We start from the raw sequence: 56,588 nt of genomic DNA, 5'->3' as shown, positions 1-56,588 counted from the left end.
CAGCAATGCTTTTTTCATTAGGTAATCCCTGGAAACCAAGATAAGCGCTTGTGGCGCGATTAGGACTGTTACTGAACGGTGTCAGACCCACCACAAGTAGCAATTTCTGCACCATAGTTCCGGATGGGCTTTTTAAACGGTGGGGTAAGGCAGTTCCAAGTGTAGGCGGTGCCCAAAAATGGGCATGGAATTTCCAGTGCACCATTCTGGATCTTTCATTTATCAAGAAGGTGGGAGGTGGATCAGGCCAACAGGTCTTGTAGCGTGGCCAGGTTGTCCGCTTCCTCCACCGCCTTGTCCTGGCGCCAGCGCAGCATCCGCGGAAACCGCACCGCAATTCCGCTCTTGTGCCGCTTGGACAGAGCAATCCCTTCAAAACCCAGCTCAAACACCATGCTCGGCGTCACGCTGCTGACCGGGCCGAACTTCTCCACTGTGGTTTTGCGCACAATGGCGTCGACCTTGCGCATTTCCTCGTCGGTCAGCCCGGAATACGCCTTGGCGAACGGCACCAGAGTGCGCTCGCTGCCTGGCGGGCCGTCCCATACCGCAAAGGTGTAGTCGCTGTAGAGGCTGGCGCGCCGGCCATGGCCGCGCTGGGCGTAGATCAACACGGCGTCGACGCTGAAGGGGTCGACCTTCCACTTCCACCACAGGCCCATGTCCTTGGTGCGGCCCACGCCGTAGAGGCCGTTGCGATCCTTGAGCATCATGCCTTCCACGCCCAGGCTGCGAGAGGCGTCGCGCTGCTCGGCCAAGGCTGCCCAGGTCTTGCCTTCCAGCAAGGGCGAGGGCAATAACACCGGTTGGTTGCACGCAGCGATGACCTGTTCCAATTGGGTACGGCGTTCGGCTTGGGTGTGGTTGCGCCAGTCGTCGCCCTGATACTCCAGCAGGTCGTACGCGAGCACCGCCACTGGCGCATCCTCAAGAACTTTTTTACTCAAGGTTTTACGGCCAATGCGCTGTTGCAGCAGCGCGAAGGGTTGCACCGAGTCTTTCCACACCACGATTTCGCCATCAATCACCGTACCATCGGGCAGGCCACTGACCAGGCTGTGGAGTTCAGGGAAACGTTCAGTCAGCAACTCTTCCCCGCGAGACCAGACCCACAGGCGGCCCTCGCGCTTGACCAGTTGTGCGCGAATGCCATCAAACTTCCATTCCACCTGCCAATCGGCGGGTGAACCGAGCAGGGTGTCGAATTGCTCCACCGGTTGCGCCAGCCCGTGAGCCAGAAAAAACGGATAGGGTTGCCCGCCACGTTGCGCGTGCTCGTCGGATGATTCGGCGGCAATCAGCTTGAGGTAGCCTTCGGCTGTGGGACGGTTCGACAAATCGGTGTAGCCCACCAACCGCTGCGCCACGCGCTTGCTGTCGAGGTCGGCCATGGCAGCGAGGGCGCGGGTCACCAGCAGTTTGGATACGCCCACCCGAAAGCTGCCGGTGATCAACTTGATGCACACCATCAGGCTCGGTTGGTCCAGTTGCGCCCACAGCGCCGGCAGCCGGTCTGCAAGGTCCAAGGGTGGCAGACCGCGCAGGGGCAGCAGTTTTTCTTCCAGCCACACGGCCAGGCCGTCTTCGGATGTGTAGGTGGATTCTCGCAGGAGCAGTGAGATCGTCTCGGCCAGGTCACCTACGGACTGGTAGCTCTCTTCGAACAGCCAGGGTTCGATGCCGGCCGCTTCGGTGGCCATGTCCCGTAGCAGGCGCGTCGGCACCAGTTGCCGTGGCCTCCCGCCGCTGAGGAAGTACACCGCCCAGGCCGCATCGGCTGGCGGCGCCTGCAGGAAGTAGGCTTGCAGAGCCGCAAGCTTGGCATTGCTGGAAGTGGTGGCGTCGAGGTTGGCGTACAGCTCGGCGAAGGCTTTCATGCAGTAGCCTCTTCTTCGTCATCGCCGTATTCGGTGCTGAAGCCTTGGGCATCCAAGCCCTTTTCCCGCAGGTGACGCACCAACACACCGACCGAACCATGGGTGACCATTACCCGTTGTGCGCCGGTTTGTTCGATGGCCCACAACAAGCCGGGCCAATCGGCGTGGTCCGAGAGCACGAAGCCACGGTCCACACCGCGTCGCCGTCTGGTACCACGCAAGCGCATCCAGCCGCTGGCGAAGGCGTCGCTGTAGTCGCCAAAGCGGCGCATCCAGGTACTGCCTCCGGCGGAGGGCGGGGCGATGATCAAGGCTTGGCGCAGCAGTGGGTCGGTCTTTTTGAAGTCGCCGGCATACAGGGTCTCGGGGATGTAGATGCCCGCTTCGCGGTACACCCGGTTCAACGGCTCGACCGCGCCGTGGCTGAGGATCGGGCCGATGCTGGCGTCCAGCCCATGGAGAATGCGTTGGGCCTTGCCGAAGGAATAACAGAACAACACGCTGGCTTTGCCGCTGGCGATATTGGCCTTCCACCAGTCATTGATCCCGGCAAAAATCTGCGCCTGAGGCTGCCAGCGGTAAATCGGCAGCCCGAATGTGGATTCGGTGATAAAGGTGTGGCAACGCACCGGTTCGAAGGGTGCGCAGGTGCCATCGGGCTCGACCTTATAGTCGCCGGACGCCACCCAGACCTCGCCCTGGTATTCCAGGCGCACCTGGGCCGAGCCCAGAACATGCCCGGCTGGATGAAAACTCAAGGTCACGCCGTGATGCACCAACCGTTCGCCATAGGCCAGGGTTTGCAGGTTGATGTCCTGGCCCAGGCGCCAGCGCAGGATACCTTCGCCGGGGGCGGCGGCCAGGTAGTGTTGATTGCCGGTGCGGGCGTGATCGCCGTGGGCGTGGGTGATGACTGCACGTTCTACTGGGCGCCAGGGGTCGATGTAAAAATCACCGGCAGGGCAGTAGAGGCCTTCGGGGCGGGCGATGACAAGGTCCATGGGGGTGCCGGGGCGGTGGGCTTGTTAGTTATGAGGCGGGGCTGGGTGCAGAAGTTCTATCTGAATGCAGGTTGCAAAGGTGGGCTTGCCTTCGATGTTGGCCTAGAAGCCGACACCTATCTACCTGACACCTGACGATCCAACTGTGGGAGCTGGCTTGCCTGCGATGACGGCCTGACAGCCGAAGCTGTTATCCGTGTACATATCCATTTCTGCGGTAACGGCCACTTACGGTTCCGCTTTTACAGCGGGTCACTTTTGGAAAAGAGCTCCAAAAGTAACCAAAAGGGCTCTTGCCCCACCACTCGGCACCTCGCTTGGGCTCGGTGTGCCCGTAATCCGCCAGTGATTTGGGGGGCCGCCGCCACGCGCCATCCATGGCGCGGGGCGGCTAAACCGGCATCCCTGCCGGTTTACCCCCAAAATCCCTGTCGAATTCCGGCCAGCGTGGTTTGACGGGGCGCTTAAGATCAAAATCAAAAGCAGATCAAGAGCGACTCGCTTCGCATCGTGGTTACCGTCGGCTGCTATCGCAGCAAGCCACACAGCGTTATCCGGTTTCGTCAAGGAAGCCCGGTTACTTACCGGGCGTCAGGGTCAACCTTGTCTTGCCATACACCTTTTCAAAGTTCTGCGGCTGCATCGGAAAGCTCAGGTATTGCGCCTTCAACGACGGGTCGATGCCGCTGACATAGTTCGGGCTGGCCGGGTTGCCGGATTGGCCGATGCCGCCCTGGCCCATCATTGGTTCCGCCTGGCCGAAGTCGATGATCATGCGCAGCGCCGACACCTGGGTCGCGTTGAAGTCCTGGCCCCAGCTATAGGGCGCCGGGTTCAAGGTGTTGTGGTCGCCACCGCTGGCAAAGGGGCCGCGGAGGACCTGGCCGCTGGTGTTTTTCCATGTGGTGCTGTGCAGCTTGCCCCACTGCCAGGCCTTGTGATCGGCGCCCAGTTGGCTGTCGCCAGTAGTGATGGCGGCGGCCAGGGTGCGGGCCAGGATCGCGGGTTTGTCTTCTTTTTGCGGTGTACGCGTGTCATCCCAGAACGGGCTGTCTTCACGGCCCAGCAGATGGTCGGCGATGGCCGAGTAGGACAGGCTGGCGTTGCTGACGAAGGCTTTCCAACTGGCGCTGTTTTCCGGGCCGAGTTTGTCGAGGAAGATCTGCCGGGCGCTTTCCTGCAGGAACAATTCATAGATCGCCGCGTCAGCCGAGGTGGTCGCCAGCCGCCCATCGAAGGCCATCAGACGCTCCAGTGCTTCGCGGGCCTTGGCACGCTCCGCTGCCGGCAGGGCCTCGATGGCCTGCTTGAGGGGCTGGGCCATGCCGGGTGCCTGGAACATGCCCTTGAGCTTGGCGGCGAAGAGGGTGGTCTGGTCGTATTGCATGGCAATCAGGCTGCGGCTGTCATGCTTGCCGGCGTTGGCCAGTTGCGCCAGGCGCTCGTTGCGCTCCGGTGCATCCCAGGCGTTGGACAGTTGCATACCGTAGCCACGCGGCGCGGTGCGCTGGTTGGCGGTGCCGATCCAGCCTTGGGCCGGGTCCTGGTCGTACGGGTGCAGCATCGCGTCGGCGTAGCCGTCCCAGTCAAAGCGCGTGTCCCAGCCCGGCGATGGCAGCAGGCCTTCGCCTTCGCGGCGGTTGGGGAAGCGGCCGGTAACCTGCCAGCCGATGTTGCTGGCGTCGGCGAAGATCATGTTCAGGGCGATGGCGCGAATCTCGCGGGTAGCATCCGAGGCCTTGCCGGCGTTTTGTGCGCGGGACAGGTCGAAGAACGCATCCAGGCTCTTGTCGTCCTTGAAGTCGGCGGTTTGCAAAGCCAGGCCTAGACCGCTGGTGAGCGCCTGGCTGCTGTTGAGCAGGGCGCCGTGGCGGGTTTCGTACACCACTTCGCGAATCGAGCGCTGGCCCTTGATGAAGAAGGTTTCGTTGCGCACGCCGGCCGGCAGCCATTTGCCGTTGTTCTCGTAGTAAAGCGCGTTGCCCTGGCGTTTGACCTTCTCGAGGAATAGGTCCTGGGTGTCGCCCTTGACCGCGCTCATGCTCCACGCGACCTTGCCGTTGAAACCCGACAGCAGGGTCGGCAGGCCGGCAATCGAAGCACCGACAGCCTGGTATTTGGGCGCACGAATCTGCACGTAGTTCCACGGCGACGGTGCTTGTGGCTGCGCGGCGATGTCGTTGGCCAGCAGGCTCTTGCCGCTGCGGCTGCGTTGCGGGCCAATGGCCCAGTTGCTTGAGGTGGTGACGCCCAGGGCATTAAGGCTGCGCAATTGCTGGCCCACCGTCTCTAGCCCGGCGAGGCCGGTGATCTGGCTCAGGTTGACGCCTTTGAGCTTGTCGGCTTCGGCCAGCGGGACGGGTTCGTCCGGTGCGCTTGGGGTGAGCCAGGCGAGTTTGTCGACGCCGACCTTTTGCGCCAGCGCCAGGGCCGAAAGCTCCTCCTGCAAGTTGCTCGACTGGCTGAAATTGAGCAGGCAGAACAGCAGCGCCGAATCTTCCGGCTTCCAGTACTCGGGCTTGTAGCCGCTCTGGGCCAGGTCCGTCGGCAACTTGTCGCGATAACGGAACAGGTAGGCGTTGACGCCTCGGGCATACACTTCAAAGAAGCGTTTGAGGCGCGGCGACGAGGCGTTGTACAACTCGCCAGCGCTTTTCTTGAGGTTGACAGCCCGCATGAAGCGGTCGACGTCCAGCACTTGCGGCCCCGACATTTCCGCCAGACGGCCCTGGGCCAGCAGGCGCAGCGTGACCATCTGGGTGATGCGGTCGCTGGCGTGCACGTAACCGAGGCTGAACAGTGCGTCGTGGAAGGTGTTGCTTTCGATCAGCGGCATGCCTTGGGCATTGCGGCGCACCGACACATTCTGTGCCAGGCCCTTGATTGGCTGCACGCCAGCAACGGGCGGCAGGGTGTCCTGGGTGTTCTGGAGCTGGCAACCGGCCAGGCCCAAGGCACTGACCACTGCCGCGGCAACGCCGAACCGGGGAAGAAAATGTAAGAGGGCTGGCGAGGCCATGGCAAAGCTCCTGCGGGGGGTAGCGTCAGTAAAGGCGCTACGTTAGTGAGCGCGGCGAAACGACGCAAGCGGGAGTTTTGGGTTAAGCATTAGAACTTGAGTCAGGCGCAGACCTGTGTGGGAGCGGGCTTGCTCGCAAAAACAGTGTATCAGTCAGTGTCTGTATCAACTGACGGAACGCATTCGCGAGCAAGCCCGCTGCCACATTTGATCGCCTGCAACCTTGGATCAAGGCTGGGGCGGGGGGCCGCCGGCATTTTGATCTTCAGTACGGTTTAAGCGCCGTGGCACTTCTTGAATTTCTTCTCGCTGCCGCACGGGCAAGGATCGTTGCGACCGACGTCCTTCAACGCATTGCGCACCGGCTCTTGATGAGCGTGGCCGCAGTTCGGGCCGTGGACATGGCCGTGGTCGTGATCATGGTGATCATGATCGTGGTTGCAGTCAGGACCGTGGACATGGGGTTGCTGTGTCATCGATGTTGCTCCGGAATAAAATCGCCGGGGATTATCTCGCCATTGTGTGCCACCTGCACGTCATTACCGATGAATAATCCGGTTTTCAGTTCGCCTTCCAGGCGATAAGGCACGGGCTCGTCGGGATTTTTCAACATCTGCACCACCTCGCGCACCTGCGGCCAGAGGTTGGTGCGCACCGAGACCTTGAAGAATTTATGACTGCGTGGCGGTACGGTCAGCCACTCGTTGGACTCGCCTTCGGTCAATACCAGGTTGCCCAGGCTGACCTTGTAGACCAGGCCGCGCACGGTCAGGTCGGCGTCGTCGCGGTTGTCCACGCGAAAGTACAGCTTGAATTTCTGTTCCAGCAGCTTGGCCCGTACCACTTCGACCTTGACCAGGGAAACGTGGGGTGGCGGCGCGTCGTCTTCGAACCAGGACGCGCAGCCGGTCAGGCCCAGGGTCAACGCCAGTATCAAGCTATACATCCGAAGCATGGCGTTATCCCCGTCGAGTCATTAGAAGTAGCTGGAACAGCACTTCTTGAATTTCTGCCCACTGCCACACAAACAGGCATCGTTACGTCCGGCCTTCACTTCTACCGTAGGGTCGATGAAGTACCAGCGCCCTTCATTCTGTACGAAAGAAGACTGCTCGCGGTGACTATGTTCACCGGTAGCGTCATGCCAGCGCGCGGTAAAGGTGACAAAGGCGTGTTCCGGCTGGCCGCCGAACACCTCGGAGCTTTCAACCTCCAGCCCCAGCCAGGTGCTCTGGGCACTCCAGGCGGCAATGGCGTCGCGGTCCAGGCCGGCCTGTTGCGCAGGCAGCGTAGTGGCGACCAGGTAATCGACCAGGCCCAGCACATAGGCGCTGTAGCGCGAACGCATCAACGCGCTGGCACAGGGGGCCGGGTGACCGGCGTGATAATGGCCGCAGCAGGCATCCAGCAGATTGCCGCTGCCACACGGGCAAATGGATGTACTCATCGGGTTACCACCAATACTTTCCGAAGTTTTCCGGGTTGGCCCAGAAGCGGGCGTTGAGCCAGTCCGGCACCTGTTTATAGTCAAGCAGATCATAGGTAAACAGCGTGAGTACCTGATCATCGCGTTGGAAGCGTTCACCGGCTTGCAGGGCCAGGGAGAAAAAGTCGGTGTCCTTCCAGTCGCAGGCACTCAGGTCGACCAGCACCGCAATGCGGCTGGCGTTGAGGTTACGAATGCCACCGAGCAAGGTCAGGCCTTGGGGTTTGGGCAGGTGCTCCAGGCAGTCGACCACCAGCGCGAGGTCAAAACGCTGCACCGCGAGGTCTTCCGACAACGGCCCTGGCGCGGCATAGAACACCTCGGTGTCCGGGTGCGCAGCTTTGAAGGCATCCAGCGCCGGAAATTGGCTGGCGCCCACTAACAACAGGCGTTTTGGCCTGTGAAGGTCCAGCAGGGCCGCCAAGGCGTGTTGGGGCGTACGGGCAGAAATTCCAGCGGTCATTGCAGATCCTCGCATCAAGACCGTAGAGACTAGCGCGGCTAGGCGCGTGGGCCTAGAGCGCGACGGTCGATACCCACCGAGGCAGAACTGAAGTTTTTTGATCCTTCACTGGCAAATCGCCGGTAGAAGTCGTTACTGTGCGCTCAAAGAAAAATTTGAAAACACTCAGGAGCCCCATGATGCGTAAGGTTTTTCTGCTGGCCCTGTTGGTCAGCCCCGTTGCCCTGGCCCAGAGCGTCAGTGTCGAAACCAATTCCTTGATGCGCCTGCCCAGCAGCACCAGCGTGTTGCAGCTTGAACGCCTGGACGTAGCGGACTACGGCACCTTGCTGATTCCGGCCACTATCAGCCAGGTCACGGTGGATGAGCTGCACTTGGGGCGCGACGCACGCATCACCATTGTGCCCGGCAATACCGCCTTGCAAATGCAAGTGCGCGAGGCGCAGTTGGAGCACGGTAGCCAGATCACCTCACGGGGCGCCCCCGGCACCCACGAAAAACCCGCCAAAGCTGGGCGTGACCTGACCTTGCGCATTAACTCGCTGACTGCCCAAGCGCTGTCGGTGGATGCCCGTGGCGGCGCTGGCGCCCAAGGATATGCGGGCCTGGACGGTGCCAACGGCGTGGACCCGGGTTGCACCTGGGGTTCAGCCGGGCGCGGCTTTAATGGCGATAACGGCGGCGATGGCCGGCCAGGGGCGGCGGGCGCCCAGGTACGCCTGGAGTTGCCGCAGGCGTTCCCGGCTGAACAGATCAAGGTCTGGGTCGATGGCGGGCCGGGCGGCCTGGCTGGGGTGGCGGGTAAACCCGGCAAGGGCGGGCAATCCAAGGGCTGCCTGGTGTACCGCGCGGACGGCGGCGAAAAGGGCCGGCCAGGGTTGGAAGGGCAACCGGGGCCGGCTGGGCCTGCGGGGTCTGTGACTATCCAGCGGCTCTGAGTCGCCTGGCCTGACGCTATTGCGGGCAAGCCCGGCTCCCACATTTGGAATGCATTCCAGTGTGGGAGCCGGGCTTGCCCGCGATAGCGGTGTAAGGCTCGCCTCAGAACATCGGCCGAGCCGAAGCCACCGCCACCACCACCAACCCCACGATCAAATTAATCCCCACCAACCTGCGAATCTGCCCCAGCGCAGCCGCGCCCGCCGGCCAATTCTCAGCCGCCACCGCGGCCTTCAGCTCCGGGAACTTCAACGCCTGGATGCGGATAAACAACGCCGTCATCACCAGATACAACCCCATCATTACCTGCACATAACGCGGCGCGGTCTCAAAACCACTGAAACGCAGTTGCAGCAAACCAATGCCGCTGATCGGCAAAAGCACCACCGCCACCCATACCCATACAAAAAAACGTTGAAACACATTTGCCCATAGCTTGAGCCGGGCAGGGCCCTCAAGCGCCGCCATGGCGGCGGGGCGCAGGATCATCCAGGCGAAAAACATGCCGCCGACCCAGATCAAGGCGGCCAGTACATGCAGGGTATAAGCGAGGCTAAACGCGGTCATTGTGGTACTCCGTTCTGCGCGGGATTAATTAGCGGGGTATGATAGCGGCCGATCCGAACCACTGAAAATTTATCCAGCGTTTTTTGCGCCCGACTATCCATGATCAGCACTGAACTCAAAACCACGATCCAGGGCGCCTATTCGCGTTTTCTCGAAGCCAAGAGCTTGAAACCGCGCTACGGCCAACGCCTGATGATCGCCGAAGTGGCAAAAGTCCTCGGGGATATCGACACCGACGACGAAGGCCGCCGCGAGGGTGAGCCTGCGGTAGTGGCCGTCGAGGCCGGTACCGGTACCGGCAAGACCGTGGCCTACAGCCTGGCTGCGATCCCTACGGCCAAGGCTGCTGGCAAGCGCCTGGTGATCGCCACCGCTACCGTCGCGCTGCAAGAGCAGATCGTCTACAAAGACTTGCCCGACCTGATGCGCAACAGCGGCTTGAGCTTTACCTTCGCCCTGGCCAAGGGCCGTGGCCGCTACATGTGCCTGTCCAAGCTCGACGTATTGCTGCAGGAAGGCCACGCCCAAACCGCCACTGCCTCCTTGTTCGAAGAAGAAGGCTTCAAGATCGAGGTGGATGAGGCCAGCCAGAAGCTGTTTACCAGCATGATCGAGAAGCTGGCCGGCAACAAATGGGACGGCGACCGCGACAGCTGGCCCACCGCCCTAGAAGACTCCGACTGGGCGCGCCTGACCACCGACCATAGCCAATGCACCAACCGCCATTGCCCCAACTTCGGCCAGTGCGCGTTCTACAAGGCGCGCGAAGGCATGGGCAAGGTGGACGTCATCGTCACCAACCACGACATGGTATTGGCTGACCTGGCCCTGGGCGGCGGTGCGGTACTGCCCGACCCCCGCGACACCCTCTACGTCTTCGACGAAGGCCACCACCTGCCAGACAAGGCCATTGGCCATTTCGCCCACTACACCCGTTTGCGTTCCACGGCCGACTGGCTGGAAACCACTGCCAAGAATCTCACCAAGTTGCTGGCCCAGCACCCGTTACCCGGCGACTTGGGCAAGTTGATCGAGCAAGTGCCGGAGCTGGCGCGCGAGATCAAGACCCAGCAGCAATTCATGTTCAGCGCCTGCGAGCAGGTGGCGGACTTCAAGCCCGGTGAAGACGTCGAAGGCCGAGAGCGCCCGCGCCACCGTTTTGTCGGCGGGATGATTCCCGAGCACATGCGCGAAATGGGCATCGAGCTGAAGAAAGGCTTTTCACGCCTGACCGACCTGTTCACCCGCCTGACGGATTTGCTCAAGGAAGGCATGGATGGCGAGGTCAATATCGGCATCGCCAGCAACCAGGCCGAAGAGTGGTATCCCTTGTTCGGCAGTTTGCTGTCTCGTTCCCAAGGCAATTGGGAGCTGTGGACCGCCTTTACCGTCGAAGACCCGGAAGACAACCCGCCCATGGCCCGCTGGCTGACGTTGTCGGAAAGCGGTGCGTTGTTCGATATCGAGGTCAACGCCAGCCCGATCCTCGCCGCTGAAATGCTGCGCCGCAACCTGTGGAACGTCGCCTACGGCTGCCTGGTAACCTCGGCCACGCTGACGGCCCTGGGCACCTTTGACCGCTTCCGCATGCGCGCCGGCCTGCCGAAAAAAGCCGTCACCGCCGTGGTGCCCAGCCCGTTTCATCACGCTGACGCCGGCGTGCTGCGGGTGCCAGACCTCAAGGCCGACCCACGGGACGCGGCGGCGCACACGACGGCGATCATTCGCGATTTGCCGTCTCTGGTGGAAGGCTCCCGCGGCACCCTGGTGCTGTTCTCGTCGCGCAAACAGATGCAGGACGTGTTCGACGGCCTCGACCGCGACTGGCGCAAGCAAGTGTTTATCCAGGGCAACCTGTCCAAGCAGGAAACCCTGAACAAGCACAAGGCGCGGGTCGACGGTGGGGATTCCAGCGTGTTGTTTGGCCTGGCCAGCTTTGCCGAAGGCGTGGACTTGCCCGGTGCCTACTGCGAACACGTGGTGATAGCCAAGATCCCATTCTCGGTGCCGGATGACCCGGTCGAGGCCGCACTGGCCGAATGGATCGAAGCCCGGGGCGGCAACCCGTTCATGGAAATTTCGGTGCCGGATGCTTCACTGAAGCTGGTGCAGGCCTGCGGGCGTCTGCTGCGTACCGAAGAAGACCGCGGCACCATCACCTTGCTCGACCGTCGCCTGGTTACCCAGCGCTATGGCAAGGCGATCCTCAATGCCTTGCCGCCGTTCAGGCGCGAAATTTCTTAAGCCACCGTGGGCGGATTCGCCCACTCTGTGGTCTATCTCATCACTATCATCAGGCCAGTCATCGGCCGTTTGGGAGAACCTTGTTCGTATGATCCGCACGCTGCCCGCTCTTTTTGCCCTGCTGTTCGCTGCGCCGTTGATGGCGGCGCCCGAGGGGCAACAAACGCTGTTCAACTTCGTCCGGCCTGCCGATGTGGTCAAGGTGGCGACCCAGGACGCCAGCCTGCCGCAATACAACGCCGAACAAACCCCCGAAGGCGAGGTGCTGCGCCGCATCACCTTCAACCCAGCGGCCGAGCCGAGCCTGGTGCTCAGCCCGCAGACGGGGACGTGGGATTGGTCGCAATCGAGCGCCATGAGCCTGCGTATCCAGAGCGCGATGAACTGGGCGCTGACCCTTTACGTCAAGGTGCAGAGCGCCGACGGCAAGACGCTCGTCAGCCGCATCGACCTGCCGGCCGGCCCGGCCCAGACGTTGCTCGTCCCGCTGCAAGCCAACGCTCCCCTGAGCCAGGGCATGAAGGCCGGCCCGCCGATGCCGATGACGGTGGATGGCCAACGGGTATTGCTGGCCGCCAGCGCCGGCGAAATCGACCGCAGCCAGGTGGTCTCGGTGACCCTGTCGATGCTCAAGCCCAATGCCGCCCAAAGTATCCTGCTGGAGCGCTTTGGCGTGCAGGACAGCGAGCCAGTATTGAAGGCTGCCTACACTGAACTAGTGGATGCCTATGGCCAATCCAACCGCGCGCGCTGGCCGGAGAAGGTCAGCAACGACGAGCAACTCAAGGCATCGGCCGCCAAGGAACAACAGCAGCTCAAGACCTGGCTGGCCGAGCGGGACAAGTCCTCCCTGGATCAATACGGTGGCTGGAAGAAGGGCCCGGCCTTCGACGCCAGCGGCTTTTTCCGCACCCAGAAGCGCGACGGCCGCTGGTACCTGGTGACGCCGGACGGGCATCCGTTCTACTCCCTGGGTGTGAACACCGTGGCGCCGGACAACAGCCAGACCTACGTGGCGGGGCGCGAGTGGATGTTCGCGGCGCTGCCCAAGGCCGGCGAACCCTTTGACAAGTACTACGGCAGCGACGACAGCCGCACCGGCAACGGCGCCGGCGAAGGTCGCGGCTTTGGCTCAGGGCGTTGGTACGATTTCTACGGCGCCAACCTGCAACGCACTTACGGCGGTGACGCGTTGGACCAGCCACGCTGGGTGACCCATACCCTCGATCGCCTGCAAGCCTGGGGCTTTAACACCGTCGGCAACTGGAGCGATCCGGACCTGGCCACTGCCGACCGCGTGCCGTACACCTTGCCGCTGTCGATTGTCGGTGACTATGCCAGCATCAGTACCGGCACCGACTGGTGGGGCGGTATGCCCGACCCGTTCGACCCGCGTTTTGCCATGGCCACCGAACGCGCCGTGGCCATCGCGGCCCGCGATCATCGTGACGACCCGTGGTTGATCGGTTTTTTTGCCGACAACGAATTGGCCTGGGCCGGCCCCGGCGAGGATGCAAAATCCCGTTACGCCCTGGCCTACGGCACCCTGCGCATGACCACCGACGTGCCGGCCAAGCGCGCCTTCCTCAAGCAACTGCGCGATAAATACCGCAATGAAGAGGGCCTTTCCAAAGCCTGGGGCATTCAACTGGCCGGTTGGGAGCTGATGGAAGATCCCGGCTTTGAGCCGCCGATGCCCAGCCCTGAACACCCGGAGATCGAAGCCGACTTCAAGTATTTCCAGAAGACCTTCGCCGATGCTTACTTCAAGACCATTTCCGACTCGTTGAAGTGGCACGCACCCAACCAGCTGTTGCTAGGCGGCCGTTTTGCGGTGAGCACGCCCGAGGCCGTCGCTTCGTGCGCGCAGTATTGCGACGTGCTGAGCTTCAACATGTACACCTTGAAACCCCAGGACGGTTATGACTTCGCCGCCCTGCGTGCGCTGGACAAACCGGTACTGATCACCGAATTCAACTTTGGCTCCGCCGACCGCGGCCCGTTCTGGGGCGGCGTGACGCAACTGGCCCGCGAAGAGGACCGCGGCGCGGCGTACTCTGCCTTCCTCAAGCAGGCGGTGGCCGAGCCGTCGATTGTCGGGGTGCACTGGTTCCAGTACCTGGACCAGCCGGTCACCGGGCGTCTGCTGGATGGTGAAAACGGCCATTTCGGCCTGGTCGGCATCACCGATGTACCCTTCCAGGGCTTTGTCGAGACGGTGCGCAAGAGCAACCTGGCCGCGCTCGACCAGTTGGGCCGTGAGGCGCAAAAAGCCAAGGCCACCCAAGCGACGCGTGAGAGTGACGCCGCCAAACCTGGGCGTGACGGCAAAGGCGCGGGGCAGGGCGCCGGGCACCCTGGCGGGCATGCTGGGAATGGGCATTGATTCATCGTTGGCGGGTTCACAAAACCCACAATGGCTGAAAGAATGGCGACCAATTTTCATGGTGTTTTCCGAGGGGACTTAGGTGCAGATTCAGGGTCATTACGAGCTGCAGTTCGAAGCGGTGCGCGAAGCCTTCGCCGCCCTGTTCGATGATCCTCAGGAGCGTGGTGCCGGGCTGTGCATCCAGATTGGCGGGCAAACCGTCGTCGACCTGTGGGCCGGTACTGCCGACAAGGACGGTGCCGAAGCCTGGCACAGCGATACCATCGTCAACCTGTTCTCCTGCACCAAGACCTTCACGGCAGTGACTGCCCTGCAACTGGTGGCCGAAGGCAAGCTCAAGCTCGATGCGCCGGTAGCCGAGTACTGGCCGGAGTTTGCCGCTGCTGGCAAGGACGCGATCACGCTGCGCCAGTTGCTCTGCCACCAGGCCGGGCTGCCCGCCATCCGCGAAATGCTGCCCACCGAGGCCCTGTACGATTGGCAATTGATGGTCGATACCCTGGCGGCGGAGGCCCCGTGGTGGACACCGGGCCAAGGCCATGGCTATGAAGCGATCACCTATGGCTGGCTGGTTGGCGAACTGTTGCGCCGCGCCGATGGGCGCGGGCCGGGGGAGTCGATTGTGGCGCGGGTGGCACGCCCCTTGGGGCTGGACTTCCATGTGGGCCTGGCGGATGAAGAGTTTTATCGCGTCGCCCATATCGCACGCAGCAAAGGCACTATCGGTGATGAAGCCGCGCAACGGTTACTTCAAGTAATGATGCGCGAGCCTGCGGCGATGACTACCCGTGCATTTGCCAACCCACCGTCTATTCTGACCAGCACTAATAAGCCCGAATGGCGACGCATGCAGCAGCCTGCGGCGAATGGCCACGGTAATGCGCGCAGCCTGGCCGGGTTTTATAGTGGTTTGTTGGACGGTAGTTTGCTGGAAAGCGACATGCTCGAACAATTGACCCGCGAGCACAGTATCGGGCTGGATAAAACCTTATTGACCCAAACCCGTTTCGGCCTGGGCTTCATGTTGGATCAACCGCAGTTGCCCAATGCCACGTTCGGCCTTGGGCCACGTGCATTCGGGCATCCCGGGGCAGGGGGATCAGTCGGGTTTGCCGACCCTGAACATGATGTAGCCTTCGGTTTCGTGACTAATACCCTGGGGCCTTACGTACTTATGGACCCGCGGGCCCAGAAGTTGGTCGGAATATTGGCCGGTTGTCTATAAACCCCTTGCTGTTTCACAATTTTTTGTTACAAAGGCAAGTATAAAAAAGATGCTGAACGACATGTTGTAACTTGAATGTTCTTTTAGCGTCTGTTTAACGGGTCCCGCGACCCCCCTGGTTTTTTCTCATTTTGTGGATATCTCATGTTATCGAACAAGTCTTTGGCACTGGCGCTGTGCCTCACTATTACGGGTTGTGCACAAACTCCACAAAATGATGCCGAAGGTGGGCATTGGTGGTCATTTGGATCTGACAAAGCTGCAACCAAGGATCCAGTGGCCCAGACCGACGCCAAGCCGGATGCCAAACCCGACGCCAAGCCGGCCGCCGGTGCCAAGCCTGTTGAACCTGTCACCGCTGCTGCCGCTGCCCCGGCCGCCAAAGCCGACACCGGTTACAGCTGGTGGCCGTTTTCCACCAAGACCGCCGAAGAAAAAGCCGCCGACGCCAAGGCTGACCTGAAAGCCGACCTTAAGGCGGCAACGCCGGCCTCGGACGCAGCGCCTGTCGTCGCCAAGACCGACAGCGAGCCGCGCTGGTGGTGGCCGTTCGAAAGCAAGCCAAAGCCTTTGGCCAAGGTCGATGTGACCAACGTACAAATGCCTGACCCGAAAGTCACCCAAGCCTGGCTGGACGAATACGAACCACGCCTGCGTGCGGCCATCAAGGACAGCAACCTGCAACTGGAGCGCCGTGACAACACCCTGGTAGTGATTGCTCCGGTAGACGGTTCCTACAACCCGAAGCGCCCGGCCATGTTACTGCCGGTGACCCTGGGCCCGTTCACGCGGGTGGCCAAGGCTGTTGAAGCTGACCCGAAGACCGCCGTACTGGTGCTGGGCCACGTTGATGCCACTGGCAGTGCTCCCGCCAGCCAGGCGTTGAGCAAGGAGCGTGCGCAGTCCATCGCCTCGATTTTCAGCCTGAGTGGTCTGAAACAGGATCGCTTGATGCTGCGTGGCATGGGCGACCTTATGCCGCGTGCCGCCAACGACAGCAATCAGGGGCGTGCGCTGAACCGTCGCATGGAAATCATGTTCACTCAGCGTACAACGATGTTGGCACTGCTGAGTAAGTACAACTCCGGCAAGACCCCGCCCGTAGCCGAAATGGTCGCGGTGCAGAATGTGCCTGCACCAGCACCGGCGGCAAAAGCGCCTGCCAAAAAGGCCACGACCAAGAAAGCGGCGGCCAAGCCAGCGGCTAAAAAGGCTGCGGCCAAGCCGGCTGCCAAGAAGCCGGCTACTGCAAAAGCCAAGGCGGCACCCGCTTCGAACGACCAGGCGAAAAACTGAGCTGTTGAACCACAAGGATAAAGCCGCATGACCCAGGCACTGGCCGATATGCGCCGTGACTACACACGGGACGGTTTGAGCGAGGCCCAGGCCCCGGACGAGCCGTTTGCGTTGTTCCACCAATGGTTTGCTGATGCGGTGAAAACTGAACAGCCGCCAGTGGAGGCCAATGCCATGACGCTGGCGACGGTGGATCAGGACGGTCGCCCGCACTGCCGCATCCTGCTGCTCAAGGGCCTGGATGCACAGGGCTTTACCTTCTTCACCAACTATCAGAGCGCCAAGGGTGAACAACTCGCGGCGCGGCCGTTTGCGGCCATGACCTTCTTCTGGCCAACCCTGGAGCGCCAGGTACGCATTGAAGGGCGCGTGGCCAAGGTCACGCCTGAAGAGTCGGATGCTTATTATCAGGTGCGCCCATTGGGCAGCCGCCTGGGCGCCTGGGCCTCTCCGCAGAGCAAAGTCATTCGTGATCGCGAAGAGCTGCAGGCGCTGCTCAAGGCCACTGAAGAGCGTTTCAGCGATACCCAGCCCGATTGCCCCGAGCATTGGGGAGGGTACCGTTTACTGCCTGAGCGCATCGAGTTCTGGCAAGGCCGGGCCAGCCGCCTGCATGATCGCCTCAACTACCGTTTGCAAGACGGCCAATGGTGCCGCGAGCGCCTGGCGCCCTGAGCGTCACCTTTCGTCATCCCACCTGAATCAACACCGTTGCGTCGAAGTCTCTGTTCAAGAGACTTCGGACGCTTTCGGCTGTGCGGCTACACTGATCGAGCCGGTTATGGCATCGTTCCGTACCCTGGCTTGGTTACCGTTCGTCGAGTTCTCTGGTGCTGGCAGTCTGTACTCAGGCTGAATGAAAGCAAGTTTCTGCCTGGTGCGCCGTGACACGCGCCAAGCCACAGCGTTTAATGAATACCTGTCCTTTGGAGTTGATGCTATGCGTAAGTCCGTTTTACTAGTTGCCTGCTTTACCACCCTGTCGTTGCTGCTGGGTGGCTGCGCCTCGAGTCTGACCGGCGACTCGTACTCTCGTGATGAGGCGCGTCGTGTACAGACCGTTCGCATGGGCACCATCGAATCCCTGCGTCCGGTGAAAATCGAAGGCACCAAAACCCCAATCGGCGGCGCCGCGGGCGCAGTCATCGGCGGCGTTGGCGGCAGCGCCATCGGTGGCGGCCGAGGCAGCATCGTTACTGCTGTGATCGGCGCAGTTGCGGGCGGCCTGCTGGGCTCGGCCACTGAAGAAGGCCTGACCCGTACCCAGGGCGTGGAAATCACCGTGCGCGAAGACGACGGCAGCATGCGTGCTTACGTACAAGCCGTGCAGGAAAATGAAATCTTCCGCATTGGCGACCGCGTACGCATCATGACCGTCGACGGTACCAGCCGCGTTACTCGCTAAGCCTTAAGCTTCAGGCGAAGAAAAACCCCCAACCGGGTGACCGGTTGGGGGTTTTGTTTGTAGGAGCGAGCAAGCTCGCTCCTACAACTGACTGACTTCAATCATGCAACGACGGCTTTCTTGCGACTTGCCATCGCCGTCACCGCATACCCGATAAAGGCCGCCAGGATCGACCCGGTCAGAATCCCCATGCGATCTTCACCGGCAAACTCACTGGCGCCTGGCACAAACGCCAGGGAGCCGACAAACAGGCTCATGGTGAAGCCGATCCCGCACAGAATCGCCACGCCCATTACCTGACCCCAGTTGGCGCCGCTGGGCAGTGAGGCGATGCCGGTTTTGATCGCCAGCCAGGTGAGGCCGAACACACCGACGGTCTTGCCGATCAAGAGACCGGCGGCGATGCCCATGGGCACGGAGTGGGTGAAGCTCTCCAGGTTGACACCTGTCAGAGAGACCCCGGCATTGGCAAACGCGAACAGCGGCAGGATGGCGTAGGCCACCCACGGGTGCAGGGCGTGTTCCAGGCTCAGCAGCGGTGAGGTTTCGGCATTTTTGGTGCGCAGTGGAATGCAGAACGCCAGGGTTACACCCGCCAAGGTCGCATGCACACCGCTCTTGAGCACGCACACCCACAGGATCAGGCCGATGATCATATACGGCCCCAGTTTGATCACGCCCAGGCGGTTCATCGCAATCAGCGCAATCAAGCACGCCCCCGCGCCCGCTAGGGATGCCGTGGACAAGTCAGCGGAATAGAACAAGGCAATGACGATGATGGCGCCAAGGTCATCAATGATCGCCAGGGTCATCAGGAACAGTTTCAGTGACACCGGTACGCGCTTGCCCAGCAGGGCCAGCACGCCCAGAGCGAAGGCAATGTCGGTGGCCATGGGGATCGCCCAGCCAGCGAGGGCGGCCGGGTTGTCCTTGTTCAGCGCCCAGTAGATCAGCGCCGGCACCACCATGCCGCCGATGGCCGCTGCGCCAGGCAACACCACTTGCGAAGGCTTGGACAGGTGACCATCGAGCAGCTCACGCTTGACCTCCAGGCCGATCAACAGGAAGAACAGGGCCATCAGGCCATCGTTGATCCAAAGCAGCGCCGGCTTGGCGATTTTCAACGCGCCAACCTGAGCCACCACCGGCGTGTCGAGAAAGGCGTTGTACAGGTGCGACAACGGTGAGTTGTTGATAATCAGCGCCAAAGCGGCAGCGGCGATCAACAACAGACCACTGGCGGCTTCCAGCTGGAAGAAACGGGTGAAAGTGCTACGCAGAGGCAAGGGATGCTCTCCAATCCAGGTTCAATAGGTGGGTACCCTAACCCGTACCGTTAGTTGTTAAAACAAAAGTTATATTCTTATTTGTTATAAGGGATGGACCGGGGCATCGGTGGGCTAAAGACTAGCAATTGTGTGTCCAATTGCGTCGTCACTGTATCTGTGTGAAGCGTGGGAAACATCCTAAGATCACCGCTGAAAACCTTTAGAGAACCCACCATGAGCGACCACCGTACCTGGGCCCGCGAAGCCATTCGTATCATTGAAGCGGACTTCCAGCGGAGCGCCGATACCCACCTGATCCCGCTGCCATTACCGGGTTTGCCAGGCATCGAGTTGTACTTCAAGGATGAGTCCAGCCACCCCACCGGCAGCCTGAAACACCGGCTGGCGCGCTCGCTGTTCCTGTATGCGCTGTGCAATGGCTGGCTCAAGCCGGGCGCCCCCGTTATTGAAGCGTCCAGCGGCTCTACGGCGATCTCGGAAGCCTACTTCGCGCGCTTGCTCGGCTTGCCGTTTATTGCCGTCATGCCCGCGACCACGTCCCAAGAGAAGATCGCCCAGATTGCCTTCTACGGTGGCAAGAGCCATCTGGTCCAGGACCCGACGCAGATCTACGCCGAATCCGAACGCCTGGCCCAGGAAAGCGGGGGGCACTTCATGGACCAGTTCACCTACGCCGAGCGTGCCACCGACTGGCGGGCAAACAACAACATTGCCGAGTCGATCTTCCAGCAGATGCGCTTTGAGCAGCACCCGGAGCCGAGTTGGTTGATTTCCAGCCCTGGCACCGGCGGCACCACCGCGACCCTGGGCCGTTATGTGCGTTATCGCCAGCATTGCACCCGGGTGCTGTGTGCCGATGCCGAACGCTCGGTGTTTTTCGATTTCTACCAGAGTGGTGACGCCAGCCTGCGCCTGGACTGTGGCTCGCGGATTGAAGGGATTGGTCGCCCGCGGGTGGAGGCATCGTTTCTGCCCGCGGTGATTGACGCCATGGTCAAAGTGCCGGATGCATTGTCCCTGGCGGCCATGCATTACCTGGCTGAGCGTTTGGGGCGACGGGTTGGCGGGTCCAGCGGGACCAACCTGATCGGTGCGCTGATGGCGGCGCAACAGATGAAAGCGGCGGGGGAGTCGGGGTCGATCGTTGCGATCTTGTGCGATGGCGGTGAGCGCTATGCCACGACCTATTACGATCAAGCGTGGCTGGCGGGGCAGGGCTATGAGCTGGAAGGGTTGATCGCGGCGGTTGCGGCGAGTGTCGAACGCGGTGAGGCGCTACCCGCTAACATCCTGCGCGCTAATATCTGACACCCCACTATCCAACTGTGTGCGGGCTTGCCCGCGAAAGCGGAGTGTCAGTCACTGAATTTTTAACTGCACCACCGCTATCGCAGGCAAGCCAGCTCCCACAGTGGTCGTGTATTGCCCCCAGGATCAACGCCCGGCACAGATCCCCTGTGGGAGCGGGCTTGCCCGCGAAAGCGGCGTGTCAGTCACCTAGTCTTTAACTGCACCACCGCTTTCGCAGGCAAGCCAGCTCCCACACGGGATTTATGCTGGCCGTCAGCGTGCTTCAGGCCTCGATGCCGAGCATATCCCGCGCCAACGCCTCGGCGATCCGAATCCCGTCGACACCCGCCGACAGAATCCCGCCGGCATACCCCGCGCCCTCTCCGGCCGGGAACAAGCCTTTGACGTTCAGGCTCTGCATCGACTCGTTGCGGGTAATGCGCAGTGGGGACGAGGTGCGGGTCTCGATGCCGGTCAGCACCGCATCGTGCAGCGAGTAGCCTTTGATCTGTTTCTCGAACGCTGGCAAGGCTTCGCGGATGGCTTCGATGGCGAAGTCCGGCAAGGCCAGCGCCAGGTCACCCAACGACACGCCGGGTTTGTAGGACGGCTCCACGCTGCCCAGCGCCGTGGAGGGTTTGCCAGCGATGAAGTCGCCCACCAGTTGCGCCGGGGCCTCGTAGTTGCTGCCGCCGAGGATGTAGGCGTGGGACTCCAGGCGTTCCTGCAACTCGATACCGGCCAGCGGGCCGCCTGGGTAGTCCACCTCGGGGGTAATGCCTACCACGATGCCGGAGTTGGCATTGCGCTCGTTACGCGAGTATTGGCTCATGCCGTTGGTCACGACGCGATGGGGTTCCGAGGTCGCAGCCACGACGGTGCCGCCCGGGCACATGCAGAAGCTGTAGACCGAACGGCCATTCTTGGCGTGGTGCACCAGTTTGTAGTCCGCTGCGCCCAGCTTGGGGTGGCCAGCGTATTTGCCCAAGCGTGCGGCGTCGATCAGCGACTGCGGGTGCTCGATACGGAAACCCACCGAGAATGGCTTGGCTTCCATGTACACGCCACGGTCGTGGAGCATGCGGAAGGTGTCACGGGCGCTGTGGCCCAGGGCAAGAATCACATGCTTGGAGAGGATCTGCTCGCCGCCGTCGATGACCACGCCGTTCAACTGGCCGTCTTCGATCAACACGTCGGTGACCCGTTGTTCGAAGCGCACTTCACCGCCCAGGGCGATGATCTGCTCGCGCATGTTTTCTACCACGCCGGTCAGGCGGAAGGTACCGATGTGCGGCTTGCTGACGTAGAGGATTTCTTCCGGCGCGCCGGCCTTGACGAACTCGTGCAGCACTTTGCGACCGTGGAATTTCGGGTCCTTGATCTGGCTGTACAGCTTGCCGTCAGAGAAGGTACCGGCGCCGCCTTCACCAAATTGCACGTTGGACTCTGGGTTGAGCACGCTTTTGCGCCACAGGCCCCAGGTGTCCTTGGTGCGTTGGCGCACTTCCTTGCCGCGCTCGAGGATGATCGGCTTGAAACCCATCTGTGCCAGCAGCAGGCCGGCGAAAATCCCGCAGGGACCAAAACCTACCACGATCGGCCGCTCAGCCAGGCCTTCCGGCGCCTGACCCACCACCTTGTAGCTGACATCCGGTGCCGGGTTGACGTTGCGGTCGTCGGCAAACTTGAGCAGCAACGCGGCTTCACCCGTCACGTTCAGGTCGACGGTGTAGATGAAGCACAGCTCGGAGGTCTTTTTACGCGCATCGTAGCTGCGCTTGAACAGGGTGAAATCGAGCAGGTCATCACTGGCGATGCCCAGGCGCTGCACGATGGCCGTGCGCAGGTCTTCTTCGGGATGGTCGATGGGCAGCTTGAGTTCGGTGATTCGTAACATGACAGGATCCGGTAGGCGGCGGGCAAGAAGGCCGGCTGTTTTGCAAACCGGCGATTATAAGCCCCAATGGCAAGTTTCCGTCAGGTTAAAACAGCACAGGGGCTAATCAGTCGTCCCGCGAGCCGCCGAACGCCGCGCAACCACGCTGCACCTGGCCGTTCACGCGCAGCTCGGCGCTCATGTGCTGCAGGCTGCCGCTCACACTGTCGACGCAGCGCTGGGGCGCCACCCATAGTTCGATGTGCTGGTTATTGGCTTCGGTCATCAGGTTGAAGCGGCCGTCGCCCAGTTGTTCCTCGACGTACGGCACTGCCAAAGGTGGCTGGCCTTCGCGCTCCAGCACCATGCCCTTGGCCGTGACGTTCATCGCCCAGGCGGGTTTATGGCCGTTGGCCCGCAGGATCATGCGCTTGAAATCCGGGTCAGAGCACGCTGAGGTCGAGCGTTCGACGCGATACAGCTGTTGCAGGTCCACTGAACCCTGGGTGCCGCTGGCGACCCCGGAAAACTTGCCACGCAGGTCGGCAAATAGTATGCCCTGCTGGCCAGCCAGCGAGGCGGCTTCCTGCAGGACGCTGGTGCCGCCGGTATCGTTGACCACGTAGCTACGCTGGTCGCCACAGGGCTGGAACAGCAGTTTGCCGTCCACCGCCGTCAACTCACCCTGCATACGGGTCAGCCCGACAGTCGATGGCTTGGCCGGCTCGCTTTCGAACAATTGGCAGGCGGCGAACACAGGAAGCAAGGCAAACAGGGCGAGGGTACGGGCGGCGCGCATTATCGGGTCTCCAGGCAAGTGCCGCCACGTTACGCAGGCTGGCCGTGCATCACAAGCCCGCTTGCCAGCTTCAGGCGTTTCTTACGGATCTCACCCTCAACCTACGATAAAGGTCTGACCGGTTTGCAGGCCCTCGACGCTTTTGGCGTAAGCCAGTGCCACATCGGCGGCCGGGGCAGGTTTGTAGCCACGGAAATAGGGAGCATAGCTGCCCATGGCTTCCAGCAACACCGTCGGGCTGACCGAGTTGATGCGCAGGCCGCGTGGCAACTCGATGGCCGCCGCTTTGACGAAGGCGTCCAATGCACCGTTGACCAAGGCCGCCGAAGCGCCGGTGCGGATCGGGTCACGGTTCAGAATGCCGCTGGTGAACGTGAACGAAGCACCGTCGTTGGCGTATTCACGGCCGATCAACAGCAGGTTGACCTGGCCCATCAGTTTGTCACGCAGGCCCAGTTCGAAATCGCTGTCGTTCATGTCTGCCAGGGGCACGAAGTTGACGCTGCCTGCCGCGCAGATCAGCGCGTCGAACTTGCCGGTCTGCTCGAACAGCTTACGGATCGAGTTGCTATCGCTGATATCCACCTGGAAGTCACCGCTGGTGCGGCCGATGCTGATCACTTCGTGGCGCTGGGCCAACTCTGCCTTGACGGCTGAACCGATGGTGCCGCTGGCACCAATCAATAGGATTTTCATCGTGCTGTTCCTCTGGGGCTGATTCCCTGCAGGAGCGAGCTTGTTCGCTCCTGCAGGGGTTGGGATTTGCATTCAGTCTAGTGTGGCTTTTTAGCTGGATAAACGCGCTAATAGGCAACCTTTGGTTTTCAAATGGAAACAATCCATGAGCGAAATGGATGACTTGGCGGCGTTCGCCGTGCTGATCGAAGCCGGCAGTTTCACTGTGGCGGCAGCACAATTGGGCTGCAGCAAAGGGCAGTTGTCCAAGCGCATCAGCCAGTTGGAAGCGCAGTTTGCCGTGGTTTTGCTGCACCGCACTACGCGCAAGCTGAGCCTTACTGCTGCCGGCGCGGCGTTGCTGCCCCAGGCACAAGCATTGGTGGTGCAGGTGGAACGCGCGCGCCAGGCCTTGGCGCGGCTCAAAGATGATTTGGCCGGCCCTGTACGTATGACTGTCCCGGTGTCGTTGGGTGAAACCTTTTTCGATGGCTTGTTGCTGGAATTTTCCAAGCAATACCCGCAGGTGCAGATCGAGCTGGAGCTTAACAACAGCTACCGGGACCTGGCGCGCGATGGCTTTGACTTGGGCGTTCGCTCGGGCGCCCTCGAGAATGAACGCCTGGTAGCCAGGCCTTTACTGGCCTGGCATGAGATGACCTGCGCCAGCCCGGCCTATCTGGAACAGCATGGCGAGCCGCAGACCCCGGCGGACCTGGCGGCGCACAGCTGTTTGCTCAACAGTCATTACAGTGGCCGCGAGGAATGGTTGTACCACCAGCAACACGAATTGCTGCGGGTAAAGGTGAGCGGCACCTTCGCCTCCAACCACTACAACCTGCTGAAAAAAGCCGCCTTGGTCGGCGCCGGTATTGCTCGCCTGCCGTCCTACGTTTTACCCACGGAGCTGGCTGATGGCCGATTGCGCTGGCTGCTGCGCGACTATCAGACGCGCAGCATGCCGATGTACCTGGTGCATCCCTACCAGGGCGGCCTGCCACGGCGTACCCAAGTGTTGGCCGACTACCTGGTGGACTGGTTCAAGCGCAGCGGCGAGGCACTGGATCGACTTCAGCGATAACGACGGGCAATCAGGTGGTCGATGGACAGCCAACCTGGGCCTTTGGCAAGCAACAGCAATAACAGCGCAAGCCAGGTGCCATGAGTGGGATAGGCGTCGGGGTAGACGAACAGTTGGATGGTCAGGGTCATGCCGATCAAGGCCAGGGCCGAAAAGCGCGTGGCGAACCCCAGCAGGATCAATACCGGAAAAAAGTGCTCGGCAAAGGTTGCCAAGTGCGCGGCCACCTCGGGCGACAGCAGAGGCAATTGGTATTCGCTGCGAAATAAAAACAGGGTCGAGGCGGCAAGTTTGGGCTCACCCCATTGGAAGGTGCCGCTGATCAGGTCAATGGCAAAGCCTTCGACCTTGGTCTGGCCAGACTTCCAGAACACCGCCGCAATGGAGAAGCGCGCGATAAAGGCGATCAGGCTGTAGGGGATTTTTTCAAACAGTGCGACGGTTCGCTTTACCAGGCAAGGAGCGGGAATGTTCATGGCAATACCTCGGGTTGCAGATGCAAATGAGTGATGGCGTCGTGGCTGATCAACAGCGTGAGACATTGGTGCAAATCGAATTCGGTGGAGGCTTCCAGGGCATCAGCGATGGCCATTTCCAGCCCGGCGCCGTGGTTGAGGCGGTTGATAAAGGTCACAGACCCGCGGTCGATGGCGAACACCTTGACCGCTAAGCCTTGGCGCAAGACCAGCGCGCCTTGGGCATACCAAGGGTGCAAAGTGGCGATAGCCCCGTCGACCTGATGCGCCGCCCAGACCGATACCACCGCGTAGGAAGATTCCAGCGTGGCAAGTGACGGATGCAGTCGTACACGCAGTTGCCCCAGTTGCGCGCAGCCTTGCAGTTGCCGAAGTACGCTGTGCTGATCCAGAACCTGGCAATCCGCCGCGTGATAAGCGCGAACCCTCAAGCGTTCCAGCCGGGCGACATCGGCCAGGTAGGGCACGCTCGAGGCCGGTTCGAAACCCTGGATAAAGTCAGAGAACGTGCTGCCGTACTCACTGATCAACGGGCTGGTGGGCGGATGAGCCTGGGCATACAGGCCGGCCATGGCGCGGAAAAATTCATCGCCGACCAGTTGCCGCGCCACCGGGTAGGCGGCCGCCAAAGCATGGATCAACGCGCTATGGACATTGTTTCGATACACCGCAAAGCGGCTCGTCGGCTCAGCACCGTTGCTGCTGAACACGCCCTCGGGGCAGGTTGCTTGCGGGGCCAGTAAAGCCTCGGCGAATGTTTGCTGAATACTCATCTGTCCACCTGCGACAAATACCATTCGGCCTGCCGGGCCTCTGTTTGCAGCACGCTGAACGCGGGCACCTGGTTATCCCGCTCGATCAGCGTCGCCACCGCTCCGGTTCGCGCCAGTACCTGTGCGTACAGCTGCCACACGGCGTTATCGATCGGCGCGCCGTGGTCGTCGATTAGTAGGCGGTCGCCCAGGCTGTCGGTGTCTTCGGCAAAACCGGCCAGATGAATCTCACCCACCGCGTGCAATGGCAGGGCATCGATGTAGGCCAGCGGGTCGCGCTGGTGATTGATGCACGACACGTAGACGTTGTTGACGTCGAGCAGCAGGCCGCAACCGGTCCGGCGGACGATCTCGCTGATAAAGTCGGTTTCGTCCAAAGTAGAGCGCTGGAACTGCAGATAAGTAGACGGGTTTTCCAGCAGCATCGGGCGCTTGAGCGTGCTCTGTACTTGGTCCACGTGTTCGCATACCCGCTCCAGAGTGCTGGCGTCGTAGGCCAGGGGCAGCAGGTCGTTGAGAAACACCGGGCCGTGGCTGGACCAGGCCAGGTGTTCGGAAAAAGACTGGGGTTGGTAGCGTTCGATCAGCGTGGCCAGGCGTGCCAGGTGCTCGCGGTCCAGAGGACCTTCGCCGCCAATAGACAGGCCGACGCCGTGCAGTGACAGGGGGTACTGCGCACGAATCAACCCCAGGTAGTGATGAAACGGGCCGCCGGCCACCATGTAGTTTTCGGCGTGTACTTCGAAAAAACCGATGTCGGGACGGGTCTCGAGCACCTCGGTGAAGTGCTCGGTCTTGAGCCCCAGCCCGGCCCGATAGGGAAGGCCGGGCACCTGAGCCGGTGAGACCGCGTGTTGGGCTGTAGGCGTCATCATCAGTACTCAGGCTGCGCGGGGTTCAGGATTTGGCGGTGAAGGCCGCTTCCTGGCCAAAACCGGTCGGCGAGGTGGTGCTTGGGGTCTGGGTGCACGTGCCGGCGGGGACCAGCTTCCAGGCATTGGCCTGGTCTTTGGTTTTGGAGGTGCCAGCGCAGGAAGTGCCGGCGCCCGCGGCGCAGTCATTCTTGCCGGCTTCAGCCACGCCGAAGCATTTCTGCATGTCGTCGGCCGCGTGGGCGGTGGTGGTCAGGGCGGACAGGCTCAGGGCAGAACCAAGGGCCAGAACGAGGGTGGCAGCGGACAGTTTGGTGGTCATGGTGTGTCTCCAGCAGTGGTTGAATGCGCAGGCTTGATTGCCTGCATGCACCACTAGAGAAAGGGGGAGGGAATTCGTTACAAAGCCATCGAAAAAAACTGCAAAACAACACCTATTTAATGGCTTATACAAAGAAAATGTGGGAGTCGGGCTTGCCCGCGATGCAAACGCCTCGGTTCTTCAGATACACCGGGGTGATGCTATCGCAGGCAAGCCAGCTCCCACACAAGCCAGCTCCCATTTAGAACTTGCTCTTTCTTAGCCGCCGAGGTACGCCTCCCGCACCTTCGGATCCGTCAGCAATTGCTCGCCAGTGCCCTGCATCACCACCCGGCCATTCTCCAGCACATAGGCACGGTCAGCGATTTTCAGCGCCTGGTTGGCGTTCTGCTCCACCAAAAACACCGTCACACCGTCCTTGCGCAGTTGTTCGATGATGTCGAAGATCTGCTGGATGATGATCGGTGCCAGGCCCAGGGAAGGCTCGTCCAGCAACAACAGCTTGGGCTTGCTCATCAGCGCCCGGCCGATGGCGAGCATTTGCTGCTCGCCGCCGGACATGGTGCCGCCGCGCTGGCTGAAGCGTTCCTTGAGGCGGGGGAACAGGTGCAGCACCTTGTCCATCTGCTCCTGGTAATCGCCCTTGTCGGTAAAGAACCCACCCATGGCCAGGTTCTCTTCCACGGTCAGGCGCGAAAACACCCGACGGCCCTCCGGCACCACCGCAATGCTCTTGCGCATGATCTCGGCGGAGTGCTTGCCCACCAGTTCTTCACCCATGTAGCGGATGCTGCCACTGTAGGCTTGCGGCGAACCGCACAAGGTCATCAGCAAGGTCGATTTGCCAGCCCCGTTGGCGCCGATCAGGGTCACGATCTCACCCTGGCGTACTTCGACGTTGACGCTGTGCAGGGCCTGGATCTTGCCGTAGAAAGTGGAAACGTTTTCGAATTGCAGCATTTTACGCTTCCCCCAAGTAGGCTTTGATCACTTCGGGATTGTCGCGGATCTGCTCCGGCGTCCCATTGGCCAGCGGCGTGCCCTGGTTGATCACCACGATGTGGTCGGAGATGCTCATGACCAGTTTCATGTCGTGTTCGATCAACAGCACCGTGGCATTGTTTTCCTCACGCAGCACACTGATCAGCGCCTTGAGGTCTTCGGTTTCCTTGGGGTTCAGGCCTGCGGCAGGTTCGTCGAGCATCAGGATGCGCGGGCGGGTCATCATGCAACGGGCGATTTCCAGGCGACGCTGCTGGCCGTAGGCGAGGGTGCCTGCCGGGCGGTTGGCGAACTCGGTCAGGTTGACCTTGTCCAGCCAGTACGCCGCGTATTCCATGGCCTCGCGCTCGCTCTTGCGGAACGCCGGGGTCTTGAACAGACCTGCGAAGAAGTTGGTGTTCAAGTGACGGTGCTGGGCGATCAACAGGTTCTCGACCGCCGTCATGTCCTTGAACAACCGCACGTTCTGGAAGGTACGCACCACGCCCTTGCGAGCGATCTCGTGACCGGCCAGGCCCTGGATCGGCTGGCCGTCCAGCAGGATGCTGCCGCCGCTCGGCTTGTAGAAGCCGGTGAGGCAGTTGAACACCGTGGTCTTGCCGGCGCCGTTGGGGCCGATCAGTGCTACCACTTGTTTCTCTTTGACGGTCAGGGCCACGCCATTGACCGCTAGCAAACCGCCGAAGCGCATGCTCAGGTTTTCGACTTTCAGGATCTCGCGGCTCATTTGCGCAGCTCCATGTGTGGACGTTGCATGGGCAGCAGGCCTTGAGGGCGCCAGATCATCATCAGCACCATCATGGCGCCGAACATCAACATGCGGTATTCGCTGAACTCACGCATCATTTCCGGCAGCAGGATCATCACGATGGCCGCCAGGATCACGCCCAGTTGCGAGCCCATGCCACCCAATACCACGATGGCGAGAATGATCGCCGACTCGATAAAGGTGAACGATTCCGGCGTCACCAGGCCTTGGCGAGCGGCAAAGAAGCTGCCGGCAAAGCCTGCGAACGCAGCGCCCAGGGTGAACGCGGATAGCTTGATGATGGTCGGGTTCAGGCCCAGGGCGCGGCAGGCGATTTCATCTTCGCGCAACGCTTCCCAGGCGCGCCCGATGGGCATGCGCAGCAGGCGGTTGATCACGAACAGAGCCGCCAATGCCAGCAACAGCGCGACCAGGTACAGGAACACCACTTTGCTCACCGGGTTGTAGGCAATCCCGAAGTACTCGTGGAAGGTCTGCATGCCTTCGGCGGCGGTGCGGTCGAACGACAGCCCGAAGAACGTCGGCTTGGGAATGCTGCTGATACCGTTGGGGCCACCGGTGATATCGGTGAGGTTACGCAAGAACAGGCGAATGATTTCCCCGAAGCCCAGGGTCACGATGGCCAGGTAGTCACCGCGCAGGCGCAGCACCGGGAAGCCCAGCAGGAAGCCGAACGTAGCCGCTGCCATACCGGCCAGTGGCAGGCAGATCCAGAAGCTCCAGCCCAGGTAGTGCGAGAGCAGCGCGTAGGTGTAGGCACCCACGGCGTAGAAGCCCACATAACCCAGGTCGAGCAGGCCGGCCAGGCCCACTACGATGTTCAGGCCCAGGCCCAGCAACACATAGATCAGGATCAGGGTGGCAATGTCGACCGCGCCGCGCGAGCCGAAGAACGGCCAGATCAGCGCCGCGATGATCAACCCGATGATGATGTAGCGCTGGGTGCGCGGCAGGGTCAGAAATTGGCTGACCTTGGGCGACACCAACGGGCCACGGTTGCCCTTGAACAAGGCACCGACCTGCTGCGTGAACAGTACACGCAGGAACATCAGCACCGAACACAGGGCGATGATGGTCAGGGTCACTGGCCCGGTGCCGTGCACCTCCAGGTTGATGCCGACAATGCTCAGCTTGAGGCCGAGTACCGGAAAGGCCACGGCCCATACCAGCAAGGCGCTGAAAAACGCCGATTTAAGATATCTGCTCATACTTTCTCAACCTCCGGACGGCCCAGGATGCCGGTCGGACGGAACAACAACACCAGAACCAAAAGGCCGAACGCGACGACGTCCTTGTACTGGTCACCGAAGATATCGGCGCCAAAGGCTTCGGCCACACCCAGCACCAGCCCGCCGAGCATGGCGCCCGGAATGCTGCCGATGCCGCCCAATACCGCTGCGGTAAAGGCCTTGAGGCCCACCAGGAAGCCGGCGTTGGGGTTGATCACGCCGTATTGCATGCTCAGCAACACGGCCGCCACGGCCGCCAGCGCAGCACCAATGACGAAGGTCAGGGCGATGATGTTGTTGGTGTTGATGCCCAGCAGGTTGGCCATCTTGATGTCTTCGGCGCAGGCCCGGCAGGCGCGGCCCAGACGGGAGCGAGAGATGAACAGCGTCAGGCCCAGCATGGCCACCAGGGTGACCACGAAAACCAGAATCTGCATGTACGAAATCAGCACTTCTTGTGCGCCACCCGGGCCGAAGGAGATGCTCCCCGGAATCAGGTTGGGAATGGACTTGTCCTTGGAGTCCTGGGACAGCAATACGGTGTTCTGCAGGAAAATCGACATGCCGATGGCAGAAATCAGCGGGATCAAACGGTTGCTGCCACGCAAGGGACGGTAGGCAACCCGCTCGATGCTGTAGCCATAGGCACTGGTCACGATGATCGACGCCAGGAACGCAGCGGTCATCAACAGCGGCAGGGAGTGGATCCCCATCATGGCCAGCCCGGCAAGGGCGATAAAGGCCACGTAGGAACCAATCATGTACACCTCGCCATGGGCGAAGTTGATCATTCCAATGATGCCGTAAACCATTGTGTAGCCAATGGCTATCAAGGCATAGGTGCTGCCAATGGTCAGGCCATTAACCAGCTGTTGGAAAAAATGATAGATCTCAGGCATTACAGCGCTCCTAAAAACCCGATACGCATTTCACTGGTGGAGTCATTTCCGGCTCGGTGCCCTGTTCTGTGACCAGGTTGCACAAAGCGTTTGCCAGCGAACCGCTGGTGACGGTTTTAAGATTTTCAGGTGAGCCAGCGCCCGGATCGCGGGTGACATGGCCCATAAACCTCGTAAAACAAAGCCCACTGCTTGCACAGTGGGCTTGTTGACCAGTAACGCCTGGCTTACTGAGGGGAAACTTCGGTTTTTGGTTTACCGAAGTGCCATTCGTAGACCACGAACTTGAAGTCCTTCAGGTCGCCCTTGGCGTCGAAGCTCAGGTCGCCCGTAGGGGTCTTGAAGGTACCGGCATGGATGGCCTCGGCCACTTTGGCGGTGTCTTCGCTCTTGGCGGCCTTGATACCGCCGGCAATGACCTCAACCGCCGAGTAGGCCGGGAACACGAACGGACCGGTTGGGTCCTGCTTGTTCTTGGCGAACTCTTCAACGATGGCTTTGTTGGCAGGGTCGGTGTCGAAGGATTTCGGCAGGGTCACCAGCAGGCCTTCGGAAGCGCCCTGGGCGATTTGCGAGATAGAGTCGTTACCCACGCCCTCTGGGCCCATGAACTTGGCGTTCAGGCCTTTTTCCTTGGCTTGGCGCAGGATCAGGCCCAGCTCAGGGTGGTAGCCGCCGTAGTAGACGAAGTCGACGTTGGCTTGCTTGAGTTTCTGGATGATCGAGGAGAAGTCTTTGTCACCGGCGTTCAGGCCTTCGAAGACGGCAACCTTGGTGCCTTTTTCTTCAAGGGTCTTCTTCACGGCGCTGGCGATACCTTCACCGTATTGCTGCTTGTCGTGCAGGACGGCGACGATTTTCGGTTTCACGTGGTCGGCGATGTAGTTGCCGGCTGCCGGGCCTTGTGCGCTGTCCAGACCAATGGTGCGGAAGATCAGCTTGTAGCCACGGGAAGTGATTTCAGGGCTTGTGGCGGCCGGGGTAATCATGATGACGCCTTCGTCTTCATAAATATCCGACGCTGGCTGAGTGGAGCTGGAGCAGAGGTGGCCGACGACGAACTTGACGCCATCATTGACCACTTTGTTGGCAACGGCCACGGCTTGCTTTGGATCGCAAGCGTCGTCGTATTCCTTGGCCTCAAGCATCTTGCCGTCTACGCCGCCCTTGGCGTTGATGTCTGCGATGGCTTGCTTGGCACCCATGAATTGCATGTCGCCGTATTGCGTCACCGGACCGGTCTTGGGGCCGGCGATGCCGATCTTGATGGTGTCGGCTGCGAACGAATGGCCGGCAACCCCAGCCAGGACCATAGCGGCAAACAGTTTGGAAATCTGCTTAGTAGCCTTATTCATAGTGCTCCACTCTTACTGTTGTATTTTTTATAGTTCTAGCGGCCTTGTGAGCTGCAGAACCGGATCAGATATCGCGGATATCCCCCCGGCATTGCCCTGGCAACTGTACCGGTACAGTGTAGAGCGCCGGTTGATCGCTTGAAAAGCTGGCAGCTGGGGGCAAAACCTGGGTGTGTCGCTTAAGTGAAAGAAAAAGACAGAATTGCGCCGGGTTGCTGATAGCTTTCAAGGCATTCCGTGGCTTTCCTGGCAGTTTCAATCGCTACTTCATTTGCTACTGGGTTTTTCTGCCTGAGCGACGGGGCTATGATTGCGCCGATTTTTTACTCAGGTGAATTCCCATGACGCAAGAACCAAGCACCCTCTATGCCAAGCTGCTCGGTGAAACCGCCGAAATTTCCTGGAAGGAGCTTGAACCGTTCTTTGCCAAGGGTGCCCTATTGTGGGTCGATGCCGGCCTGGATTTGATCGAGGCCGCCGAAGGAATGGCCGAAGACAACCGTGACAAAGTCGCCGCCTGGCTGGCTGCAGGCACCCTTGGCGAGGTGTCTGCGACGCGGGCATTGGACCTGGTGGAACGGGATCCAAGCTTATGGGCGGTAGTGGTCTCGCCGTGGATCCTGATCCAGGAAAGGGCGCGGTAATAATGGCGCGCACGAAAAAGGTGCGTATTTTTCACGCAGTGAAGTGTGTAGCCGAGTAACCGCTCAACGCGTGATGGCACCTTGCCGTAGAGAAAGGTCACAGCCGAGGGTGACGTAAGCGTCACGGGAACAGTTGAGGGCAGAAGGAATGAGTGGCGCAATTGTTTCCGGGTATGACGCGGCGTGAAGAGAAGCAACGATCACACCACCACTCCCCGTGCCCGGGTCTCAACGAATCGGCCTGACAATAGAAGGCGAGCCGATGCGCCCTGGCGCCGGGTCTTTTGGCTGCGCAGCGTCGTTGCCTTCCACGCTTGGCAGATATAACGGATTGCGCATGGCAATGCCCTGCATCACGCCGATGATGTCATCGAAAGGCACCGCCGGGCTGAGCAGGTAGCCCTGGATGTAGTCGCAGCCATGCTTGAGCAGCAGCTCGAACTGCGCCTGGGTTTCCACGCCCTCGGTGACCACCTGCAAGTGCAGGGTGTGGGCCATGCCAATAATCGCCTGGACAATTTCACTGTCTGCGGTGGACTTGGGGATGTCCTGGATAAACGAGCGGTCGATCTTCAAAGTGTTGAGCGGCAAGCGCTTGAGGTAAGCCAGCGACGAATAGCCGGTGCCGAAGTCATCAATGGCCAGCGACACACCCAGGGCGCGGATCTGCCGCAACAGCGCCAAGGTACTGCTGATGTTGCCCATCAACGCGTTTTCAGTGACTTCCAGTTCCAGGCGGTTGGTGCCTATGCCGGCGAAGCGCAGGGCGTCTTCGATTTCATCGGCCAGTTCGTCACGCGCCAGGTTCAGCGCCGAGCAATTCACGGCCATGATCAGCTCGGTGTAGCCCCGGTCAGACAACAGGCTCAGGTCGTGACAGGCCTGACGCAATACCCAGTGGTCCAGCTCGGCGATCAGTCCGTTGTTCTCGGCGATGCCGATAAAGCGGTCCGGGGCCAGTAGCCCGTGTTGGGGGTGCTGCCAGCGCACCAGGGCTTCCAGGCGTGTGACCTTGCCCAGTTTCATGTCAAAGATCGGTTGATAAAACAGCACCAGCTGGCTGCGCGTACGCAAGGCGGCGCGCAGTTCTTCTTCCAGTTGCAGCTCAAGAAAGGCACGGGTTTTAAGGTTGGAACTGAAGAAGTTCAAACAATTGCGCCCGGCATCCTTGGATTGGTACAGCGCCAGGTCGGCGGTTTTCAGCAGCTCTTCGCAGGTGTGGCCGTCCTCGGGGAACAGGCTGATACCGATACTGGTGGTCATCACCATGCGTCGGCCGGCCAGTTCGATGGGCTCTTTCATCTTCTGCATGATGCGCTGGGCCATGTGCCGGGCTTCGTCGCGGTGATGAATATTGACCAGGATGCAGAACTCATCGCCGCCAAAGCGTGCCACTACATCTTCATGGCTGCGTATCGAGCCCTTGATATGCCCGGCGAGCACTGTGAGCAACTGGTCGCCCGCGTCATGGCCCAGGCTGTCGTTGATACGCTTGAAATGGTCGATATCAAGGAAGATCACCGCCAGCATGCCTTGGTTGCGGGTTTTTTCCGCGACTTTTTCCGCAAAGATCTGATTGAAACCACGGCGGTTAAGCAGGCTGGTCAGTGCGTCGAAGTGGGCCACTTGTTGCAGCGAAGCGCGGGCCTGGTCGAGTTCGCTGAGCAGCGCGTTGACCCGACGCAGGTCACGCTCCTTGTGTTGCAACTTCTTGTCGGCCAGGGCTGCGCTGATGCTGCTGCCGATTACCAGCAAGGTGATCATGGCGACCGACAGGCCCAGTTGAATCGGGTTGTTATCCGCCGGTAACGAAAGATCCGCGCCACTGGGCACCAGCATTTGCATAGCCGCCATGCCGGTGAAGTGCATGCTCAGAATCCCGGCGCCCAGCACCAGGCTGGCGGCGTATTTGAGCAGTTGGTGAAACACGCCGGCACCGTTGCGCAGGTAACTGGACAGCAACAATGCGGCCAGGCTGGCGCCCATGGCAATCGCCACCGAGGCCAAAAACAGCCGTGTTTCGAAGTACACCTGGGCCTGGGAGCGCATGGCTGACATGCCCACGTAGTGCATCAACGCGATACCCAGCCCCATCCACACCGAAGCCACCAGGTACTGATGAAAGCGCAGGTGGGTATGACTGAGGGTCTGCATGGCAAGCAACGAGGCGATCAGGGCGATCAGCAGCGAGGCGAACGTCATGATCAGTTCGTAGTGAATGGCGATGGGGGCCTGGAAGGCCAGCATGCTGATGAAGTGGGTCGACCAGATGCCGCCTGCCAGGCAACCGGCACCCAGCCAGCGCCAATGGCGGCGGGCGGTGGGGTCTTCGACATGGCCCACACGTTCGGCCATGTCCAGGGTACCGAAACCCGCCGCGCAGGCGACCAGGTACGCCAGCAGCACCAGAAACGGGTTATGACTGCAGTTGAGCAATAAATGCCCGCTGTCTGGAAGGTCGGTAAAAAAATGCTGCCCCAGCCATTCCATAGCTTATCCCGTCACAGAGCCATGTCACTGCCAGCGGCGATGACCTATGAGGTCGAGTATAGAAGTCTCTCGAGATTTGCCATGAGTAATGGCGTTTTGATCTCAAATTATTTTGATATGCCGTCCATAGCGTTTGGTGCTAAGCGCTGATAGGCAGGTCGAGTTCGAAGTGCGGGGCCTCCAACGGGGCCAGGCCGAATGCGGCACGGGCGGCGTCGCAATCGACATTTTGCACGCCCTGGCTCCAGGACGCCTCGAACTCGCGACACACGCTGGAGCGCTGCTCATAAATTGAGCAGCTGGTGGCCTGTCCGACTTCACCTTCAAGGCTGCAACACCGTGCCGGTTTGCGGTCGGTGCCGATCATCGCCACGCGGCTGGGGTTGATCTGCACCACCAGGTCATCGGGCACCGTGCCCCCGGACGAGGCGCACTCACCCCAAAAGAAGGACACGCGAAAGTGTGAACAGCAGGCACCGCAATTCAGACACGGACTGGCTTCGGACATGGGCGTCATCAATAAGAAAGTAGGTTGGGGGTGTTACAGGAAGGCTCGCCATTCTATCCGTGCCATGGCCGTTGGGAAGGGGGGCACGCACTTATATTTTCGTGGGACAAATCCCCGTGTTGTCGGGTGAAATCATGCCCTATCAGCTTTACGAATCATTACAGACAACCCCGCCTTACCTGACTATGTTGCAGGTACCGGGCAGGATGCATCGGGCATCACAGCTCTCATAACAATAAAAGAGACGGACCCATGCAGAACTCGACCCAAGCGGCGAATGCCTGGCGCATTCTGTTCCTGCTGTTCCTGGCCAACCTGTTCAACTTCTTCGATCGCACCATCCCCGCGATTATCATCGAGCCGATCCGCATGGAATGGCACTTGAGCGACTTTCAGCTCGGTATCATCGGCACCGCCTTTACCATCGTCTACGCCATTGCCGGGCTACCGCTCGGGCGCCTGGCCGACACCGGCTCACGCAGCAAGTTGATGGGCTGGGGCTTGTTCGCCTGGAGCGGGCTGACGGCGGTTAACGGCATGGTCGGCAGTTTCTGGACCTTCCTGCTGGTGCGCATGGGCATTGGCATCGGCGAAGCCAGCTATGCACCCGCGGCCAATTCGCTGATTGGCGACCTCTTTCCCGCCCACCGCCGTGCCCGAGCCATGGGGATTTTCATGCTTGGCTTGCCCTTGGGCCTGTTGCTGGCGTTCTTTACCATCGGCGCGATGGTCAAGGCGTTCGACAGCTGGCGCGCGCCCTTCTTTATCGCGGCGGTGCCGGGGCTGATCCTGGCGGTGTTTATGTTCTACATAAAAGAACCCAAGCGCGGCGCGGCGGAAACCGTGCAGGTCTCCCAGGCGCGCGTCGACCGCCCGATCCGCCGCGTGCTGGCCGTGCCGACCTTCCTGTGGCTGGTGCTGGCCGGGCTGTGCTTTAACTTTGCCACCTATGCGTGCAACTCATTCCTGGTGCCGATGCTGCAACGCTATTTCCTCATGCCGTTGCAGGACGCGGCCGTCGCGACGGGCGTCATTGTCGGCCTGACCGGCTTGGTGGGCCTGACGCTGGGCGGCTGGATTGCCGACAAGATTCATCAGCGGGTCGCCAATGGTCGATTGTTGTTTGCCGCCTTCAGCTTGATCATCTCCACGGGCACCACCGCCTGGGCATTGCATGCCGGGCGCGTCGAAATCGGGGTGTTTGTCGCGCTGTTCAGTGTGGGCTGGTTGTTTGCCTACAACTTCTATACCTGCGTGTATACCGCGATCCAGGACGTGGTCGAACCGCGTTTGCGCGCGACGGCGATGGCGCTGTTCTTTGCTGGGCTGTATTTGCTCGGCGGTGGCATGGGGCCGGTGGTGGTCGGGGCGCTGTCCGATCACTTTGCTCATTCAGCGATGTATGCGGCCGGGGCGCAGCAGATGACCGAGGCTTATAAAGCGGTGGGCTTGCATGACGCCATGTACCTGATTCCGGTGGCGCTGTTCTTGACCATGCTTTTTCTGTTCCAGGCCTCGCGCAGTTTTGTGCGTGATGCCAAGCGGATGAAGGAAGGGTTGACTGCGGTTGAGGTGCCGGCAGCGGCGGCAACGGCGTGAGACCGAGTGATCGTTCCCATGCTCTGCGTGGGAACGCCGCTCTGGACGCTCTGCGTCCGTTTTAAAGTCGTGACGCAGAGCGTCACATGATGCATTCCCACGCAGAGCGTGGGAACGATCTCTAAAGGCTAATAAAAAGGCCCGCACTAAGCGGGCCTTTTACGTTCAGCGGTTTATCAACCTGCCACCAGCACCCGAATCGCTTCCAGTCGCAGTGCCGCTTTTTCGAGCATGGCCAGGCCTTGCTCGCGCTGGTTGCGCAAGGCGACCAGCTCGCTGTCACGCACGGTCGGGTTGACCGCTTGCAACGCGGTCAGGCGCGCCAGCTCTTCGTCAGTGTCTGCCGCGAGGCGACGCTTGGCTTCGGCGACACGCTCGGCGTGACGCGGGGCGATCTTCTCTTCACCGGCGTTGATGCGCGGGGTGAGTTGGTCGCGCTGCGCCTGCACGAATTTGTTTGCGCTGGCCCGTGGCACGCTTTCCAGCTGGTCATTCAAGGTCACGAACGACACGCGGCCCGACAAATCATTGCCGTTGGCATCCAGCAGGCAGCGCAAGGCGGCCGGTGGCAGGTAGCGGCCCAGTTGCAGGGAGCGCGGGGCGACCACTTCGCTGACATACAGCAGTTCAAGCAATACGGTGCCTGGCTTGAGCGCCTTGTTCTTGATCAGCGCCACGGCGGTGTTGCCCATGGAACCGGACAGCACCAGGTCCATGCCGCCCTGCACCATCGGGTGTTCCCAGGTGATGAACTGCATGTCTTCGCGCGACAGCGCCTGGTTACGGTCGTAGGTAATGGTCACACCTTCGTCGTCGCCCAGGGGGAAGCTGGCGTCGAGCATTTTTTCGCTGGGCTTGAGGATCAGCGCGTTTTCCGAATGGTCTTCGCTGTCGATGCCGAACGCGTCGAACAGGGTTTCCATGTAGATCGGCAGGGCGAACTGGTCGTCTTGTTCGAGGATGTCCTCGACCAGGGCATCGCCTTCGCCGGCGCCGCCGGAATTGAGCTCCAGCAAACGGTCCCGACCGGTGTGCAGCTCCTGCTCCAGACGCTCGCGCTCGGCACGGGCTTCGTCGATCAGGGCTTGCCACTCGCCGTCATCGGCGGCTTCCAGCAAGGGCAGCAGGCGCGGGCCGAACTGATGCTGCAAGGCGTTACCGGTCGGGCAGGTGTTGAGGAAGGCATTGAGCGCTTCGTGGTACCACTGGAACAGGCGTTCTTGCGGGCTGGTTTCCAGGTACGGCACGTGCAGTTCGATCACGTGTTTCTGGCCGATCCGGTCCAGGCGCCCGATGCGCTGTTCCAGCAGGTCGGGGTGGGACGGCAGGTCGAACAGCACCAGGTGATGGGAAAACTGGAAGTTGCGGCCTTCACTGCCGATTTCCGAGCAGATCAGCACCTGGGCCCCGAACTCTTCATCGGCAAAATAGGCAGCGGCGCGGTCACGCTCCAGGATGTTCATGCCCTCGTGGAACACCGTGGCCGGGATGCCGGAGCGCACGCGCAGGGCGTCTTCCAGGTCCATGGCGGTTTCGGCGTGGGCGCAGATCACCAGGACCTTGGTGCGCTTGAGCATTTTCAACTGGTCGATCAGCCACTCGACCCGTGGGTCGAAACGCCACCAGCGGTTCTCTTCCTCGATGTCCGGTTGCGCCTGGAAGCTGACTTCCGGGTACAGCTCGGCGTGTTCGCCCAGGGGCAGTTCGAGGTATTCGTCCGGGTTGGGCAGCGGGTAGGCGTGCAGCTTGCGCTCAGGGAAGCCTTGCACCGCGGCGCGGGTGTTGCGGAACAGTACGCGGCCGGTACCGTGGCGGTCGAGCAGTTCACGCACCAGGCGGGCACTGGCTTCGCTGTCGCCATCGTTGACGGCGGTGAGCAGTGCTTCACCTTCGTCACCAAGGAAGCCTTGGATGGTCTTGTGCGCGGCCGGTGACAGGCGGCCCTTGTCCAGCAGCTCCTGCACGGCTTCGGCCACCGGGCGATAGTTTTCGCTCTCGGCGCGGAAGGCTTGCAGATCGTGGAAGCGGTTCGGGTCCAGCAGGCGCAGGCGCGCAAAATGGCTGTCCTGGCCCAGTTGTTCCGGGGTGGCGGTCAGCAGCAGCACGCCTGGAATTACTTCGGCCAGTTGTTCGACCAGCGAGTATTCGGCGCTGGCCTTGTCTTCGTGCCATACCAGGTGGTGGGCTTCGTCGACCACCAGCAAGTCCCAGCCAGCGGCGAACAGCGCGTCCTGGGCCTTCTCGTCGTCCACCAGCCATTCCAGCGCAACGAGTGCAAGCTGGGTGTCTTCGAACGGGTTGGTGGCATCGCTTTCGATAAAGCGCTCTTCATCGAACAGCGCAACCTGCAGGTTGAAGCGGCGGCGCATTTCCACCAGCCATTGGTGCTGCAGGTTTTCCGGAACCAGGATCAGTACGCGGCTGGCACGGCCCGAAAGCAGTTGGCGATGGATCACCAGGCCCGCTTCGATGGTCTTGCCCAGGCCCACTTCGTCCGCCAGCAACACGCGTGGCGCGATACGGTCCGCGACTTCGCGGGCGATGTGCAGTTGGTGGGCAATCGGTTGGGCGCGTACGCCACCCAGGCCCCACAGCGAGGACTGCAACTGGCGGCTGGTGTGTTCCAGGGTGTGGTAGCGCAGCGAGAACCACGCCAGCGGGTCAATCTGCCCGGCGAACAGACGGTCACTGGCCAGGCGGAACTGGATAAAGTTGGACAGTTGGGTTTCCGGCAGGGTGACCTGCTCGTTCTGCCCATTGAGGCCGTGGTAGACCAGCAGGCCATCGACGTCGTCGACTTCCTGTACGGTCATTTTCCAGCCTTCGAAATGGGTGATGGTGTCACCCGGCGAAAACCTCACGCGAGTGAGGGGCGCATTCCGTAGCGCATACTGGCGAGTGTCGCCAGTGGCCGGATAGAGCACGGTCAACAAGCGGCCGTCCTGTGCCAGAACGGTGCCTAACCCCAGCTCTGCTTCGCTGTCACTAATCCAGCGTTGCCCCGGTTGATACTGCTGCGCCATGCTGCCTGACTCCCGCCGTGAAAAAGCCGACTATGTTAACGGAACACGGCCCGGCGCCCAAGAACTCTGACAAAAACTACGCTGTTTGTACGGGCCGGCGGAAATTGAATCGACGGATGGCGGGCACTTGAGAGTGTCGACTGAGTCACAGCTTGGCACGCGGGTGCTCAAGTCGCCCTGCCACCCGCCGACAGCCTGTTGATCAGGAGAATAATTATCATGCTGCCACCCATGCTGCCCGTCAGTGTTGTGCCGGTCACGTCGCAACTCGACCCGGCACGCCAGAAGCCGGATATTCCGCCGGTGGTGCCCGTTCAACCGGGCTCCAACGAGAGCACGATCGACCTGAAAAAAGGCGATGCCGAGCAATCGACCTTTCTGCTGCGCGAAGAGCAGCGTCGCCAGCAGGAGCAGCAGAAACGCCGGCGCGAAGCCGACGACGACGCGGAGCAGCATTTGCCGATTCCCGGCGACTTGCTCAACGCTGACAACACCGTGCCCGTGGCGCCGCTGATCGAAGACGCGCCGCGCCAGGGCCTGTGGGTGGATATCGAGGTCTAACCGTTCAGTTCGCGCAGGGCCTTCACCAGCAGCTCAATATCGTCATCGGTGTTGAGCGGGCTGACGGAGATGCGCGCAACGCTGCTCAACCCACGTGCTTGCATGTCCAGCGGGGTGTAGGCCACGCCATTGGCGCCGATGTTGATGCGCTTTAACCCCAGGCGTTGTTTGAGTTCAAAACTATCCCAGCCGGCCAGGTTGAACGCGATCAAGCCTGAATGCGTTCTGCCTAAGTCATGCAAGGTAATTCCCGGTATCTGACGCAGTGCCTCGCGGATTCGCGCGCTGGTCTTCGAGACCCTTTGCCATACTTGCTCAATCCCCAGTTGATTGATCTCGTGCAACGCATTGCCCAGGCCGGCCAGCAGGGCGAAAGAGACTTCGCTGGTTTCAAAGCGCCGGGCGTCGTTGCGCAGGTCGAAGCCTTCGGCGGTCCAGGGCGCTGAAAACACGTCGCGTTGGGCCGGGTTCAGATGCGGCAGAAAATCCGGCCTGATATACAGCAGCGCGGTACCGCGAGGCCCGCGCAGGTGTTTGCGGCCGGCAGACTTGAGCACATCGCACTGCAACGCTTGCACATCCACCGGCAGTTGGCCGACGGCTTGGCCCGCGTCGATGAAGTAGGGGATGGCATGCCGCCTGGCCACATCGCCGATGGCCTGGGCCGGGTTGATCAAGCCACCGTTGGCCGGCAGCCAGGTGAGGTCGATCAGCTTCACCTTGGCATCCAGCATCGCCTCCAACGCCACCGGGCAGGCCGCGCCGCTGGCATCGCACGGGATGACCTCCACCCGCGCCCCGGCTTGAATGGCCAGTTCCATGCTCGCCAGGTTACCGCCCCATTCGTGGCGCCCCACCAGAATTCGATCACCCGGCTGCCAGGGCCCCAGCGCCTGGAAGGCCAGGCTCCAGGCCGTCGAGCCACTGCTGGCGAAGGCAATCGCTGAGGCGGGCGCATTGAGCAACTGCCCAGCGGCGCGGCGGGCCTTCTCCACTAAGATGGCACCCTGTTCTCCGGCCTCCATCGGGCCGTCGCGGGCTTCGCGTTGCAGCTGTTCGATGATGGCGTCGAGCGTCGCCTGGCTGGGCAAGGAGGCTCCAGCATGATTGAAGTGCACGAGGCCGGACTGGCAACCGGGCGTGGCTTCTCGCAAGTGCTGGATTTGCAGCGGGCTCATGGCTGCAGCTCGAAAGTGGCGTCCACTTCCACGGCGACACCAGCCGGCAGACTGCAAACCCCTACGGCGGTGCGCACGTGCCGGCCCTTGTCGCCGAGGGCGTTGACCAGCAGGTTCGAAGCGCCATTGGCGACCAGGCTTTGGCGCTGGAAGTCGGCGCTGCTGGCAATGAACACGCCCAGGCGCAGGATGCGCACCACCCGCGACAGGTCATCGTCCAGCGCATCGCTTAATTGCCCCAGCAGGCCCAGCGCTGCCAATTCCGCCGCTTGGGCGCCATCTTCATCGCTGAGAGAATCGCCCAGCCGGCCAATGTAGGCGGGTTTGCCATCGATCATGGGAATTTGTCCCGAGATGAACAGCTGGTGTTGGCTGATCACATGATTGATGTAGTTGGCTGCGGGTTGGCTGTGCGTAGGCAGTGTCAGGCCGAGGGCGTGTACGCGCTGGCGGATGGAGTCAGTCATGGTGAAATCCTCTGGTGTCAGAAGGTTCCAGCATGTTGGTGGTGGCGAGGGGCGACAAACGGATAGATCTCAACCGACGTATCTAAAAAACTCACGCGTCGGCGCACGCTTGCTTCAACCACTGACTGAAGCATTCAGCCGCCTCACTGAGCGGACCCTGAGGGACGATCAGCCAATAGCCGATGTCGCTGTGATAGGGCGGCCTGTCAAAGGCCTCCACCAGGCTGCCGTCGTGGAGCCTGCGTTCAATCAGGCGATGGCGGCCCATGGCGATACCCTGGCCGGCCACGCTCGCTTCGACCACGATGTTGTAGTCATGCAACATCACGCGGGGGTGATGATCGAGGTTGATCTGGTAATGGGCGGACCAATCGGTCCACTCGAAAGGGCGGTGCGAGGTCGCCATCAACAACGGGCCTGTGGCGACCTGCCTGGCCTTGAACGCCGGGCTGCATACCGGTGACAGGGTTTCGGTCATCAGGCGTGTGGCGAGCACGTCGGGCCAGTCGCCCTTGCCGTAGCGGATGGCCAAGTCAACTTCGGCCGTGGCGACGTTGGCCAATTGAATCGCGGGCAGCAATTCCACCTGGATATGCGGGTGGCGCTGTAGAAACTCGGCCAGGCGCGGCGCCAGCCACAGCGTGGCAAAGGACGCCAGCAAGCCGATACGCAATACACTGGCGCACGGCGCTCCCCGCTGGCTGCGTGTTGCAGCGGCGATGGCGTCCAGGGCAGGGCGTATTTGCGCGTAGTAATCTTGCCCGGCCAACGTCAGGTCGATCGCACGGGTTCGCCGGATAAACAGCGGCTTGCCCAAGTGGCGCTCGAGCTTATGTACCTGGTGGCTCAGCGCACTTTGGGTCACCGACAACTCGTCAGCCGCCTTGATAAAACTCAAGTGCCGTGCCACGGCCTCGAAGGCGCGCAGGGCCAGCAGCGGTGGAAGGTCGTTGTGCAAGGCCACCTGGATGCACCTCCTGGGCAGGGTAGAAAGTGCCGATTTTGGTCGATGGCCTGCATTTTGTCGCCCGCTTAATTGCCGTCGGGCGGGGCAGGCCGCATTATTGAGGCATTCTCGCCACGACGTAAGCCAAGCCATGAGTGATGACGACAAGCTGATCGACCTGAACGCCGAACGTGCCAAGCGCGTTCACGACCTTAATGACAAGCGCCTGAATGAAGTGCGCCAAGCCTTTGAGCAAGCCATGCCCTTGGGCAAGCCCAAGAAGAAGTCGAAGAACAAGCCGAAAAAACGTTGAAACGTCCTGCCTCTATTGATGCAGGTCAGTTATTCCCCTTCTTTACGCCCCGTTGTGGGCGACATTGATCCTGGTCAATTTCCCACTGTGCCTTCTCTATTAACTTAGCCCTATCGCAACAGGGCAAGTGCAGGAGGCCGGTCATGTTTTTCGATAATGTGGTTTTTGCCGGAGTGCTGACTGTTAGCCTCATGGTGCTGTTTTTTGTAGGGTTTGGATTTTTTATCTGGAAAGACGCGAACAAGCGTAAAAAACCTTAAGTCTTTCCGGGTTACATGAGCACGCAAGGCATTTTGGGCGACTTCGGTCGCCCTTTTTTTTGGCTGTGACGCTCCGCGTCACCCGTGCGCCAGTGAGACGCGGAGCGTCCGCGGCGGCATTCCCACGCAGAGCGTGGGAACGAACGATCATAAAAAAAGGTGCGACCCTCGCGGATCGCACCTTTTTTATTGCCGGCTGGCTATCAGTTGCCCAAAGCCTTGGACGCCAGCCAGAACAACCCGGCCGAGAGGCCTACGGTCGCTGGCAAGGTCAATACCCAGGCCATCAGGATGGTCTTGACGGTGCCACCTTGCAGGCCGCTTTTGTTTGCAACCATGGTGCCTGCCACGCCAGAAGACAGGACGTGGGTGGTGGACACTGGCAGGGCGAAGATGTTGGCGAAGCCGATCATGGTGGCCGTGGTGATTTGCGCCGACATGCCCTGGGCATAGGTCATGCCTTGCTTGCCGATCTTTTCACCGATGGTCAGCACCACGCGCTTCCAGCCCACCATGGTGCCCAGGCCCAGGGCCAGTGCGACCGCGAGGATCACCCAGAACGGGGCGTACTCGGTGGTGGCGGTCAGGTCTTTGCGCAGCTTGTCGAGGTCGGACTTCTCACGGGAGTCCAGGCCTGGCAGCTTGCCGACCTTTTTCGCGGTGTCATCCAGGCAAAGCAGGTAGCGACGTACCTCGATGCGGTGGTCGGCCGTCAGCGAGTGGTAGTCCGAGACGCCCTTGAGGGTGCCCAGCAGCGCGTTGATCGTCGGTTCGGTCTGCTGCGGGTTGCAGCGGAACTTGCCCGGCAGGTCATCCTTCACGCTTTTGCCCAGGGCCAGGAATTCACCGAGGGTCTCGTGGTTGCGCTGGTAGAACTGGTTCAGGTGCAGGGTGGCGTCGCGGGTACGTTCGATCTGGTAAGTGGTGCTGCCCAGGTCCAATACGAACTGCGCCGGCACGATACCGATGAGCACCAGCATGATCAGGCCGATGCCCTTCTGGCCATCGTTGGAGCCGTGCACGAAGCTCACCGCCATGGCCGAAATCACCAGGACGAGGCGGTTCCAGAATGGCGGGTGCTTTTTGTCGTCAAGCTTGCGGCGCTGGTCCGGGGTCTTGTGCATCTTCGACAGCGGACGCCACCACTTCAGACCGATCAGTACCAGAGCGGCGACCAGAAAGCCCGCCATCGGCGAGAATACCAGGGACGCGCCGATATCCACGGCCTTCTGCCAGTTCACACCGTCAGCCAGGGGGATGTCGTTGATCAACGCGTTGGCCAGGCCGACACCAAGGATCGAGCCGATCAGGGTGTGGGAGCTGGAGGCGGGGATACCGAAGTACCAGGTGCCCAGGTTCCAGGTGATCGCTGCTGCCAACAATGAGAAGACCATTGCCAAGCCATGGCCGGTGTTCACATTGATCAGCAACTCCACCGGCAGCAAGTGCACGATGGCGTAGGCGACACCGACACCACCGAGCAATACGCCGAGGAAATTGAACACCCCGGAGAAGAACACGGCCAGGTGTGGCGGCATGGCTTTGGTATAGATGACTGTGGCCACCGCGTTAGCGGTGTCATGAAAGCCATTGATGAACTCGAAGGCGAGGACAAAGGCCAGGGCGAGCAACAGGCTCACTAGAACCCAAGCATCCAGTCCGCTGAATAAATCGATCATGAAGGTTTTCTGACCCGGTCGTAAGGGGGCGCGATTATGCCAGAAAACATCAGTAATCGATGCATTAGCTGCTCATCGGTAACAATCTTCCTGGAAAAAAACGCGGCAGGACGCACGCATCCCAGGGTTTTCGGGGCTTTGGCAAGTCTTTGATTTATAAAGCGCAGGCCGCAGAAGGCGGGCTTTAGTCATGAAAATGCCATACCTGAAACATTTGTATGAAATTTCGTAGGTGGCTGTAGGTTACTGACCAGTGGACGCTAAAGCGGGTGCCCTCTGCCAGTACTTCACCGGCAGAGACAGCACGACCCTTAAGGCTCGAACCGAAGCGCTTATGGCTCCTCGGTCTTGAGCTCCTGCTCGATCTTTTGGATTTCCTGGGCAAATGCCTGGTCTAGCAGGCTGGCGCGTTTACGCCATGGCTTGCGTTCCGGCTCGGGTTGCGCGGCGTAGGTGGTGACTTCCCCGCCGTAGACATCCTTGTAACGTTGCTCCTGGCGCTCAAGTTCCGCGCGCAGTTCATCTTTCGTCACAGTATTACCTAATTGAGTTGAGTTTATTGATTGCGCAGCGTCATGCCTGAAAGTCGTGCTCGGGCGATTCCAAATAGAACAATAAAACGTTCAAATGGGTAAATAGGCCTGAGGGCAGTTCTTTTAAGCGAATACTTGTGTCCGGCCCTGCATACAACCCGCAACGCCCGGTGAGCTCCACTCCCGATTCATACCGGGCTGACCTCTGCACAGGTTGCATTATAGCGGCGCATTTGAATAACACTATCATCATGAAGTTAAAAAGCGTCAACGATGTGTCAGAGGTTTGTTACATGCTGGCGTCGGTATTTGTGAACACCGTCATCATCCTGGCAGGGTAAATGCCCCTGCTTTATAGATGCATCAGGCAAATCTGAAACCAGGGCCGCGAGGTGTGCGCCAGCGCCGGCCAAATTGCGATAATCGCATGGTCGTTCGATAATCGCCCAATGTTGCCGACGCTGACTTGTGCAGGGCAACCGGCACGGCTTGTAATAGCCGCCAACCCTCCCGTGGTGATAACAAGAGAAGGCCCTTTGAAATGAACGATCAATTGCGCAACTCCTTTGCATCAGTGGCGCCGCCGATCGTGGCTTCACCGGCCAAGCGCATCCAGGCATTCACCGGTGATCCGGATTTCATGACGTCCCTGGCCCGTGGCCTGGCCGTGGTGCAGGCATTCCAGGAGCGTAAGCGTCACCTGACCATCGCCCAGATCAGCCATCGCACGGAAATTCCCCGCGCCGCCGTGCGCCGTTGCCTGCACACCTTGATCAAGCTCGGCTACGCCACCACGGATGGGCGCACCTACTCGCTGTTGCCCAAGGTACTGACCCTCGGTCATGCCTATCTGTCGTCCACACCGCTGGCTGTTTCGGCCCAGCCTTACCTGGACCGCATGAGCGAGCAACTGCATGAAGCCTGCAACATGGCCACCCTGGAAGGCGATGACATTCTTTATATCGCCCGTTCCGCCACCACCCAGCGTCTGATCTCGGTTGACCTGTCGGTGGGTGGGCGCTTGCCTGCATATTGCACGTCCATGGGCCGCATTCTGCTGGCCGCCCTCGACGACGCTTCGCTGCAGGATTATCTCGACCATGCCGACCTGCAAACCAAGACCAGCCGCACCCTGACCACGCCGCAAGCGTTATTGGAATGCCTGCAACAGGTGCGTCAGCAGGGCTGGTGCATTGTCGACCAGGAACTGGAGCAGGGCCTGCGTTCCATCGCGGTGCCGGTGTATGACGCGTCCGGCCAGGTGTTGGCCGCGCTTAATGTCAGCACCCATGCCGGGCGGGTCAGCCGCAGCGAGTTGGAGCAGCGCTTTTTGCCGAGCATGCTCAGCGCCAGCCGTGAGCTGAGTGCGCAGCTGTTTGCCTAAGCTGTTCGGTGACCGCACAGATCCCGGCTGGCTCGATTGACGGTGTTTCCCTTGGCTTATTAATGTGCGGCAGCGCTCTGAGGAGCTGCCCAATAAGAATGATGACCCCAGGTCGTCAGCCCGCCATCGGTGTGGAATAAAAATAATGAATCAGCCTTCTGTCGGTACCACCCTGGACGTACAGTCCTTTATCAACACCCAGCCACTCTCGCGGTATCAGTGGCGCGTGGTGATCCTGTGTTTCCTGATTGTCTTTCTCGACGGCCTCGACACCGCCGCGATGGGCTTTATCGCGCCCGCGCTGTCCCAGGACTGGGGCATCGACCGCGCCAGCCTCGGCCCGGTGATGAGCGCCGCGTTGATCGGCATGGTGTTTGGCGCACTCGGTTCCGGCCCCCTGGCCGACCGCTTTGGCCGCAAAGTCGTGCTGGTCGGCGCGGTGTTGGTGTTTGGTGCGTTCAGCCTGGCGTCGGCCTACAGCACCACTGTCGACCAGTTGCTGGTGCTGCGCTTTCTCACCGGCCTGGGCCTGGGCGCCGGCATGCCGAATGCCACCACCTTGTTGTCTGAATACACCCCCGAGCGGCATAAATCCTTGTTGGTGACCAGCATGTTCTGTGGCTTCAACCTCGGCATGGCCGGTGGTGGGTTTATTTCGGCCAAGCTGATCCCGGCCTTCGGCTGGCACAGCCTGTTGCTGATCGGCGGCATCCTGCCGTTGATCCTGGCTGGGGTGCTGCTGGTATGGCTACCGGAATCGGCGCGTTACCTGGTGGTGCGCAATCGCGGCACCGACAAGGTGCGCAAGACCCTGGCCCCTATCGAGCCAAACATCGTTGCCCAGGCCTCTCACTTCAGCGTACCGGAGCAAAAAACCGTCAAGGCCCGCAATGTGTTCGCGGTGATCTTCTCGGGCACCTACAGCGCTGGCACCTTGCTGTTGTGGCTCACGTACTTCATGGGCCTGGTGATCGTTTACCTGCTGACCAGTTGGCTCCCCACCTTGATGCGCGACAGTGGCGCGAGCATGGAGCAAGCCGCGTTCATCGGCGCGCTGTTCCAGTTTGGTGGGGTATTGAGCGCGGTGGGCGTGGGCTGGGCGATGGACCGGTTCAACCCGCACAAAGTGATCGGCACGTTCTATCTGCTGGCCGGGGTGTTTGCCTACGCGGTGGGGCAGAGCCTGGGCAACATCACGCTGTTGGCCACCCTGGTGCTGGTCGCCGGGATGTGCGTCAACGGTGCGCAATCGGCGATGCCGTCGCTGGCGGCGCGTTTCTACCCCACCCAAGGCCGTGCCACCGGGGTGTCGTGGATGCTCGGCATCGGCCGCTTCGGCGCGATCCTGGGAGCGTGGATGGGCGCAACCTTGCTGGGCCTGGGCTGGAACTTCGAGCAGGTGCTCACCGCATTGGTGATACCGGCGGCCTTGGCCACGGCAGCGGTAATGATTAAGGGCATGGTCAGCCATGCCGATGCGACCTGAAACCAATCACTACCCCTGTGGGAGCTGGCTTGGCTGCGATAGCGGTGCTGAATCCACTCGCGCCATCGCAGGCAAGCCAGCTCCCACATTGACCCTGTTCCTTATGATGGTTAGTTAAGCAACAATCGGTTCGATAATCGAACACTCAGTCGATTATCGGATTGTTCGGCCCATTTCCCCGGCTTAATCTTCAAGCACTTCGGCGCCACCTCAGCGCCTTTTTCGATCAACACCGGGAGCCCAACCCCATGGCTGAAATCCTCACCCTGCGTGATGCGGTCAAGCGCTTCGTGAACGACGGCGATACCGTCGCCCTCGAAGGCTTCACCCACCTGATCCCTACGGCCGCAGGCCATGAAATCATTCGTCAGGGCAAGAGAGACCTGACGCTGGTGCGCATGACGCCTGACCTGATCTACGACCAGTTGATCGGTGCCGGCTGTGCGCGCAAGTTGATTTTCTCCTGGGGCGGCAACCCGGGCGTGGGTTCCCTGCATCGGCTGCGCGACGCGGTAGAGAAACAATGGCCGCAAGCGCTGGAGATCGAAGAGCACAGCCACGCCGACCTGGCCAATGCCTACGTCGCCGGTGCCTCCGGCCTGCCGTTCGCGGTGTTGCGGGCCTACGCCGGTTCCGACTTGCCCAAGGTCAACCCGCTGATCAAGACCGTCACCTGCCCCTTCACCGGCGAAGTGCTGGCGGCGGTGCCATCGGTGCGTCCGGACATCACCGTGATTCACGCGCAGAAAGCCGACCGCAAAGGCAACGTGCTGCTCTGGGGCATTCTGGGGGTGCAAAAGGAAGCGGCGCTGGCGGCCAAGCGCTGCATCGTCACCGTCGAGGAAATCGTCGACGACCTGAACGCGCCGATGAACAGCTGCGTGCTGCCTACCTGGGCGCTGACGGCGGTGTGTCACGTACCCGGTGGTGCCCATCCTTCCTACGCGCACGGCTACAACGAGCGGGATAACCGCTTCTACCAGGCGTGGGACCCGATTGCCCGCGACCGCGGGACCTTTACCGCCTGGATCGACGAATACATCCACGGCACTGCCGACTTCAGTGAATTCCAGGCCAAGCTGGCCGCCGCGCAGGAGGCTAAGTAATGGCTTATTCCACCAATGAGATGATGACCGTCGCCGCCGCACGCCGCCTCAAGAACGGCTCGGTGTGCTTCGTCGGCATCGGCCTGCCATCCAAGGCGGCCAACCTGGCGCGCCTGACGTCCTCGCCGGATGTGGTGCTGATCTACGAGTCCGGCCCGATTGGGGCCAAGCCCAGCGTGTTGCCGCTGTCCATCGGCGATGGCGAGCTGGCGGAGACCGCCGACACCGTGGTGCCCACCGGTGAGATCTTTCGCTACTGGCTGCAGGGCGGGCGCATTGATGTCGGTTTTCTCGGCGCGGCCCAGGTCGACCGTTTCGGCAATATCAACACCACCGTGGTCGGTGATTATCACCAGCCCAAAGTGCGTTTGCCGGGTGCCGGTGGCGCGCCGGAAATCGCCGGTTCGGCCAAGAGCGTGTTGATCATCCTTAAGCAATCGTCCCGTTCGTTTGTGGACAAACTGGACTTCATCACCTCCGTCGGTCACGGCGAAGGTGGCGACTCACGCAAGCGTCTGGGCCTGCCCGGCGCCGGCCCGGTGGGCATCATTACCGACCTGTGCATCATGGAGCCGGAGGAGGGCAGCCATGAGTTCGTGGTCACTGCACTGCATCCCGGCGTGACCCGCGAGCAAGTGGTCGCCGCCACCGGCTGGGCGATTCGCTTTGCCGACCAGGTGAGCACCACCGCTGAACCCACCGAGACCGAACTGACCGCCCTGCGTGACCTCGAAGCACGCACCGCCGCCGCCCATGGCCAAGCACCGGGAGAAGCCTGATGCGCGAGGTTTATATCTGTGATGCCATTCGCACGCCCATCGGCCGTTTCGGTGGTGGCCTGTCCACGGTGCGCGCCGATGACCTGGCGGCACTGCCGATCAAGGCGTTGATCGAGCGTAACCCGTCGGTGGACTGGAGCGCCGTAGACGAAGTCTTCCTCGGCTGCGCCAACCAGGCAGGTGAAGACAACCGCAACGTGGCACGCATGGCGTTGCTGCTGGCGGGGCTGCCGGAAAGTATTCCCGGCGTGACCCTCAACCGCCTCTGTGCCTCGGGCATGGATGCCATCGGCACCGCCTTTCGTGCGATTGCCAGCGGTGAAATGGAGTTGGCGATTGCCGGTGGCGTCGAATCGATGTCCCGCGCTCCGTTTGTGATGGGCAAGGCCGACGCGGCGTTCTCGCGCAACATGAAGTTGGAAGACACCACCATTGGCTGGCGCTTTATCAACCCGCTGATGAAGGCCCAGTACGGTGTGGATGCCATGCCGCAGACCGCCGATAACGTGGCCGATGACTATCAGGTTTCCCGCGCCGACCAGGACGCTTTCGCCCTGCGCAGCCAGCAACGCACTGCCGCTGCCCAGGCCGCTGGGTTCTTTGCCGAGGAAATCGTTCCGGTGCGAATCGCCCATAAAAAAGGCGAAACCCTGGTGGAACGCGATGAACACCCACGGGACACCACGTTGGAAGCCCTGGCCAAGCTCAAGCCGGTCAACGGCGCGGACAAGACCGTCACTGCCGGCAATGCCTCGGGCGTCAACGACGGCGCCGCCGCGCTGATCCTCGCCAGCGCCGAGGCCGTCAAGCAACACGGCCTCACCGCCCGCGCCCGTGTGCTGGGCATGGCCAGTGCCGGAGTCGCCCCGCGGGTGATGGGCATCGGCCCGGTGCCGGCGGTGCGCAAACTGGTGGAGCGCCTGGGGTTGGCGGTCACCGACTTTGATGTGATCGAACTCAACGAAGCCTTCGCCAGCCAAGGCCTGGCGGTGCTGCGCGAGCTGGGTATCGCTGGCGATGCGCCCCAGGTCAACCCCAACGGCGGCGCCATTGCCCTCGGTCACCCCTTGGGGATGAGTGGTGCGCGGTTGGTGATGACGGCCCTGCACCAATTGGAAAAAACCGGCGGCCGCAAAGGCCTGGCGACCATGTGCGTGGGCGTCGGCCAAGGCCTGGCCCTGGCGATTGAACGCGTCTGATAACTAAAAGAGGATTGCTCCATGAGTGACAAGCCCGGTTACCGGCGCCCGCAAGCGGGCACTCAACCTGATTACCTGCACCCGGCCTACCAGTCGACGAACCTGCGTTCGCCTTCACAGCCTTTGGTGTTCCTGCCCCATTCCTTGTCGGAAATCACGGGCCCGACCATCGGCGCCGAACGTATCAATGAGAAGGACAACGACCTGACAGCCCAGCATGAGGGCGAGCCGCAAGGCGAGCGCATCATCATTCATGGCCGTGTGCTGGACGAAAACGGCCTGCCAGTGCCGGGCATCCTTGTGGAGATCTGGCAGGCCAATGCCGCCGGCCGCTACAACCACAAGCGCGACCTGCACTATGCACCCCTGGACCCGAATTTCACCGGCACCGGGCGCACCGTCACCGACGCCGACGGCTGGTACCAGTTCCAAACCATCAAGCCCGGCGCCTACCCGTGGGGCAACCACCACAACGCCTGGCGCCCGGCGCATATCCACTTTTCGCTGTTCGGCCCCAGCGTGCTGACGCGCCTGGTGACGCAAATGTATTTCCCGGGCGACCCGTTGCTGGAATACGACCCGATCTACAACTGCGTGCCGGACACCAGCGCCAAGCAACGCTTGATCGCCAGTTTCGACCTGGAAAAAACCATTCCTTCCTATGCCCTCGGCTACCGCTGGGACATCGTCCTGCGCGGCCGCGACGCCACGCCGATGGAGAAATGAGATGACACTCAACGCGACCACGTCCCACACCGTCGGGCCGTATTACCACATTGGCCTGACCTGGCTGAACCGTGAAGACCTGACCGTCACTGCCACCCTCGGCGAACGCGTGGCAATCAGCGGCCAAGTGGTGGACGGCAACGGTGATGTCGTCAACGATGCCATGTTGGAAGTCTGGCAGGCCAATGCCGCCGGCAAATATGCTCACCCCGAAGACGAGCAGGACAAAGCGCTCGACCCGAACTTCGAAGGCTTTGGCCGCGTGCCGGTGGATGCCGAAGGGCGTTTCCGCTTTACCACCGTCAAGCCGGGCAGTGTGCCGGGGCTCAAGGGCACCACCCAGGCGCCGCATTTGGTGGTGCTGGTGTTTGCCCGTGGGTTGGTGAAGCACTTGCTGACGCGGATTTATTTTGACGGTGAGGCCTTGAACGGCGATGACCCGTTGCTGGCGTGTGTGCCGGCAGAACGTCGGGGCACCTTGATTGCCCAGGCGGATGCGGCAGGGGTTTATCAGTGGAATGTGATTTTGCAGGGCACAGATAAGGAAACGGTGTTCTTCGACTATTGAGTTGGCTGTAGGGCCCCATCGCAGGCAAGCCAGCTCCCACCTTGAATGTGTTCACAACACAAAATGTGGGAGCCGGGCTTGCCCGCGATGAGGCCCTCTCAGGCTCCACCTATCCAAAAGTCTGCTTGCGGAACAGGGTTGTTGCAAAGTATGTCTAGGCTATAACCGTTCCCACTGAGAAAAAAAACATGACAACAAAAACCAGCCACTACACCGGAGAAGAACGCAGCAAAAGAATCTTTGCGATTGTCGGTGCGTCCTCCGGCAACCTGGTCGAATGGTTCGACTTCTACGTCTATGCCTTCTGCGCGATTTATTTTGCTCCGGCGTTTTTCCCCTCGGACGACCCCACGGTGCAGTTGCTCAACACCGCCGGGGTGTTTGCCGCCGGGTTCCTGATGCGACCGATCGGTGGCTGGTTGTTTGGCCGGGTGGCCGACAAGCACGGGCGCAAGAACTCGATGATGATCTCGGTGCTGATGATGTGCGGCGGCTCCCTGGTCATCGCCTTTCTGCCGAGCTACAACGCCATCGGTGCCTGGGCGCCAGCGTTGCTGTTGGTGGCGCGGCTGTTCCAGGGCTTGTCGGTGGGCGGCGAATACGGCACCACGGCCACTTACATGAGTGAAGTCGCGCTCAAGGGCCAGCGTGGCTTCTTTGCTTCGTTCCAGTACGTGACCCTGATCGGCGGCCAGTTGCTGGCGGTGCTGGTGGTGGTGATCCTGCAACAGATCCTCACCGAAGAAGAACTGCGCGCCTGGGGCTGGCGCATCCCGTTTGTGATCGGCGCTATAGCCGCCGTGATCTCCCTGCTGCTGCGTCGCACCCTGAAAGAAACCACCAGCAAGGAAATGCGTGAAGACAAGGACGCCGGCAGTATCGTCGCGCTGTTTCGCGACCACGGCAAAGCCTTCATTACGGTGCTGGGCTACACCGCCGGCGGCTCGCTGATTTTCTATACCTTCACCACCTACATGCAGAAGTACCTGGTGAATACCGTGGGCATGCACGCCAAGACGTCGAGCTACATCATGACCGGCGCGCTGTTTCTGTACATGTGCATGCAGCCGTTGTTCGGCATGTTGGCCGACAAGATTGGCCGGCGTAATTCCATGCTCTGGTTTGCCGGCCTTGGCACGCTGTTTACCGTGCCGATCCTGCTGACCTTGAAAACCGTGACCAGCCCGTTTTTGGCGTTTGTGCTGATCACCCTGGCCTTGGCGATTGTCAGCTTCTACACCTCCATCAGCGGCCTGGTCAAAGCGGAGATGTTCCCGCCCCAGGTGCGTGCATTGGGCGTGGGCCTGGCGTATGCGGTGGCTAACGCGGTGTTTGGCGGTTCGGCAGAAGTGGTTGCGCTGAGCCTCAAATCCATCGGCATGGAAAACACCTTTTATTGGTACGTCACCGCGATGATGGCGGTGGCCTTCCTGTTCAGCTTGCGCCTGCCGAAACAGGCGGCGTACCTGCATCACGATCTGTAAGGGATGAGTTATGACGCTGCGCACGAGCAATCAACTGTTCGACGCTTATTTCACCGCTGACAGCATGGCCGAAGTGTTCTGTGACCAGGGGCGTTTGCAGGGCATGCTGGATTTCGAGGCCGCACTGGCCCGGGCGCAGGCCCGGGTCGGGTTGATTCCCCAGGCCGCTGTCGCACCGATTGCCCAGGCGTGCCTGGCGTCGCTGTATGACGTGGACGCCCTTGGCAGCGCGATTGCCACGGCGGGCAACTCTGCGATTCCATTGGTGAAGGCGTTGGGCAAGTTGATCGCCAGTGAGGACGCCGACGCCGAGCGTTATGTACACCTGGGCGCAACCAGCCAGGATGTGATGGACACCGGCCTGGTGCTGCAACTGCGCCGTGGGGTGGAATTGATCGAAGCCGACCTGGCTCGCCTGGGGGAGGTGTTGGCCGCCCAGGCCCAGCGTTATGCCACCGTGCCGTTGGCCGGGCGCACCTGGTTGCAGCACGCGACGCCGGTCACCCTGGGAATGAAAATCGCCGGTTGGCTGGGCGCGGTGACGCGCAGTCGCCAGCGCCTGGCTGAATTGAAACCGCGCCTGCTGGTCCTGCAATTTGGCGGCGCCTCGGGCACCTTGGCAGCGCTGGGCGAACACGCCATGCCCGTGGCCGAAGCCGTGGCCGCCGAGTTGCAACTGGGCTTACCGGAACAACCCTGGCACACCCAGCGTGACCGCCTGGTGGAGTTTGCCAGCCTGCTTGGCCTGATCGCCGGTAGCCTCGGCAAGTTGGGCCGCGATATCAGCCTGTTGATGCAGACCGAAGCGGCCGAGGTGTTCGAGCCTTCGGCGCCGGGCAAGGGCGGTTCGTCCACCATGCCGCACAAGCGTAACCCGGTGGGCGCCGCAGTGCTGATCAGCGCGGCCACCCGCGTACCGGGCCTGGTGGCAACGATGTTCAGCGCCATGCCTCAAGAGCACGAACGCAGCCTGGGCTTGTGGCACGCCGAATGGGAAACCTTGCCAGAGATTTGCCGCTTGGTGTCCGGTGCCTTGC

At 61.1% G+C, this 56,588-nt stretch carries 53 protein-coding genes (2 of these 53 cut by a window edge); 23 read left to right on the top strand and 30 right to left on the bottom strand.

Features of this window, described 5'->3' with window-relative positions:
* The 8 genes from AC4PS6_RS02070 to AC4PS6_RS02035 form a co-directional block, all read right to left on the bottom strand.
* Positions 1–18, bottom strand: the 5' portion of a protein-coding gene (locus AC4PS6_RS02070) for a transporter substrate-binding domain-containing protein (protein ID WP_014717255.1). 762 nt of this gene lie to the left of the window's left edge; 18 of the gene's 780 nt are visible here — the first part of the coding sequence; its start codon is at positions 16–18; the stop codon falls past the left edge of the window.
* 224 nt (positions 19–242) lie between these two features.
* Positions 243–1,877, bottom strand: a complete 1,635-nt coding sequence (locus AC4PS6_RS02065) for an ATP-dependent DNA ligase (RefSeq protein ID WP_336826877.1) — start codon at positions 1,875–1,877, stop codon at positions 243–245.
* The gene (locus AC4PS6_RS02060) at positions 1,874–2,878 is read right to left on the bottom strand and encodes a ligase-associated DNA damage response exonuclease (RefSeq protein ID WP_014717257.1); all 1,005 of its coding nucleotides are present in this window, start codon (positions 2,876–2,878) and stop codon (positions 1,874–1,876) included. Before AC4PS6_RS02060 ends, AC4PS6_RS02065 begins: the two co-directional genes overlap by 4 nt.
* Positions 2,879–3,455: 577 nt before the next feature.
* Positions 3,456–5,897: a penicillin acylase family protein gene (locus AC4PS6_RS02055; RefSeq protein ID WP_336826878.1), complete on the bottom strand. Its 2,442-nt coding sequence runs from the start codon at positions 5,895–5,897 to the stop codon at positions 3,456–3,458.
* A 275-nt stretch (positions 5,898–6,172) separates the two neighbouring features.
* Positions 6,173–6,373: an SEC-C metal-binding domain-containing protein gene (locus tag AC4PS6_RS02050; RefSeq protein WP_003189235.1), complete on the bottom strand. Its 201-nt coding sequence runs from the start codon at positions 6,371–6,373 to the stop codon at positions 6,173–6,175.
* Positions 6,370–6,852 (bottom strand): LEA/WHy family protein, encoded by a 483-nt coding sequence (locus tag AC4PS6_RS02045; RefSeq protein ID WP_032873061.1) that lies wholly within the window; start codon positions 6,850–6,852, stop codon positions 6,370–6,372. Before AC4PS6_RS02045 ends, AC4PS6_RS02050 begins: the two co-directional genes overlap by 4 nt.
* A 21-nt stretch (positions 6,853–6,873) precedes the next feature.
* A complete protein-coding gene (locus AC4PS6_RS02040) occupies positions 6,874–7,344 on the bottom strand; it encodes a YchJ family protein (protein WP_003189238.1) in 471 nt (156 codons plus the stop codon).
* Positions 7,345–7,348: 4 nt separating this feature from the next.
* Entirely contained in the window at positions 7,349–7,846 is a 498-nt protein-coding gene (locus tag AC4PS6_RS02035; RefSeq protein ID WP_014717260.1) for a DUF6231 family protein, read from the bottom strand.
* Between the two features lie 179 nt (positions 7,847–8,025).
* Here AC4PS6_RS02035 and AC4PS6_RS02030 point away from each other — a divergent pair, with 179 nt between their 5' ends.
* On the top strand, positions 8,026–8,784 hold the full coding sequence (locus AC4PS6_RS02030; protein ID WP_019817848.1) for a collagen-like protein: 759 nt from the start codon (positions 8,026–8,028) through the stop codon (positions 8,782–8,784).
* A 103-nt stretch (positions 8,785–8,887) separates the two neighbouring features.
* Here the strand turns inward: AC4PS6_RS02030 and AC4PS6_RS02025 are convergent, their stop codons facing one another.
* Positions 8,888–9,352: a CopD family protein gene (locus tag AC4PS6_RS02025; RefSeq protein WP_014717262.1), complete on the bottom strand. Its 465-nt coding sequence runs from the start codon at positions 9,350–9,352 to the stop codon at positions 8,888–8,890.
* 99 nt (positions 9,353–9,451) lie between these two features.
* Between AC4PS6_RS02025 and dinG the strand changes: the two genes are divergently transcribed.
* The 6 genes from dinG (at position 9,452) to AC4PS6_RS01995 (ending at position 17,911) form a co-directional block, all read left to right on the top strand.
* On the top strand, positions 9,452–11,596 hold the full coding sequence (gene dinG / locus AC4PS6_RS02020; protein WP_130175126.1) for an ATP-dependent DNA helicase DinG: 2,145 nt from the start codon (positions 9,452–9,454) through the stop codon (positions 11,594–11,596).
* Positions 11,597–11,684: 88 nt separating this feature from the next.
* The gene (locus AC4PS6_RS02015; protein WP_058410203.1) at positions 11,685–13,982 is read left to right on the top strand and encodes a beta-galactosidase; all 2,298 of its coding nucleotides are present in this window, start codon (positions 11,685–11,687) and stop codon (positions 13,980–13,982) included.
* Positions 13,983–14,064: 82 nt separating this feature from the next.
* Entirely contained in the window at positions 14,065–15,210 is a 1,146-nt protein-coding gene (locus AC4PS6_RS02010; RefSeq protein WP_492180633.1) for a serine hydrolase domain-containing protein, read from the top strand.
* Between the two features lie 144 nt (positions 15,211–15,354).
* A complete protein-coding gene (locus tag AC4PS6_RS02005) occupies positions 15,355–16,506 on the top strand; it encodes an OmpA family protein (protein WP_336826880.1) in 1,152 nt (383 codons plus the stop codon).
* Between the two features lie 27 nt (positions 16,507–16,533).
* Positions 16,534–17,181, top strand: a complete 648-nt coding sequence (gene pdxH / locus AC4PS6_RS02000) for a pyridoxamine 5'-phosphate oxidase (protein ID WP_019817843.1) — start codon at positions 16,534–16,536, stop codon at positions 17,179–17,181.
* Between the two features lie 265 nt (positions 17,182–17,446).
* Complete coding sequence (locus tag AC4PS6_RS01995) at positions 17,447–17,911, top strand: outer membrane lipoprotein (RefSeq protein ID WP_003189251.1); 465 nt, start codon at positions 17,447–17,449, stop codon at positions 17,909–17,911.
* 101 nt (positions 17,912–18,012) lie between these two features.
* On the opposite strand, the gene nhaA is transcribed toward AC4PS6_RS01995, so the two are convergent.
* On the bottom strand, positions 18,013–19,197 hold the full coding sequence (gene nhaA, locus AC4PS6_RS01990; protein WP_102666640.1) for a Na+/H+ antiporter NhaA: 1,185 nt from the start codon (positions 19,195–19,197) through the stop codon (positions 18,013–18,015).
* A gap of 216 nt (positions 19,198–19,413) precedes the next feature.
* Between nhaA and AC4PS6_RS01985 the strand changes: the two genes are divergently transcribed.
* Positions 19,414–20,508 (top strand): PLP-dependent cysteine synthase family protein, encoded by a 1,095-nt coding sequence (locus AC4PS6_RS01985; RefSeq protein ID WP_054897976.1) that lies wholly within the window; start codon positions 19,414–19,416, stop codon positions 20,506–20,508.
* Positions 20,509–20,773: 265 nt separating this feature from the next.
* Here the strand turns inward: AC4PS6_RS01985 and AC4PS6_RS01980 are convergent, their stop codons facing one another.
* The 3 genes from AC4PS6_RS01980 to AC4PS6_RS01970 all read right to left on the bottom strand — a co-directional run bounded on the left by AC4PS6_RS01980 (position 20,774) and on the right by AC4PS6_RS01970 (position 23,861).
* The gene (locus tag AC4PS6_RS01980; protein WP_014717270.1) at positions 20,774–22,387 is read right to left on the bottom strand and encodes an NAD(P)/FAD-dependent oxidoreductase; all 1,614 of its coding nucleotides are present in this window, start codon (positions 22,385–22,387) and stop codon (positions 20,774–20,776) included.
* 106 nt (positions 22,388–22,493) lie between these two features.
* On the bottom strand, positions 22,494–23,165 hold the full coding sequence (locus tag AC4PS6_RS01975) for a COG3650 family protein (RefSeq protein WP_014717271.1): 672 nt from the start codon (positions 23,163–23,165) through the stop codon (positions 22,494–22,496).
* A gap of 96 nt (positions 23,166–23,261) precedes the next feature.
* Positions 23,262–23,861, bottom strand: coding sequence for a short chain dehydrogenase (locus AC4PS6_RS01970; RefSeq protein WP_014717272.1), 600 nt, complete (start codon positions 23,859–23,861; stop codon positions 23,262–23,264).
* A 145-nt stretch (positions 23,862–24,006) separates the two neighbouring features.
* Here AC4PS6_RS01970 and AC4PS6_RS01965 point away from each other — a divergent pair, with 145 nt between their 5' ends.
* Positions 24,007–24,921 carry a LysR family transcriptional regulator gene (locus tag AC4PS6_RS01965; protein WP_019817839.1) on the top strand — a complete coding sequence of 305 codons (915 nt, stop codon included), beginning with the start codon at positions 24,007–24,009 and terminating at the stop codon, positions 24,919–24,921.
* On the opposite strand, the gene AC4PS6_RS01960 is transcribed toward AC4PS6_RS01965, so the two are convergent.
* The 9 genes from AC4PS6_RS01960 to AC4PS6_RS01920 all read right to left on the bottom strand — a co-directional run bounded on the left by AC4PS6_RS01960 (position 24,912) and on the right by AC4PS6_RS01920 (position 32,618).
* Positions 24,912–25,397, bottom strand: coding sequence for a DoxX family protein (locus tag AC4PS6_RS01960; protein WP_014717274.1), 486 nt, complete (start codon positions 25,395–25,397; stop codon positions 24,912–24,914). The genes AC4PS6_RS01965 and AC4PS6_RS01960 overlap by 10 nt on opposite strands.
* Positions 25,394–26,170: an HvfC/BufC N-terminal domain-containing protein gene (locus tag AC4PS6_RS01955; protein WP_106111538.1), complete on the bottom strand. Its 777-nt coding sequence runs from the start codon at positions 26,168–26,170 to the stop codon at positions 25,394–25,396. The genes AC4PS6_RS01960 and AC4PS6_RS01955 overlap by 4 nt, the downstream gene beginning before the upstream one ends.
* Positions 26,167–27,045 carry an MNIO family bufferin maturase gene (bufB, locus tag AC4PS6_RS01950; protein ID WP_014717276.1) on the bottom strand — a complete coding sequence of 293 codons (879 nt, stop codon included), beginning with the start codon at positions 27,043–27,045 and terminating at the stop codon, positions 26,167–26,169. Before bufB ends, AC4PS6_RS01955 begins: the two co-directional genes overlap by 4 nt.
* A 22-nt stretch (positions 27,046–27,067) precedes the next feature.
* Entirely contained in the window at positions 27,068–27,364 is a 297-nt protein-coding gene (locus tag AC4PS6_RS01945; RefSeq protein WP_014717277.1) for a BufA1 family periplasmic bufferin-type metallophore, read from the bottom strand.
* 258 nt (positions 27,365–27,622) lie between these two features.
* Positions 27,623–28,324 carry an ABC transporter ATP-binding protein gene (locus AC4PS6_RS01940; protein ID WP_003193540.1) on the bottom strand — a complete coding sequence of 234 codons (702 nt, stop codon included), beginning with the start codon at positions 28,322–28,324 and terminating at the stop codon, positions 27,623–27,625.
* A 1-nt stretch (position 28,325) separates the two neighbouring features.
* Positions 28,326–29,093 (bottom strand): high-affinity branched-chain amino acid ABC transporter ATP-binding protein LivG, encoded by a 768-nt coding sequence (livG, locus tag AC4PS6_RS01935; RefSeq protein ID WP_003193538.1) that lies wholly within the window; start codon positions 29,091–29,093, stop codon positions 28,326–28,328.
* Complete coding sequence (locus AC4PS6_RS01930) at positions 29,090–30,343, bottom strand: high-affinity branched-chain amino acid ABC transporter permease LivM (RefSeq protein WP_014717278.1); 1,254 nt, start codon at positions 30,341–30,343, stop codon at positions 29,090–29,092. The genes livG and AC4PS6_RS01930 overlap by 4 nt, the downstream gene beginning before the upstream one ends.
* Complete coding sequence (gene livH, locus AC4PS6_RS01925) at positions 30,340–31,263, bottom strand: high-affinity branched-chain amino acid ABC transporter permease LivH (RefSeq protein ID WP_003193535.1); 924 nt, start codon at positions 31,261–31,263, stop codon at positions 30,340–30,342. Before livH ends, AC4PS6_RS01930 begins: the two co-directional genes overlap by 4 nt.
* Before the next feature lie 227 nt (positions 31,264–31,490).
* On the bottom strand, positions 31,491–32,618 hold the full coding sequence (locus tag AC4PS6_RS01920; RefSeq protein WP_038449342.1) for a branched-chain amino acid ABC transporter substrate-binding protein: 1,128 nt from the start codon (positions 32,616–32,618) through the stop codon (positions 31,491–31,493).
* 341 nt (positions 32,619–32,959) lie between these two features.
* Between AC4PS6_RS01920 and AC4PS6_RS01915 the strand changes: the two genes are divergently transcribed.
* Positions 32,960–33,262, top strand: coding sequence for a DUF2288 domain-containing protein (locus AC4PS6_RS01915; protein ID WP_014717281.1), 303 nt, complete (start codon positions 32,960–32,962; stop codon positions 33,260–33,262).
* Positions 33,263–33,490: 228 nt separating this feature from the next.
* Here the strand turns inward: AC4PS6_RS01915 and AC4PS6_RS01910 are convergent, their stop codons facing one another.
* Positions 33,491–35,752 (bottom strand): putative bifunctional diguanylate cyclase/phosphodiesterase, encoded by a 2,262-nt coding sequence (locus AC4PS6_RS01910; protein WP_020300986.1) that lies wholly within the window; start codon positions 35,750–35,752, stop codon positions 33,491–33,493.
* Between the two features lie 139 nt (positions 35,753–35,891).
* Positions 35,892–36,260, bottom strand: coding sequence for a YkgJ family cysteine cluster protein (locus AC4PS6_RS01905; protein WP_014717283.1), 369 nt, complete (start codon positions 36,258–36,260; stop codon positions 35,892–35,894).
* Between the two features lie 252 nt (positions 36,261–36,512).
* Here AC4PS6_RS01905 and AC4PS6_RS01900 point away from each other — a divergent pair, with 252 nt between their 5' ends.
* Positions 36,513–37,859, top strand: a complete 1,347-nt coding sequence (locus tag AC4PS6_RS01900) for a spinster family MFS transporter (RefSeq protein WP_103452147.1) — start codon at positions 36,513–36,515, stop codon at positions 37,857–37,859.
* A gap of 176 nt (positions 37,860–38,035) precedes the next feature.
* Here AC4PS6_RS01900 and rapA read toward each other — a convergent pair whose 3' ends face one another.
* A complete protein-coding gene (rapA, locus tag AC4PS6_RS01895) occupies positions 38,036–40,882 on the bottom strand; it encodes an RNA polymerase-associated protein RapA (RefSeq protein ID WP_336826881.1) in 2,847 nt (948 codons plus the stop codon).
* A 219-nt stretch (positions 40,883–41,101) separates the two neighbouring features.
* On the opposite strand from rapA, the gene AC4PS6_RS01890 reads away from it, so the two are divergent.
* Positions 41,102–41,443: a hypothetical protein gene (locus AC4PS6_RS01890; protein WP_014717286.1), complete on the top strand. Its 342-nt coding sequence runs from the start codon at positions 41,102–41,104 to the stop codon at positions 41,441–41,443.
* Here the strand turns inward: AC4PS6_RS01890 and AC4PS6_RS01885 are convergent.
* The 3 genes from AC4PS6_RS01885 to AC4PS6_RS01875 form a co-directional block, all read right to left on the bottom strand.
* Positions 41,440–42,621 (bottom strand): aminotransferase class V-fold PLP-dependent enzyme, encoded by a 1,182-nt coding sequence (locus AC4PS6_RS01885; RefSeq protein ID WP_103452148.1) that lies wholly within the window; start codon positions 42,619–42,621, stop codon positions 41,440–41,442. The genes AC4PS6_RS01890 and AC4PS6_RS01885 overlap by 4 nt on opposite strands.
* Complete coding sequence (locus AC4PS6_RS01880; protein WP_073845164.1) at positions 42,618–43,088, bottom strand: RidA family protein; 471 nt, start codon at positions 43,086–43,088, stop codon at positions 42,618–42,620. The genes AC4PS6_RS01885 and AC4PS6_RS01880 overlap by 4 nt, the downstream gene beginning before the upstream one ends.
* Positions 43,089–43,179: 91 nt before the next feature.
* Positions 43,180–44,052 carry a LysR substrate-binding domain-containing protein gene (locus AC4PS6_RS01875; protein WP_336826882.1) on the bottom strand — a complete coding sequence of 291 codons (873 nt, stop codon included), beginning with the start codon at positions 44,050–44,052 and terminating at the stop codon, positions 43,180–43,182.
* A gap of 133 nt (positions 44,053–44,185) precedes the next feature.
* Between AC4PS6_RS01875 and AC4PS6_RS01870 the strand changes: the two genes are divergently transcribed.
* Together AC4PS6_RS01870 and ccoM are read left to right on the top strand one after the other, a co-directional pair.
* Positions 44,186–44,347 carry a hypothetical protein gene (locus AC4PS6_RS01870; protein WP_005785860.1) on the top strand — a complete coding sequence of 54 codons (162 nt, stop codon included), beginning with the start codon at positions 44,186–44,188 and terminating at the stop codon, positions 44,345–44,347.
* 143 nt (positions 44,348–44,490) lie between these two features.
* Positions 44,491–44,607, top strand: coding sequence for a cytochrome c oxidase subunit CcoM (ccoM, locus tag AC4PS6_RS01865; protein WP_019817835.1), 117 nt, complete (start codon positions 44,491–44,493; stop codon positions 44,605–44,607).
* A 203-nt stretch (positions 44,608–44,810) separates the two neighbouring features.
* Here ccoM and AC4PS6_RS01860 read toward each other — a convergent pair whose 3' ends face one another.
* Positions 44,811–46,286: an inorganic phosphate transporter gene (locus AC4PS6_RS01860; RefSeq protein WP_003189291.1), complete on the bottom strand. Its 1,476-nt coding sequence runs from the start codon at positions 46,284–46,286 to the stop codon at positions 44,811–44,813.
* Positions 46,287–46,618: 332 nt separating this feature from the next.
* Complete coding sequence (locus AC4PS6_RS01855) at positions 46,619–46,819, bottom strand: hypothetical protein (RefSeq protein ID WP_003189295.1); 201 nt, start codon at positions 46,817–46,819, stop codon at positions 46,619–46,621.
* Positions 46,820–47,360: 541 nt separating this feature from the next.
* Between AC4PS6_RS01855 and pcaR the strand changes: the two genes are divergently transcribed.
* The 9 genes from pcaR to AC4PS6_RS01810 all read left to right on the top strand — a co-directional run.
* Positions 47,361–48,203, top strand: coding sequence for a pca regulon transcriptional regulator PcaR (gene pcaR / locus AC4PS6_RS01850; RefSeq protein WP_014717290.1), 843 nt, complete (start codon positions 47,361–47,363; stop codon positions 48,201–48,203).
* 145 nt (positions 48,204–48,348) lie between these two features.
* Positions 48,349–49,689 (top strand): 4-hydroxybenzoate transporter PcaK, encoded by a 1,341-nt coding sequence (pcaK, locus tag AC4PS6_RS01845; protein WP_032903228.1) that lies wholly within the window; start codon positions 48,349–48,351, stop codon positions 49,687–49,689.
* A gap of 248 nt (positions 49,690–49,937) precedes the next feature.
* The gene (locus AC4PS6_RS01840) at positions 49,938–50,795 is read left to right on the top strand and encodes a CoA transferase subunit A (protein WP_032903227.1); all 858 of its coding nucleotides are present in this window, start codon (positions 49,938–49,940) and stop codon (positions 50,793–50,795) included.
* The gene (locus AC4PS6_RS01835; protein ID WP_003189301.1) at positions 50,795–51,574 is read left to right on the top strand and encodes a CoA-transferase subunit beta; all 780 of its coding nucleotides are present in this window, start codon (positions 50,795–50,797) and stop codon (positions 51,572–51,574) included. Before AC4PS6_RS01840 ends, AC4PS6_RS01835 begins: the two co-directional genes overlap by 1 nt.
* A complete protein-coding gene (gene pcaF / locus AC4PS6_RS01830; RefSeq protein ID WP_492180635.1) occupies positions 51,571–52,773 on the top strand; it encodes a 3-oxoadipyl-CoA thiolase in 1,203 nt (400 codons plus the stop codon). Before AC4PS6_RS01835 ends, pcaF begins: the two co-directional genes overlap by 4 nt.
* Before the next feature lie 21 nt (positions 52,774–52,794).
* Positions 52,795–53,499 carry a protocatechuate 3,4-dioxygenase subunit beta gene (pcaH, locus tag AC4PS6_RS01825; RefSeq protein WP_073522588.1) on the top strand — a complete coding sequence of 235 codons (705 nt, stop codon included), beginning with the start codon at positions 52,795–52,797 and terminating at the stop codon, positions 53,497–53,499.
* Position 53,500: 1 nt separating this feature from the next.
* On the top strand, positions 53,501–54,067 hold the full coding sequence (pcaG, locus tag AC4PS6_RS01820) for a protocatechuate 3,4-dioxygenase subunit alpha (RefSeq protein WP_014717295.1): 567 nt from the start codon (positions 53,501–53,503) through the stop codon (positions 54,065–54,067).
* Between the two features lie 188 nt (positions 54,068–54,255).
* Positions 54,256–55,551: an MFS family transporter gene (locus tag AC4PS6_RS01815; RefSeq protein ID WP_492180632.1), complete on the top strand. Its 1,296-nt coding sequence runs from the start codon at positions 54,256–54,258 to the stop codon at positions 55,549–55,551.
* 10 nt (positions 55,552–55,561) lie between these two features.
* A protein-coding gene (locus AC4PS6_RS01810) for a 3-carboxy-cis,cis-muconate cycloisomerase (protein WP_032903223.1) crosses the window boundary here: on the top strand, positions 55,562–56,588 show its 5' portion. Its footprint extends 338 nt past the window's final position; 1,027 of the gene's 1,365 nt are visible here — the first part of the coding sequence; the start codon lies at positions 55,562–55,564; the stop codon falls past the right edge of the window.

Source organism: Pseudomonas sp. DW-iso17 (assembly GCF_058725345.1).
Note: the sequence above shows the minus strand (reverse complement) of the source record. Positions and strands in the feature narration are given on the sequence as shown.

Bases quoted from the DNA above. Each gene is read 5' to 3' on its own strand.
- pcaK (WP_032903228.1), top strand. From the start codon at position 48,349: ATGAATCAGCCTTCTGTCGGTACCACCCTGGACGTACAGTCCTTTATC.
- AC4PS6_RS02025 (WP_014717262.1), bottom strand. From the start codon at position 9,352: ATGACCGCGTTTAGCCTCGCTTATACCCTGCATGTACTGGCCGCCTTG.
- AC4PS6_RS01860 (WP_003189291.1), bottom strand. From the start codon at position 46,286: ATGATCGATTTATTCAGCGGACTGGATGCTTGGGTTCTAGTGAGCCTG.
- AC4PS6_RS01960 (WP_014717274.1), bottom strand. From the start codon at position 25,397: ATGAACATTCCCGCTCCTTGCCTGGTAAAGCGAACCGTCGCACTGTTT.
- pdxH (WP_019817843.1), top strand. From the start codon at position 16,534: ATGACCCAGGCACTGGCCGATATGCGCCGTGACTACACACGGGACGGT.
- dinG (WP_130175126.1), top strand. From the start codon at position 9,452: ATGATCAGCACTGAACTCAAAACCACGATCCAGGGCGCCTATTCGCGT.
- AC4PS6_RS01885 (WP_103452148.1), bottom strand. From the start codon at position 42,621: ATGAGCCCGCTGCAAATCCAGCACTTGCGAGAAGCCACGCCCGGTTGC.
- AC4PS6_RS01995 (WP_003189251.1), top strand. From the start codon at position 17,447: ATGCGTAAGTCCGTTTTACTAGTTGCCTGCTTTACCACCCTGTCGTTG.
- AC4PS6_RS02045 (WP_032873061.1), bottom strand. From the start codon at position 6,852: ATGCTTCGGATGTATAGCTTGATACTGGCGTTGACCCTGGGCCTGACC.
- rapA (WP_336826881.1), bottom strand. From the start codon at position 40,882: ATGGCGCAGCAGTATCAACCGGGGCAACGCTGGATTAGTGACAGCGAA.
- AC4PS6_RS01920 (WP_038449342.1), bottom strand. From the start codon at position 32,618: ATGAATAAGGCTACTAAGCAGATTTCCAAACTGTTTGCCGCTATGGTC.
- AC4PS6_RS02035 (WP_014717260.1), bottom strand. From the start codon at position 7,846: ATGACCGCTGGAATTTCTGCCCGTACGCCCCAACACGCCTTGGCGGCC.
- AC4PS6_RS01980 (WP_014717270.1), bottom strand. From the start codon at position 22,387: ATGTTACGAATCACCGAACTCAAGCTGCCCATCGACCATCCCGAAGAA.
- pcaG (WP_014717295.1), top strand. From the start codon at position 53,501: ATGACACTCAACGCGACCACGTCCCACACCGTCGGGCCGTATTACCAC.
- AC4PS6_RS01955 (WP_106111538.1), bottom strand. From the start codon at position 26,170: ATGAGTATTCAGCAAACATTCGCCGAGGCTTTACTGGCCCCGCAAGCA.
- AC4PS6_RS02040 (WP_003189238.1), bottom strand. From the start codon at position 7,344: ATGAGTACATCCATTTGCCCGTGTGGCAGCGGCAATCTGCTGGATGCC.
- AC4PS6_RS01975 (WP_014717271.1), bottom strand. From the start codon at position 23,165: ATGCGCGCCGCCCGTACCCTCGCCCTGTTTGCCTTGCTTCCTGTGTTC.
- AC4PS6_RS01880 (WP_073845164.1), bottom strand. From the start codon at position 43,088: ATGACTGACTCCATCCGCCAGCGCGTACACGCCCTCGGCCTGACACTG.
- AC4PS6_RS02050 (WP_003189235.1), bottom strand. From the start codon at position 6,373: ATGACACAGCAACCCCATGTCCACGGTCCTGACTGCAACCACGATCAT.
- AC4PS6_RS01905 (WP_014717283.1), bottom strand. From the start codon at position 36,260: ATGTCCGAAGCCAGTCCGTGTCTGAATTGCGGTGCCTGCTGTTCACAC.
- AC4PS6_RS02060 (WP_014717257.1), bottom strand. From the start codon at position 2,878: ATGGACCTTGTCATCGCCCGCCCCGAAGGCCTCTACTGCCCTGCCGGT.
- bufB (WP_014717276.1), bottom strand. From the start codon at position 27,045: ATGATGACGCCTACAGCCCAACACGCGGTCTCACCGGCTCAGGTGCCC.
- AC4PS6_RS01915 (WP_014717281.1), top strand. From the start codon at position 32,960: ATGACGCAAGAACCAAGCACCCTCTATGCCAAGCTGCTCGGTGAAACC.
- pcaR (WP_014717290.1), top strand. From the start codon at position 47,361: ATGAACGATCAATTGCGCAACTCCTTTGCATCAGTGGCGCCGCCGATC.
- AC4PS6_RS01815 (WP_492180632.1), top strand. From the start codon at position 54,256: ATGACAACAAAAACCAGCCACTACACCGGAGAAGAACGCAGCAAAAGA.
- livG (WP_003193538.1), bottom strand. From the start codon at position 29,093: ATGAGCCGCGAGATCCTGAAAGTCGAAAACCTGAGCATGCGCTTCGGC.
- pcaH (WP_073522588.1), top strand. From the start codon at position 52,795: ATGAGTGACAAGCCCGGTTACCGGCGCCCGCAAGCGGGCACTCAACCT.
- AC4PS6_RS02065 (WP_336826877.1), bottom strand. From the start codon at position 1,877: ATGAAAGCCTTCGCCGAGCTGTACGCCAACCTCGACGCCACCACTTCC.
- AC4PS6_RS01835 (WP_003189301.1), top strand. From the start codon at position 50,795: ATGGCTTATTCCACCAATGAGATGATGACCGTCGCCGCCGCACGCCGC.
- AC4PS6_RS01985 (WP_054897976.1), top strand. From the start codon at position 19,414: ATGAGCGACCACCGTACCTGGGCCCGCGAAGCCATTCGTATCATTGAA.
- AC4PS6_RS01945 (WP_014717277.1), bottom strand. From the start codon at position 27,364: ATGACCACCAAACTGTCCGCTGCCACCCTCGTTCTGGCCCTTGGTTCT.
- livH (WP_003193535.1), bottom strand. From the start codon at position 31,263: ATGCCTGAGATCTATCATTTTTTCCAACAGCTGGTTAATGGCCTGACC.
- AC4PS6_RS01930 (WP_014717278.1), bottom strand. From the start codon at position 30,343: ATGAGCAGATATCTTAAATCGGCGTTTTTCAGCGCCTTGCTGGTATGG.
- AC4PS6_RS02055 (WP_336826878.1), bottom strand. From the start codon at position 5,897: ATGGCCTCGCCAGCCCTCTTACATTTTCTTCCCCGGTTCGGCGTTGCC.
- AC4PS6_RS02005 (WP_336826880.1), top strand. From the start codon at position 15,355: ATGTTATCGAACAAGTCTTTGGCACTGGCGCTGTGCCTCACTATTACG.
- AC4PS6_RS01900 (WP_103452147.1), top strand. From the start codon at position 36,513: ATGCAGAACTCGACCCAAGCGGCGAATGCCTGGCGCATTCTGTTCCTG.
- AC4PS6_RS01965 (WP_019817839.1), top strand. From the start codon at position 24,007: ATGAGCGAAATGGATGACTTGGCGGCGTTCGCCGTGCTGATCGAAGCC.
- AC4PS6_RS02015 (WP_058410203.1), top strand. From the start codon at position 11,685: ATGATCCGCACGCTGCCCGCTCTTTTTGCCCTGCTGTTCGCTGCGCCG.
- AC4PS6_RS02030 (WP_019817848.1), top strand. From the start codon at position 8,026: ATGCGTAAGGTTTTTCTGCTGGCCCTGTTGGTCAGCCCCGTTGCCCTG.
- AC4PS6_RS01870 (WP_005785860.1), top strand. From the start codon at position 44,186: ATGAGTGATGACGACAAGCTGATCGACCTGAACGCCGAACGTGCCAAG.
- AC4PS6_RS01970 (WP_014717272.1), bottom strand. From the start codon at position 23,861: ATGAAAATCCTATTGATTGGTGCCAGCGGCACCATCGGTTCAGCCGTC.
- AC4PS6_RS01890 (WP_014717286.1), top strand. From the start codon at position 41,102: ATGCTGCCACCCATGCTGCCCGTCAGTGTTGTGCCGGTCACGTCGCAA.
- ccoM (WP_019817835.1), top strand. From the start codon at position 44,491: ATGTTTTTCGATAATGTGGTTTTTGCCGGAGTGCTGACTGTTAGCCTC.
- AC4PS6_RS01910 (WP_020300986.1), bottom strand. From the start codon at position 35,752: ATGGAATGGCTGGGGCAGCATTTTTTTACCGACCTTCCAGACAGCGGG.
- AC4PS6_RS01840 (WP_032903227.1), top strand. From the start codon at position 49,938: ATGGCTGAAATCCTCACCCTGCGTGATGCGGTCAAGCGCTTCGTGAAC.
- AC4PS6_RS01940 (WP_003193540.1), bottom strand. From the start codon at position 28,324: ATGCTGCAATTCGAAAACGTTTCCACTTTCTACGGCAAGATCCAGGCC.